Source organism: Streptomyces sp. CB01635 (assembly GCF_002803065.1).
GTDB lineage: Bacteria > Actinomycetota > Actinomycetes > Streptomycetales > Streptomycetaceae > Streptomyces.
Genome location: NZ_NNBL01000007.1, coordinates 230,068 through 276,839 on the forward strand (window position 1 = coordinate 230,068; position 46,772 = coordinate 276,839).

Here is a 46,772-nt window from a genome sequence, read left to right on the forward strand (position 1 = left end):
ACGTCCACAGGCCCTGCTGCTGCTGGGCCCGCGGGAAGTCTTCCGCGACCATCGCCGAGAGGTTGAAGTACGCCTCGCGCACCTTGGGCCGCATCATGTCGAGGTCGACCTCGGCGCCGGCCGCCAGGTGCTCGTCGAACGGCACCACGACGACGCCGCGGCACCGCGTCTCGAAGTGCGACACGATGTCGTCCACCTTGATCATCTTGCCGGTCTCGCGGACCCCGGAGATGACCGTGATGGAACGCGACACCAGATCCGCGTACCCGTGCGCCGACAGCCAGTCGAGCGTCGTACTGGCGCTGCTCGCGCCGTCGACGGACGGCGTCGAGATGATGATCAACTGGTCGGCGAGGTCGAGGACGCCGCGCATCGCGGAGTACAGCAGACCGGTGCCGGAGTCGGTCAGGATGATCGGGTACTGCTTGCCGAGCACGTCGATCGCGCTGCGGTAGTCCGTGTCGTTGAACGTCGTCGAGACCGCCGGGTCCACGTCGTTCGCGATGATCTCCAGGCCGGAAGGCGCCTGCGAGGTGAACCGGCGGATGTCCATGTACGAGTTGAGGTGCGGGATCGCCTGCACCAGGTCTCGGATGGTGGCGCCGGTCTCACGGCGCACACGGCGGCCGAGCGTGCCGGCGTCCGGGTTGGCGTCGATGGCGAGGATCTTGTCCTGGCGCTCCGTGGCGAGCGTCGAACCGAGCGCGGTCGTCGTGGTCGTCTTGCCCACGCCGCCCTTGAGGCTGATGACGGCGATCCGGTAGCAGGACAGGACCGGCGTGCGGATCAGGTCCAGCTTCCGCTGCCGCTCGGCCTCCTCCTTCTTGCCGCCGAGTTTGAAGCGCGAGTTGGCGCCGCCGGGGCGGGTGCTCTTCGCCTTCTGCCTCTTGTTGCTGAGCAGCCGGTCGGCCGACAGCTCCACGGCCGCCGTGTAGCCGAGCGGCGCACCGCCGACGTTCGTGGGCGTGCGCTGGTCGTGCTGAATGGGCTGCGGCCAGGCGCCACCGGCACGCGGGTCGGCGGGGGGCACCTGCCCCGGGAACGGCTGGCCGGGCTGGCCCTGGAACTGCTGATCGGGCTGCGGCTGGCCGGGGTGGCCGGGCCGGCCCTCGGGGTGCGGGGCCGGGGCCTGCGGCGCGGGCGGCTGCGGATGCGGCTGCTGTCCGACGGGGGGCTGGGGACCGGGCTGCTGCGTGTGCGGCGCCGGCGGCTGCTGGGGGTGCTGCTGCGCCGGGAGGTGCGGGGCGGGCGGGGCCGGGGAGTTGGGCGCGGCCGGGTGTCCCTGAGCCGGGGCTCCGGGCTGCGGCTGCGGGAACCCGTAGCCCGCGCCGGGCTGGGGCTGCTGCGGGAACCCGTAACCGCCTTGCGGGGCGGGCTGGTTGGGCGTGCCGGGCTGGGGCTGCTGCGGGAACCCGTAACCGCCCTGAGGGGCAGGCTGGTTCGGTGCGCCTGCTGCGGGCGGCGTCTGCTGCGGGAACCCGTAGCCCTGCTGCTGTGCCGGAGGTGCGGGCTGCTGCGGGTCGCCGGGGGCCGCTTGCTGCGGGAAGCCGTAACCACCCTGCGGCGCGGGCGGGGTGTTCTGCGCGGGCCAGGCCGGCGGGGCGGGCGCGCCCTGGGCCGGAACCGGGGCGCCGGGCTGCGGTTGCTGCTGCGCGGGCCACTGCGGGGCCGACGTGGGGGCGGCGGGCTGGAACGCCGGGGGGAGAGGCGGAATACCTTCCTGCGGCACGGGCGGCGGGGCCCAGGCGGCGGGGGCGTTCTGCGCATCGGCCGATGCGTCGGAGCCGACGCTGGTGCCGGTGTCCGCACTCGCGTCGGCCGGTGCTGCCGTAGGAGCGGCTCCGGCGGTCTCGGAGCCGGTGTCGCCCGAGTCGTCCGAACCGGTCGACCCCTCCGCCTCGGACGCGTCGTCAGAAGCGGCCTCGGAGTCGGTGTCATCGGTCGAGGCCTGAGCGGCGTCGGTGTGGGCGTTGGCGTCGGTGTCCCCGTCGTCCGCAGCGTCCCCGGAGGGCCCGGCAGCGGCGACCACGGCGAAGTCACCGGACTCACCGGAGTCGGAGTTCTCGCCGTCAGCACCCGCCTGCGCGTCGGCGGACGCGGCGTCCCCGCCCTGCTCCTCGGTCGTCGGCCCGGATGTCGGCTCGGCCTTCTGCTCGCCCTGCGCGGCCAGCTCGGCGAACTCCCGCTTCAGCGCGGCCGCGGAGAACCGCATCGTCGCGCCGCTCTCCAGATCCCCGTTCCCGGAACCCGCGTCCGGCTCGGCGGCCGAAGCGGCGGGCGTGTACGGCGTGTAGGGCGCGGGCGGCGCCTGGGGTGCGGGCGCGGGCGTGGGCGCCGGGGCCGGAGGCACCGGCGGTGGAGGCGTGGCCGGGGTGGCCGAGGGGGTCTCGCCCGTGCCCGACGACGCGTTCTGCGTGTACCAGGCCGGTGGGGCGTAGTCGATGGTGAACTCGCCCGTCGTCTCAGTGGCGGACTCCGCGTCGGAGTGATCATCGACGGGTGTGTCCCAGCCCCCGCGGATCTCGTCCCGATCGCTGTTCACAATGCCTCCTGGTGTGGTCGAGCACCCTCGTGCCGTGGTGGGGGGCGACCGTTCCTGTCGTCCGATCCGCCGCGCTCTTCCCCTGGGACGCGTACGAGCCGTTCGTGGGTTCACGCGCGCGTCCTTGTCCCAGCCTAATCACCAAAACCACGTGCACGGCAGGCCCGTCCGTCCCCCCGGCGCCGTCCGATGGGTCACACCCGGCCAACAAGTGATGCCCAAGCGATACGGAAGTGACGAACACCCCCCCATCCGTCACGCGCAAACTGCCCGAATAAGCCGCAAAGGGGAACGAGTTCGATCGCCGGAACGCTCCGCGGCAGGCTTCGGACCGGCCTCAGTCCATCCGGCGTGCGTTACCCAACAATCCGGTCTCGGCGTCCGTCGCCCGGGTCATCACGTACTGCCGGTCGCGGTCGGTGCACCACAGAGTGACCCCGTCAGCGAGCGTCGGCAGGGACTCCCACTCGCCACGGGGCAGTCCGATGACGCGGCCGATCTCCGCCGCCTCGTCCGGCGAAACGCGCTGGACCCCGACGAGCCGCGCCTGACGCATCAACCGGGGCGCCACCGGGCTCAGATAGGGCAGCAGCGTCAGCACGGACTGCCACGGCGCGGACGCCACGCGCCCGCGCGGCGGACGCATACCGCAGTCCCGCACCACGAGCACCGGGCCACCGGCGGACGCGCCCTGCGGCGGCACCCGCCCGACGTCGTGCACCGTCATCCCGGACTGGCCGCCACCGACCGCCTGCACCAACTGCGCCCAGGCCTGCGCCCGCCCGGTCTCCACCGCGACCCGCGCGCCGGTCGCCGCGGCCCGCAGCGCGAGCACCTGGGCAGTCCACAGGCCACCGATGAGCACCATGTCGTACGGCGTCGGCCGGTTCACCCCGAGCACGGCAGGCTGGCCGTCGGCATCGACGCCGACGACGACACCGTCGTCCCCGATGGGCAGCGCGAGGGTGTCCAACTGTTCGACGGAGAGCGTGTGGCGCTGGTGGCGCGGCCCGAAGAGCCCGAACCCGGTACGGGAGCGGTCACCGGCGGCCGGCGAGGGAGCCCCGCCCGGACTGCCGTTCGCGTTCCCATTGCCGTTCCAGGAATTTCCGTCCCAGGAGGATCCTGCCCCGGCCGGGGGAGATGACGTCATGGCCATCAGCGCGCACCTCCGAGGGGCAACGTGGCGAGAACTCCGGGCAGTTGTTCGCGGTCGAGCCGCACGAGACCCGTCTTGGCCTGCCGGGCCGCGGTCTCCAGGGATCGCCGGGCCGTGGTCAGCTCGCTCTCGCTGCGTCCCGTGATCCGCATGTGGCCGCAGAGCTGGATGTCCCGCTGGTCACCGCGGGACAGCGTCAGGCTGAACGTCGTGGCCAGCGCGGGCACCGTGGTCAGGAGTGCGACCAACTGGTGCAGAGCGGGCCCGGATCCGCCGAGCTGGGGCCAGCGCCGCACCCAGTACGTGGTGTGCCTGCGGTTGTCGCAGCGCCAGCTGCGGCTGGACTCCTCGGTCCTGCGCTGCGGCAGCTCGCTCCGCCCGGCCTGCGCCGTCACCATCGGGTTGGCGCACGCCGACGTGGCGACGGCGGCCGTGAGCTCCTCCTCCGTCAGCACGCTGGCGCGGAAGCCCGCGCCGGTCAGCCGGCTCGCCAGATGCTGGGCCGCGCGGGCCACGCACTTCTGCGCTCCCACGGTGCCGCCGCCGCGCGCGGCCACGGCCTCCGGGCACAGCTCAGGGTCGAGCTTCAGGGCGATCCACGTGATGCGGACGGCGGGGGAGCCGGTCTGGGCCTGCAGCGGCGCGTAGTTGCTCACTGCCACGGACTGCTGCGGCAGGTGCAGCGCGGGCGCGGGCTGCGTGTGCAGCACGATCTGCGCCGATTCGAGCAGGATCCCGTCGACATCGAGGGCGTCCCGCACGATCCCTATCGGCAGCGGCCGCCGGGAGCGCTCCGCCCGCAGGGCGGTGGCGTCCGACTCGACCTGGAGCACGGCGGTCAGGAAGCCGCCGTCGCCGACCATGCCGATGGGCCGCTGGTCGCGGTCGTCACCGCGGCTGTAGCTGTACGTCCGCAGCGAGGGGTCGCACTCGACGGCGGGGGCGAGGCCCGGCTCCGTGCCGGGCGGGACCGGCGTGCTCGCCGCACGGCGCTTGCGCCCGCGCAGGGCAAGGACGGTACCGAGCCATTCGGGCAGCGACCGCCCCCGGCGGCGTACGAGAGCGAACAGGACGAGGATCACGGCGACGACGCCCGCGGGTACCAGCGCCAGCTTGTCGACGACCGCGGCGCCGACGACCAGCGCGGCGGCGACCTCGATCATCACCATCTGCTGGAGCCGGAACGACCCGGCTCGTCCGGAACGCGACTTCAGATGAAGCGAGACCGGACCGGCGGGCGCCGCCGGAGAGCCGGCCCCACCGCCGGACCGAGCCGACGGCGCACCGTCCCCAGGTCCCGGTCGACCACCCGACCGCGACCGGGATTGCGACCGCGACCGGGTCCGCGTTGCGGAAGCCATCACTCCAAATCCCCCGAACTCTCCCGAAAATCCCTGCTGCACAGGGCCTTTGAAGGCCCCAGCACCCTACCCGTCCCACATGCACAACCACGCAACAGGCATAGTAGGGGCCGGGTCTGACAACGGAGGGCGGGGGACGCAGGTACCCCCGAGCGCTGCACGGGGAGAAGCGGACACAGATGGCATCACGGCGGGACGAACTCAACGCCTACACCTTCGCGAAGCGTCGTACGCTCGCGTCCTTTCTCCAGCCCTCACCCTCCGGTTCGGAGGAAGGGGCACCGAAGCCGCTGCGTGCGGTGCTGCCGGGCGTCATCGTCGGCATCGTCGTCCTCGCGGTCTTCGGGGCGTGGGGGATGTTCAAGCCGACAGCGCCGCCCAAGTGGGATCAACTCCACAAGAACGTGATCGTCGCGAGCAAGTCGACGACGCGTTACGTGGTCCTGGAGACGAAGGGCAAGGTCCAGCTGCACCCCGTCCTCAACATGGCGTCGGCGAAACTCCTCGTCGACCCGAGCGACAACCCCATCGTGACGGTGTCCGAGACGGTGCTCGACAGCGGCAAGATCCCGCACGGCGCCACGATCGGCATCCCGTACGCCCCCGACCGCCTGCCGCCGGACTCGGAGGCCGAGTCCGCCAAGCGCTGGGCCGTCTGCGAGCGCCCGGGCGACGGTGGCCGCGCCATCCAGAAGGCGGCGTTCGTCCTCGCGGAGCGGGACGAGCCGAAGACCGAGGGCCGCGAGTCGAAGCTGCACGGCGGCGACCTGATGTACGTCGTCGGCCCGGACAAGGCCAAGACGGAGTACGTCGTCGACGCGGGCGGCACGGCCTACCCCATCGCCAGGCAGACCACGAAGAAGAAGCAGCAGAACCTCCTGACCGCCCTCGACGTCACCGACGCGAACCAGGAGCCGCAACGCGTTTCCAGGGACTGGCTCGACACTCTCCACAAGGGCACGCCGATCACCTTCCCGACGCTGGAGGGCAACCCCGGCGACTCCGCCAACGCGAACAGCACGCTCGACGACTCTGCGAACCGGGTCGGCATGGTCCTCAAGACGCCGGACCAGTATTACGTCGTCCTGCCGGGCAAGGTCGCCCCTGTCAGCGACTTCACCGCGCACCTGCTCCTGTACAGCCCCGACCTGGTTCCCCTGAACCAGGGCGGCGAGCCGCTCAAGGTGAGCCCCGGCGCCGTGGCCGCCGGCCAGAGTTTCGGGCCGGGCAACTGGCCGACGTACACGCCGAACAAGGTCAACGAGGCCTCCACCGGGACCGGCAGCCGCAACACCGTCTGCAACGTCCTGAACAAGGTCGACCGCGACAACGGCGACACCACGCTCAGCACATGGGCGGGCACGAAGTTCCCCGCGCCTCTTCCCACCGGCTCCTCCAGTGCCTACGTCACCGCCGGATCGGGCCAGCTCTACCGCCAGTTCCAGGGCACCGAAACCGCCGCGGGCCCCGTCTTCCTGGTCACCGACACGGGCCTGCGGTACGCGATGCAGTCGAACAGTGACAGTGGTGCGGACGACGCGGGCATCGGCACCACTGCGAAGGAGCGCAAGGACCAGCAACAGCAGGCCAAGCAGGCGGTGACCAGGCTCGGCTACGACAAGGTCGACCCGGCGCCGATCCCGTACGCCTGGTCGCAGTTCCTGCCGACCGGCCCGCGCCTGTCGACGACAGCGGCCCGCCAGCCGCAGGGCTCCTAGGGCCGGGGGACACGATGGCGTACGCATCCAGGGAATCCGCAGCCACGTGGACACGCAGGGCGGCCATGGCCGCCGCGCTGACCGTGACGGTGACAACCACCGCTCTCCTGCCCGCAGGGCCCGCGGCCGCCGAGGGTGAACAGTGCACCTTCGGCCCGAAGAACCCCAAGTACGAGGGCCGTCCCTGGTCGCTCCAGCGCGTCCTGCTCGACGACCTGTGGAGCGAGACCAAGGGCAAGGGCGTCAAGGTGGCCGTCATCGACACGGGCGTTGACGTCAAGAACCCGCAACTCACCCATGCCGTGGACACGTCCAAGGGCAAGAACCTGCTGCCCAAGAACCTCAAGGACGACAACGGCAGCAAGATAGAACGCGGCAAGGAGAACGGCACCACCGACACCGTGGGCCACGGCACGCGCGTCGCCGGCATAATCGCAGCGCGTCCGGCCAAGGGCACCGGCTTCGTGGGCCTGGCCCCCGAGGCCACGATCATCCCGATCCAGCAGAACGACGCGGAGGGCCACGGCACGGCCAAGACCCTCGCGGATGCCATCGTGTACGCGAAGTCCGTGGGCGCCCAGGTCATCAACATCTCCCAGGACACGGCGAACGCGGTCAAGCCCGACCAAGTGCTGCAGGACGCGGTCGACTCGGCGCTGGCCGCCAAGATCGTCGTCGTCGCCTCGGCAGGCAACGACGGCCTGGACGGCAAGGTGAAGGAGACCTACCCGGCCTCGTTCCCCGGCGTCCTGGCGGTCGCGGCATCCGACCGCAACAACGAACGCGCCTCGTTCTCCCAGTCGGGCGAATTCGTGGGCGTGGCCGCGCCGGGCGTGGACATGGTCTCCACGGTTCCGGGCGCCGGCCACTGCTCGGACAACGGCACCAGCTTCTCCGCCCCCTACGTGGCCGGAGTCGCGGCCCTCGTCAAGGCGAAGCACCCCGACTGGACGGCGGCGGAGGTCGTCGCCCAGATCGAACAGACCGCGGAACGCTCGACGTCGGGCCACGACCGCCTGGTCGGCTGGGGCGTCGTCGACCCCGTCCGCGCGGTCACGGAGGACCCGGATCACCCGATCGAGTCCCCGTCCCCCAACGAGGGGGTCACCCGGGCGGAGGCTCCTACGGCGGCGAAGCTCCACTTCGGCGAAACAGCGGAACAGCGCGACACCCGCCTGGCCACGTACACGGTCGTCGGGACGGCGGTGCTGGTGGCGGGCCTGGGCGGGGCGGCCGTCGCCGTACGGGACGCGCGGCGGCGGGGCCGGAGGACGGCGGGCGGCGCATGAACGCGATGATCGCGCTGAGCTTCGGCATCGCCGCCGTGCTGTTGCTCGCCGCGTGCGTCAAAGCGGACCGTGTGCGCGGCTGGCGCCACAGCCTCAACCCGTCCGCGCCCGACCTCCCCGACGCCGCGTTCGTCGCGGGCCGCGTGATCTTCCTCGTCCTGGCCGGCGTCATGGTGTTCGAAGGGTTCAGCCTGCTGAGGGTCTCCGCCGACTCGGGGTGGAGCGACGACGAACTGACCAGCGCGGTGCACCGGGCCACGGACGACCTGGACGGCTGGATGTACCGCGACGACGGACTCACCACCGACTCCGCCTACTTCGACGACTACGCGTCCCTGCTCGAGGACAAGGTGATCCAGTACGGCGGCGGGGGAGCACCCGAGGCAGGCGTGGACGCCGGCCCGGCCGACACGAACACGGACACCGACGCCTACTTCACGGTGCAGGCGGACGGCGCGGACGTGGCGTTTTGCACGCACCTCGAGCGCACCCGGCGGGCGAAGGACGACTACACGCCGCCGGGCATCGATGGCGGCGAGGGAACCGTCACCGAGCGGGCGTACCGTCTGACGGTGACATCGCAGGAGGGCCCGTGCTGAGGCGTCAGGGCCTGCCGCAACCCTCGTCCTGAGCAAAGGAGTTCGCGTACTCCTTGACGAACTTGAGCATGCCCGCGGCCGCTGACATCGGTGGGCTCGATACCGATGGCCGATAGGACCACGTCCCCCGCAGAAATATCGGCGCCGAGCGGACTGGCGAATTCCCTTCTTGCGCTTGCCCTCGGGTTGGCCTGCAGGCGTGGGGAGTTCGGGGCTTCCCTCGGTGCCGGAAGGGGCGTGGGGCGGAGTGGTGAAGGGGCCGTGAGGGGGCGCGTTGAGGCGCGTTTCCGCTGGTAGCGTGCCTTTTCCCAGTGCTGTCGGGTGGGCGTGCAAGTGGAGTTGCAAGAGGGGGAGTTGCCGTGGCTGCGGATCTCGGAGTCGGCCCAGGCGTCTTGAAGCAGGGCGCGAAAGACATGGTGGAAATCCTCAAACCGGTCAAGAAGGTGGACCTTGGGGACGCGGCGGACCTGTCCACCAAGATGGGGAACGATGACGTGGCCGCCTCCCTGGTGACATTCTGCGCGACGTGGGAGTCGGGGGGAGCGTTCCTGGCCGACTGCGCGGCGACTCTGGCCGACGGACTGGAAGCGGCCAACGGTCACTACGAGGACACGGATGAGGCGATCCGTGACGCCGTGAAGTCCGTCAAGACCGCGCTTGCCTGACGGTGTTGATCCAGCACTGACCCGAACTCAAGAACAAGAACAAGAACAAGAACAAGAACAGAACAGGGATTCCGCACTTAATGGCAGCGACGCTCGGGTCGACTGACGACCCGAAGGATCTCATCCCGGGGGAAGCCGGCAAGCTCGGCGACATCGAGACCGCCTTCAACGGTTGGTCGGACAAGTTCGAGAAGATCGGCGACGGCTTGCGCGACCTGCGCATCAAGGGCTGGGTCGGTCAGGCCAGCGAGGCCTTCTGGCCCACCTTGGGCAAGGAAAAGACCAACTGGTACTTCGCGAGCGACGCGATGTCGGGGGCGTCCAAGGCCGTCCACTCGTATGTCTCCACGCTGACCTGGGCACAGGGGCAGGCCGGAACCGCGATCGACAAGTGGAAGGCCGGGGACCACGAGGGCGCCGAAGCCCTCCTGAAGGGTGCGCAGAAGCAGCTCAAGGAAGAGGCCGAGAAGCTCACCAAAAAGCTCCACGACCTCGCGGGCGACTCCAAGGACAGCCCTGGCTGGCTTACCGCGATCCGAAGTGGCGTGGACGCCAAGAAGTGGTTGGAGGACCACGGCGTCGGTAAGAGCGCCATAGCGCCCGAGGCGTGGCAAAGGGAGAACAAGCGGTGGTTCGGCACCAGGGAAAACCCACGCCACAGGGAGAAGGAGTGGGGCAAGGGCGAGGACGGCAAGTGGTACTTCCGGGACAAGACTGCTGCGGCCGGCGCCGACGATGAGGGCACACCGCCCAAAAAGGCCGAGGTGAGTATCAAGATCGCCGAGTGGTCGGGCAAGGCCAGCGTATGGTCGGACGGCATCGACGGCGACGGGAAATGGGGCGATGCCAAGTACAAGTACGCCGCAGGTGCCCAAGCCCTGGGCGTAGACGGTTCGGCCGGCCTGAGTGTCACCGACGGACGGTTCAAGGCCGGCGTTTCGGGAACGGCGTATCTCGCCCAGGCGTCCGCGAACGGCAGCGTGGAGTACGGCGTCGCCGCAGTCCAGGGTGAGGCGAAGGCATTCGTGGGTGCCGATGCGTCGGCGAACGTCTCCGCCGGCAAGGACGGAGTGCACGGCGGCGCGGAGGCGTTCGCCGGAGCCAAGGCGACAGGATCCGCCTCTGCCGACGTTGCCGGTATCGGCGCTGGTGCGACCGGCGAGGCCTGGGCAGGCGTGGGAGCCGAAGCACATGCCGATCTGGGCATGAAGGACGGCAAGTTCACCATCGGCGGCGACGCCGGAGTGGGTTTGGGTCTTGGCGGCAAGGTCGGATTCAATGTCACCGTTGATACCGGCAAGCTGACCGGCGCGCTCAGCGATGGTGCCGACGCCGTGGGCGATGTCTGGGACAGCACAGTCGGCGGCTGGTTCTAGCCCGAGCTGAAGATCACTGAAGGATTGGATCCACCATGGCAGCCACGTTGCCGGTCAAGATTTCCTTTTCGTTGCCGGACGGCTGGCAGGCGGCGCCGCCGGACGAGGTCGGAGCACCGAACGTCGCGTTCGTCGCGCTCCACGCGGGCTCCATCGACGGCGGATTCACAGCGAATATCACCATCTCCGGCGAGATGCGCAACGATGGCGCCACCATTGCGCAGATTGCAGACGAGTCGGTACCTCGGCTTGAGCAGGGCGGGCCCGTGCGCGTTCTCAAGAAGACGGAGATCGGGACGCCGGACCTCCCCGGGCTCACGGATTCTCCGGGAATCGTGCAGAACCTCGTTCTCTCGACCACGCTGCGAGGGGAGCCCGTCGAGCTGTGCCAGAGCCAGGTGTACCTCGGCATGGAGGACGTGCGGAACCCGGCTCAGCGCGCAGTGATCGAAATCGTTCTCACCGCGACGCAGAACCAACTCGGTCAAGTCATCGAGGACTACAAGGAATTCCTGCGAACGGTGCGGCAGGCCGATGACTCCGTCGGCGAGGCCAACTAACCGTCGGCACACGCAAAGCGCCCCTTGGCCCGGTGCATTCTTGATCCGGGGCAAGGGGCGCTTTGCCCTTCTCAGGCGGCTGTCCATGCCTGCGCGGGAATTCGTTCCACAACGTCGCACAGGTAGTCCAACCGGTCCTCGATGTCCTGCGGAGTCAGGGTGCCGGTGTACCACGTGAACAGTTCGTCGTCGCGCACTCGAAGCGGGTTCTTCTCAGCGCGCTGATCCGAGAGGAAGAAGGCCCTCACGTCATCAGTCAGGACGTTCCGGACGAAAGCTTCGTCATGCCTGTCAACTCGGAACTTCTCGTCGAATTCCGGAACATCGAGCAGCTTCCTGGGCCCTCGCCCCAACACCCTGTCCAGCTTGCTCGGCGGCTCCATATGCATGTACGCCCCTGGGCCGGGCGCCGAGACGAGGAACACCGACTCGTACGTGAGCTTCCTGCTCCCGGACTGGGTGGTGGGCGACATGGGATCCGTGTAGCGGTACTCGAAGCATTTGAAGGAGCGACCGCGGAACTCCCCTGTGATGTAGTGCCACGCGGTCAGGCCCGAGCCCTTGCCCGGCATCGGGCCCACACCGCAGTACTCGGTGGCCCGTCCGGGCGAGCGCCTCTCATAGGTCCAGCCACGCGCGGCGGCGACCCCTTCGAGGTCGGCCCAGCCTTTCCGGATCCGGTCGTGCTCTCGGCTGTTGCGCACGAACGCCCTGATGACGAGCGTGAACATTCCCGCAATGAACGTGAAGAAGACGATCTTCGTCAGGATCTGAAGCAGCTGTTCCATAGGGCGACATTATCGTCGACGCCGTGTGCCCCTGTGAACCGAGGTTGACCTCGTGAACGCAGCGAGAGATTGCGCGAGTGGAGATTCTTTGCTGGTGGCGCGAAGAGTCCATGGAGTGTTCCGATTTACCCTGATTTCGGAAATGTGTGCCAGGTGAGTGTCTCCTGTGCGCCATATGCTGGGCACGTCGAAGGGGGCGGACTGCCCCTTTTCGGCTTTCTGCGACCTGCTTCTCTCATCACCGGAACGGACTCCACCCCCATGATTAAGTCCCGCCTCTCCGCCGCAACGTGTGCCCTGTCGGCCGTAGCTGCAGGCGCGCTGCTCGTCGGCTGCTCGGCGTCGGTGAGTGCGGGGAAGTCCGACCCGAAGCTGTCCAAGAGCAAGTTGGCCGATACGGTCGCCGAAAAGCTCGCCGCCACCACGGGCCAGCCGAAGCCGGACGTCACCTGCCCCGAGGACCTTGTCGGGAAGGTCGGCAACACCGGCCGCTGCACGCTCACGGCGAGCGACGGCAGCACGCTGGGTGTGACGGTCAAGGTTTCCTCGGTCGACGGCGACAACGTCAACTTCGGCATCAAGGCCGACGAGACGCCTTCCCCGGCTGCGAGCTGACCCTTTCGGCGCCACCGCGCCTCTCGCGAAGCGAAACAGGAGAGCCGCTGCCAGGTGCTCGGGAGGGCCTGGCGCGGCCGATCAGTCCTCACGCCTGCACGCGGTCTCGGACCGACGCCCTCCCGCACCGAGTTGCCGAATCGTCGAGGTCCAGCTACACCTGAGCCGCCCCGTCTGCCGCGCCCCCTTCGAAGGCGGAGAGGTGGGAAGTTGCCGCCGTCAGCCCGGTACGAGCTCGCGGCGACGAGCCACAAGGGGTCCTGCTGAGAGCACTCACCCCTCGGCGCAGGCCCCCGAATCGGCCGCCGCCGTCGCGTACTCCTTGACGAACCGGTGCATGTCCGCCGGATCCGCGTCGTCCGAGACACGTGCCGTCACCCAGAACGAGCTGTCCACATCGGTGGACTTCGGGCACTTCACCCGCCCGACGGCCCCGGTCTTCGAGTAGATGAACCGTCCGTTGTCCGCGCCGGGGTCGTTCGGATTGACCCCCAGCGCGGACGTCGCGACGTCACGGGCCGAGGTGTCGGCGCCCCGCTTCTCCACACTGGTGGAGAACACAACCTCCCCGTCGACCTCAAGGCGACAGCGCTTCACGCCGACCGCCGACGTGGGCTCGACCGCGATCTTCTTCCCCGGCGGCAGCAGCGGCTCCAGGGAACCGGCGGACACCTTGGTGCCGCACAGCTCCTTCGGCGTCGCGTACTCCCGCTCGGGTGCGGACGACGAACAGGCGGAGACCGAAGCGAGGAGCAACGCTGCACCGATCGCCGCCGCCAAGAGCGAACGTGCTCTGCCCCGCGGGAGTCCTTGCATGACGTCTTCCATCGCCTTCGGTGATCGTGCCGGTGGGTCGCGCAGAATCAGGTCGTGCACCATCAGTCCGGAATCTCTGTGTCGAGGTCCTTGGCCATCGCGTGGATGTCGGTGTTGGCGTCGTTGAAGCCCGTCGCGGTGCCTTCGCTGACCCAGGTGTCGATCTGGTCCGAGTAGCCCGCGTGGTGCGCCTTGGCGGCCTCGGTGGCCGCCGCGTAGTTGACGTTCGTGGTGGTGTCCTTGATCGTCTCCCACCGCGTCGCGATGTCATGACCGGCTTCCGAGCGGTACTGGCCCGAGTCGTCCTTGAAGAACGCCTCCATCACCACCGATGTCACGGTGCCTGCGGCGCCGCCCGCGGCCGCGCCGACCACGGGGGAGGCGATGAAGCTCGTACCGATGCCGACACCCGTACCGACGATGCCCGAGATGACGTTCTTCTTCTGGCTGACGGCGTAGTCGAAGTCGCCGTCCTTCTCGTTCGCCGGGCCGAGCACCGCTTCCTGCCGGCCCTGGGCGAGCAGACCGCTGAACTCGCCGGACTTGCGCGACAGGCTGGTGATCGTGTCCTTCGCGTCGTGCGGGTAGCGCTGGTCCTCGGGGAGATCGGGGTTCAGGTGGTAGTCCATCAGGTTGGCGGTGTACGCCTTCTCGCCGACACTCAGCGCGCTGTAACCCTCCGGGTTCTGGCTCGCGGTGACCAGGAAGCGGGACACGGCGCTGTGATCGAGCTTCGCGTCCGCGCCGTCGTTCGGGTACAGCAGGTTCCACCCGGACTTGTCGCCGTTGCCGACCGTGGGGCCGTCGGCCATCGCCCGGTGGATGTCGGGCAGGTACTCGGACCCGATCTGGCCGATGCTGTCCGACATGTAGTCGTGGTCCTTGAGGCGGTTCGGGTCCTCGGAGATGGAGTTGACGAGGTCCCGCATCAGCCCGGCCTGGTCGGCGGTGTGCGCCGGAGTGTCCGCCGTCGGCAGCTCGCCCGCCGGATGACCGGTCGTCCCGGCCTCCAGCGCCAGGGCGAGGTTGTTGCGCCCGGTGTTGAGCTCGTCGCCGTGCATGTCGGACTCCTGCGGCCACTCCCGGTCCTCGAAGAGGTACTTGAAGTTGCTGGCCGCCGCCTTGTCGCCGTCCTTCGGCGTGTACTCCTCGTTGAAGAACGAGGTGGCCGCGTCAGGGCTGTTGGACAGGCCCTTCAGGTAGCCCGTGAGCGGGTCGGAACCGCTGTCCTCGCCGATCCGGTTGAGCCAGGGGTCCATACCCATGTGCTGCCACGCCAAGTTGCGGTGCTCGCCGTCGCCGGTGAGCTTGCGCTCGGTGGCCATGAGTTTGGTGCCGTAGTCCTCCATGAACCGGTCGTCGTAGTCGCCGGTCCGCATGAGGTTGCTCATGACCTGGAAGCCCATCGGCCCGCCACGATCGCCGTAGAGCGGCTTGTCGCCCAAGTCGATCATCTTGGACTTCCACTCGTACATCGCGGTCGAGTCGCTCTGCGTCGCGTGGGCCAGCGACAGGCCGAGGTTGCGCTGGAGGTCGTCGAACTGGTCGAGCCGCTCGTGCCCCAGCTCGTAGTTGCCGCGGGCCGGGTCGTTGATCCCCGTCCAGAACTCGAGGATCTTCTGCGGGCCGACCTTCGTGGCGAACCGCTCGGAGAACAGCTCGTCGTTCGCGTACTTCTTGAACCCGGCGTTGAGCCGGTCGAACTCCTCGACCGACAGGTCCTTCGGGTCCTTCTGCGCGAGCTTCGCCAGCTCGTCGGCTTCCTTGACGGCGGCGGCCGCGGAGTCACGGTCCGAGTAGCTCGCGTCGGAGAAGCCCATGGACGTCTGGTTGACCAGCAGGCGCAGGACCGTGGCGGCCGTGTCGTCGCTCTCGCTCGCCCCGTCGACGATCTTCTGGATCTCGTTCCGGACCCCGGTGACGTCGCCGTCGGTCGGCTTGGGGTCCTTGGCGTCGTCCTTGGCGCGGACGGTGAAGCCGCCGTTGCCCGACGCCGTGACGCTGATGTCCCTCGTGCCCGCGTTCTGTATCGCCGTCGTGAGATTGCCGTGGTACGTCCTGAGTTCACCCGCGGTGTCCCGGAGAATGTCGTAGATCGACTTCGCCTGGGTGTGCGCGTCGTCGAATTCACCGACCGTCTTGCCGATGAATTCCTTGGAGACCGTGGCATTCGCGCCGGCCCAGACGGCCTTGCCCGCGGACGCCTTCATGCCCGTACGGGCTTCCTTCGCGAGCGCGTCGAGATTCTTGACCATCGTCGACCAGTCCTCGACGGCGTCGTCGAGGAGCTTGAAGTTGCCGTGGAGGAGCGCCTCGAAATGCATCAGTCGTCCTCCTTCTTCGGCTCGCCGTACACCGGGTTCTTCTTGCCGGGGTCACCGACGCGCTCGTCGAAGCCGGCGTCCAGCATGTCGATGCTGCTCATCTGACGCTGAATGAAGTCCTCGTCGGCGCCGTGCAGCTTCTTCGTACGGTGCATGTGGTTGGCGATCTGCGCGGTGGCGTCCATGAGCGAGCGGAGCTGCTCCTCCCAGCGGTTCGACACCTCCTGCAGGCCCCCGCCCAGCGCGAATCCCTGCTTCGTGAGGTCCGATGCCGCCGAGTCGCTGCTGGGTACGGCCACCCGGGCCTTGTCCCACATCTGGCTGTACAGCTTGTGGGCGTCCGAACCGACCTTCTCGAGGTCTCCGTGCCCTACCGCGAGGTCGCCGTACTGGGACGGCGGCGGCCCGCCCCCCTCGTCGTCCGGCACGCGGTTCAGCTGCATCTGCGTCGACTGACGCCCCGCCGCCTCGCTCTTCAGCTGCTCCCACTCGTCCCACGCCATGAGTGAGCTCCTTCCCCCGCGTGCGCGCGCCGGATACTGCCGCTGGACGGCAGACTTCCGGTCAAGTTAGCAACTCGGATGCGAAGAGTGGCCACTCGGACCGATGCTCGAGATGCTGCGCAAGTGAAGGTCTTGTGGACGGCGCGAGTTGTCGTCGTGTGTCCGTAATGGAGGGCCTTGTGAGTTCGGTCCCCATCCGCTTCAGTCCGCTGGCTTCCGGATCTTCGGCAATTCCGTGATCGCGATTTCGACGACATGCAGGCCACCGAGAGTTGTGGAGATTCTTACCCGCCGTCATCTCCGCCCGTGCAACGCCCCTGTAGGAAGCTCGATCCGCAGCAGCCGGCATCAGCCATTCGGACGGAGCACAGTGGAACTCGGAAAGCCATCACTGAGGCCGGCTCGCGGCGTGCGGCTCCTGCCTCTGGCCGCCGTCACCGCCGTGATGGTGGCGGCGGCAGCGGGATGCGGCGACTCGGCCGAGCGTGAGTACGCCGTGCCGTCCTCGCTGTGCGGCATTCACATCAAGGCGGCGACGCTGGCGCCGTTGCTGCCGCCCGGTAAGCGGGTGTCGGTCAAGCCGGACACCCCCGTCCCCGACGCCATCACGACCTGCGAGGTCGCGGTGGACAAGAGGGTCGTGCTGTCCGTCGAACGAGAGCGACGCGAACCGGGCGCGGCGGCGCGCGACATCGCCGTGGACCAACTCTCCGCCCACGACCCCAAGTCCGCGGCGGCCCGCACGATCGCGTACACGGACTCGGCCGCCGTATCCATCACCCGGTGCACCGCCCAGGACGTGGTCGAGGCGGACATCTCCACGGTCATCAGGGTCTTCGAACCGGGACGCAAGGATGAATCGGCGCTCAAGAACTTGATCACGGAATACACGGCGGCGCTTGAGAGGTCTTCGCCTTGCGAGGCGAAAGCGGGCTGAATTGTTGAACGGCGCTCCCGCCGCGTCCCCGTAGTCACAAGGGTGAAGATTCCATGGAGGAATGTGCGCCTGCCGGAGTGGTGCGCCGGTCCCCCGCGCGGGCGGTGTCTGCGCACGAGCGTCACGACCTCCGGCCGGGCGTCGAGCGCGCGTCGACGAGATGAGAAGATTGCACCCGAAAGCGCGATACGGGAAGAGCCTTTCGTAACTGACTTAACACATAGGCCAGTTGGTTCGGTTGTACAGGGTGACTACAGTGGTAAAGGCGCGATGAGGGACGCTCGCGCCACCGCGCTCCGGGCGCGGACTGAAGGACCGACGGGGAACGGGGAAGGGGGCACGTCATGCTTCCTGCGGACATGGCGATGGGCGGGGTGTCGGCTGCGGCCGCCGCGAATCTGGAGGTCAGCGGTGAGCTGCTGAAGGACTTCCAGAAGCGGGTGGACGCGCTGCTGGCGGACTTCGAGGGTTCCGCCGGCAACGCGACCAAGGTGGGCTCCCAGACGATCTCCCGGGCGTCCTTCAGTGACGGCAGCGGGGCCTTCCACGAGGCCGATCACCTCTACAGCCAGTACAACCGTGTGCACGGGCATCTCACGGCGCTCTCCAAGTCGCTCAGTCTTCAGATCGAGGCGACAGGGATCGCTGTGCTGGGCGCGAAGAACGGCTTCGCCAATCTGGACGAGGACCTGAGGCATCGGTTCTGGGAGATCCAGACCCAGCTCTCGGAGCAGCAGAGCCAGCAGCGCGAAGCCGCGCAGGCCGAGAAGGACGGCAAGACCGCCCCGAAGCAGTCCGACAACACCAAGTCCACGGTGGGGTACAACTGATGTCCGGCGACAAGCCGAAGAACCAGCCGCACCAGGCTGACCAGGCGCGAGTGCAGGACCAGAATGGCTTCACTGACATAGCCAACTCGGTCTCGCACGCGCCCAAGGGCAACTTCGTCACCGATACGTTCCGATCCGTCCTGATGGGCGTCCCGGTCGTGGGGGACGCCCTTCGGGGGCGCACGAACTTCGAGGACCACCGCCTCAACGACATGGTGGACCTGGTTCAGCGAACGAAGCCCGAGGACCTGGAGAACGCAGGTAAGGCTCTCTGGGATGCGCGTGATGCCATCAAGGCTGCCGCCTCGGAGCTGAGCGGCCACATCGACCGCGTCCAGTGGGTGGGTGAGTCCGGAGACGCGTTCCGCACATGGGGGCGGGACCTGGTCAAGAACACGCACAAGCTGGGCGACTTCGCCGATGCAGCCGGCACTCAGATCACCGCGGCGGGCGCCGGCCTGGCGTCGGTCCGCAGCTCAATGCCGCCACGTGACACCCGGATCAACCCCAAGGGGGTCGCCGACATTCCGACGCCGGCGCGGGTCGAGACCAACCACGATTACACCGCGGCCGTGCAGGCGGAGAAGCACCGGCAAGAGGCGATCAACCAGATGAACCGCCTGTCGTCGTTCTACGCGGTGTCGGGCGAGTTCCTGCAGGACCAGCACCCGCCGACCTTCGACACGATGCCTGATGTGGGGGTGCCGAAGCCGGCTCCCAGGCACGAAGTCTTTCACCCCGGGGTGGATACGGCGGACCGGCCGACGTCGGCGAGGCCCGAGTCAGGTACTCCGAGTCACCATCAGGCCGACGCTTCAACAGTTCACGGTCGTACGGACGGCATCACGCCACCGGTGAACGATACTCACGACTTCACCACTCCTCCCCGCCAGCCAGTGGGTACGGAGATCGACAGCGTCGACACGCTTCCGCCGCAGACGACCACCCCGGTGACCGGAACGCCTCCGACCACCACGGGCCCCAGCGTCTCTGGGGGAGGGCAGCCACCTGGCCCCTTCGGCACCGGCTTCGTGAAGCCCATGCCCTCTGGACCCGGTGGCCGAGGTCTCGCGACGGGGAGCGGAACAAGGGCCCCGCTCACAGCTCAGGGACGGGCCGGCGGTCAAGGTGCCGTCCGGGGCCCGGGGCAGGGGACGTCGAACCCGATGGGGCGCGCTACGTCAACCGGTCAGGCCGGCACCAAGGGTGGAATGCCGGCCGGCAGACCGACCGCCACAGGCCGAGGGATCTCCGGTGGAACGCCGCGAGTCGGTGGCACGGCGGGTGGTCGGCCGACTGGCACGGGTCAGACGGGTGCGGGCCGCAGCAACGGTGTTGTGGGCGGAAGGGCTACGGCTGCTGGTGGAGCGTCTGGAAAGACCGGTCCCAAGGTTCCGCGCGGCACGGTCATCGGTGGAGAGGGCGCGGCCGGATCGCGCAATTCCACTGGAAGGACCGGTCAGCGCGGAGTCATCGGAGCGCCCAGTGCCGCCAAGGGCACCGGGGCGGGACGCAGTCTGGGTGGCAGTCCCGATGGCGTGACCGGCACCCCACAGGGACGCAACTCGGCAGCCCGGGCGGGACGGGCCGGGTTCACGAGCGGAGGCTCCGGCCTGGTGCGTGGTCCGGGAGGCAATGGATCCGCCGAGCGGGATGAGGAGGCGGGCACGCAGCGGCCCGACTATCTCGTCGAGGATGAGCAGCCCCACATGCCGGACAAGCCGCGGCGCGATGTGCCGCCGGTGATCGACTAAGTCACGAGCGAGGACGAACGAAGCATGAAGCCAGGGACCAGCCGACGCGGGTCTGCGCTCTTCGCCGGGCGCGCCGGGAGGCGAGCGGCCGCCATGGGTGCGGCGCTCGGAGCCCTCACAGCCCTGTCCGCAGGACTGGCTCCGAACGCGGTTGCCGGCGGCGTCCAGCCGAAGCAGTGGTATCTGGACGCAATGGATGCTGACCAGTTGTGGAAGGTCAGTACCGGCAAGGGAATCAAGGTTGCGGTGGTGGATACGGGAGTCAATCCCGCGACCCCGTCCCTGAAGGGACAGGTACTGACGGCTGACATACCTAAGTCCGTGGCCTTCCATGCGACGGAGGACTACTCGGGGCACGGGACCACGATTGCGGAGCTGATCGCCGGCACTGGCGCGGGGGGTGGGCTGAAAGGGCTGGCCCCTGGCTCGAAGATCGTTCCCTACCGTGTGAACCTTGCGGGCTTGAAGGGCGCTTCGGAAACCAAGAGGACGCCTGATCCGGTTCAGGCGATCAAGGCGGCAGCTGACAGCGACGCTCAGATCATCAATATGTCCTTCGGTGGAGATACGATTTCGCCCGGCGAGCAGGAAGCCATTGAGTACGCCGCTTCCAAGGGCAAGTTGATGTTCGCCGGCGTCGGAAACAACGCGCAGCAGAAGAACAGCGCGGTTGAGTATCCGGCTGCCTATCCGTACGTCGTTGGTGTGGCCGCCTCTGACAAGTCGGGATCAGTCGGGGACTTCTCGGCGCATGGCCGGGGTGTGGACCTCGCGGCACCCGGTCTTGACGTGCCTCGCTGGTGCGACACGGCATTCCGTTCGTACTGCGGTGGAGCGGAAGGAACGAGTGCGGCTTCCGCGATCGCTTCTGCCTCCGCCGCGCTCATCTGGTCGGCTCACCCCAACTGGACGGCGAATCAGGTCTCCCGCGTCCTGCTCGACACGGCGGGGCGCGACTGGCCGAAGGACGCGCCGAGCAAGTATCTCGGCTACGGGCTGATCCGGCCGTCGCGCAGCCTCTTGCACGGAGAGGGCAAGCCGGGGGCCGCCAACGTCGACCCCGTCTCCAATGAGCAGACCTCCACGGGCAGTTCCGGCACCGACGCTACCCCCTCCGCTTCCGTACCAGCCTCGTCACAGCCCCCGAAATCCACTTCAGGTGGCGAGACCTCGGCGGCAGGATCTAGTGCGAAGTCCTCGGACGGCAATGACCAGTTGTGGATTGTCCTCGGAGCCGCTGCCGCGGTGGTGGTGATCGGGGGCGGGGCGATCGCGGTGCTGCGAACTCGGCGCTCCGGCTGAGCCCGCTTCATCGTTCAACGCCCGTCGAGCAGGGGGCAGATTCTTGCCCCGGCCAGACGGGAATCCAGAAAGTTCCATCAGTAACTCAGGAGAGGTAGGCCGAACATGGCGGCACAGGGGCAGCGGCTCTCAGATCAAGAGATGATTGCGCTCGAGCGCAAGATCTCGGAGAAGTTTGACAACATCAAGTCGACGGTGCACCGCCTCCAGGGGACGATCGACAGCCTGGAAGGTAACTGGAAGGGCATCGGCGCCAACGCCTTCAATACGAAGCAGCACGAGATCAACACGTCGATGGTGAAGATCGGAAACATCCTCGTGAAGTTCCTCGACGCGATGACCGGTACTCGGAAGATCAAGGACGACTCCGAGGACCACGTGCGCCAGCAGGTCAACAAGATCAACGTGTACGACGGCGCCCCGAAGTCCACGCTCAGCGGCTACTGAGCGAGTCGGCCACGCATCAGTAGTAGGTCTGAACCCCAGGGGAGATGGAGTAGATCATGGGCATGAACCACGACGAGATGATCGTCAAGTACGGCGCTCTCGACACCGCGGCCACCGAAATCGGAAACATGGCCAAGCAGCTCGACGCCGACCTGCAGGAGATCAAGACCCTGGTGGCGGGCACGGTCGCGTACTGGGAGGGTGAGACCCAGGATACGTACGGTACCCAGCAGAAGGAGTGGGACGACGAGGCCCGCGACATCCACGAGGCTCTCAAGGCCATCGGTCACGTAGTGCACCTGGCCGGCGGTGACTACATGGGTGGCGACAAGAAGGCTGCCAGCTTCTTCCTGTAGAACGAAGAGGACAGGATCCGGGGTGGGCGCGCGCGGGAGGCGCCCACCCCGTCGCTGTGCCTGCGCACGGCATGAATTCCAGTAACTGGGCAACGAACCAGGCTATTTGGTGCCCTCGCTTTCACTGATCAGGAAGACGAACATGAGTTTCGGACCACCGCCATCACCATTCACGCAATCGCAGCGCGCAGCAGAGGAGCGCCGTAGTCGCCGCGTGAGGGCGTGGGCCTGTGCGGTGCTGGCCCTGGTGGCGGTGGCCGGTGCAGGCGGCTGGTTTTTGATTGCGGGGTCGCCGGACGGCGGCGACCCTGGAATGGGGAACAAGGCGGCAGCTGTTCAGCAGGCTCCTGACGACATCCGGGAGACCGTGGAGAAGCGCCCCCGTGGTACGGCCGGTCATCTGGTGGCGTCGATGCAGGACCGAGTCGAGCCGAATCAGGACCAAGAGACGCCGGGAACCTGGGCGAGAGACAAGGTACTGGTCAAGGGCAACAACGATGCCCTCGAAGCAGTCGACATCGATTCGGGTGACGAGGCGTGGAGACACGACCTCACCGGTTCCATCTGCGCCTGGACGCAGCACGTTACCGTCGACGGCCGCACGGCCATCGCATTCAAGGACAAAGAGAAAGACGGCGCCTGTAATCAGCTGGCGCTCTTCGATCTCGATTCAGGAAAGAAGCTTTGGCAAGTAGTCATTCCCTGGAAAGAATCCGCCTTGGGGAATTTCCCGGATGTGACAATGGCGAAGGGGGTGGTGTCATCGGCTTGGGCTCGCGGATCCGCCGGCTACGACATGAAGTCCGGGAAACGGCTCTGGGAGCGGAAGGGAATCGCCAACTGCCGCGAAGGTGGGTTCGCCGGAGGTAAGGCTCTGCTGCTGCGGCTTGATTGCACGACCTCGGATTACGAGCCGACAACCAAAATCGCAAAGCTCGATCCGCGCTCAGGTAAGGAGAAGTGGAGGTATGACGTAGCCGAAAGTGTCGGGCTCGTATTCATTATCTCTTCCGAACCTGCTGTTCTTGCAGTCGCCGCAGGTGAGGATGATATTTCTGACCTGATCTCACTCGATGAGAGAGGGAAGTATCGGGCAACTGTTCGCTTGGACGGTGGCCACTACGAGGTAGATTGTGATAGTGGCGTCACTTACTCGGCTGTCGATGACTGCAGTGACATTGTTGTTGGGGGAGGCCAAGTATTCATCACCAGTGGTGAAGACGTCGATGGGTCCAATCATCGATCGAACCGGATCGTTTCTTTCGATCTCGGTACCGGAAAGCCGGTTGTGAAGTTTGAGGCAGGTCCGGATCAGATGATCCATCCCGTGCGGATGAGCGGTGGCCAGCTTCTGGCGTTCAGGGACGGTACCGATAACTATGCTCCTTTCTCGCTGGTGAGTCTCGATCCGCGCACGGGAAAAGAAAAAGTGTTCTTCTACTTTACGGTTCTCAATGAGGCCGTGTCGCTGACGTACACGAAATTCAGCGACGTAGTTGTTGAGAACGGGCGGATCTTCTTCGGCAGCAACATGGTGCGAGGCGAATCAATCAAGGGAAAGCCGGTGCCCGAGTGGCTGGCCTTTGGGGTGGGCAGCGCTGGTTGATCAGCGAGGTTTCATAGGCCCACAAGTAGGCCCGCCGGACAACGGAATGGGTGGGGGACAATCGCGTATGCGTACGCCAGGTGCGGTGGCCACGGGAGTGCGCATCGGCCCGTACGCCCCCATCACGCGCCTCGACGACCGCACATCCCGTTCCCCCGTTCCCGAGCACCGCTACATCGCCCGCACCCCCGACGGCGACCGCACCGTCCTGGTGAGTGTGCCGCTTCCCGGTACCGACCCGCAGCGCTACATGACAGAGGCCGACGCCTCCCGGTACCTCCTCGGGCCCTGGGCATCACCGGCCACCGAACTTGCCGCACCCGGCGATTCCCCCTGGCACGCCCGCCCCTACCTGCCCGCTCTCCCGCTCCCCACAGCCCTCGCCGTTCACGGCGGTCCTCTCCCCGAGCACACCGTCCGCGCCCTCGGTGCCGCCCTCGCCGAGACGCTCGTCGTCGCGCACGGGCAGAACCTCACGCACGCCGGTGTCTCCCCGGCCGCCGTACTGCTCGCCGCCGACGGGCCCCGCCTCACCTGCTTCGGCGCGGTGCGCGCCGCCGCACCGGACGGGACCTCGCGCTCCGGGCTGCCCGGGCTCGACCCCGGCAGCTTCCCGCCCGAGCAGGCGGCCGGCGGCCGACCGCGACCGCTGGGCGATGTCTACGCGTTGGGCGCGACCCTCGCCTACGCGGCCGCCGGGCACACCGCGCCCGAGCGGGATGAGCTGCCGTCGTCTCTACGCTCCCTCGTTGGGCGGTGCCTCTCCAGAGACCCGGGAGCGCGCCCCCAGCTCGCCGAACTGCTCGACGAGTTCGCTCCCGAGACCGCCGCGGGCCCCTCCGGATTCCAGGCCGCGAGCCGCGCCACCGCCCTGTTCGCCCCCGGCTGGCTCCCCGCCCGCGTCATCGCGGCGATCGTGCACCAGTCGGCGGCCGTCCTCGCCGCCGAGATCGTGCCGCCGGAGCGCCCGGCGTGGGCGCCGCCTCTCCCCGTCTCCGCCCACCGCCAGGACTGACGCACCCATGCCTTCGCCCCTCACCCACGACGACCCTGCCGCGTTCGGCGCGTACCGGCTCATCGCACGGCTCGGCAGCGGCGGAATGGGCACCGTGTACCTGGCCCGCTCGGCGGGCGGCCGCACCGTCGCCGTGAAGACGATGCACGCCCGGATCGCCTCCGACCACGCCTTCCGGACGAGGTTCCGGCTGGAGGCGGACGCGGCCCGGGTCATCGGCGGGCAGTTCGGTGCCGCGGTCGTGGACGCCGACCCGCTCGCCGAGACTCCGTGGCTCGCCACCGAGTACGTACTGGGGCCGCCACTCGACGAGGCGGTCGAATCGGCGGGCCCCATGCCGGAGGCATCCGTACGGGTCCTGGGAGCGGCGCTTTGCACCGCGCTCGGCCAGCTCCACCGGTCCGACGTCGTCCACCGGGACCTCAAGCCGTCGAACATCATGGTCACCGCGTACGGGCCCAAGGCCATCGACTTCGGGATCGCCCGGGCCATCGGCGACGACCGGCTCACGAGCACCGGAGCCGCGGTCGGCACACCGGCGTTCATGTCCCCGGAGCAGGCGACCGGGCAGGAACACACGCCGGGGGACCGCGTGGTGGCTGGGCAGGGAGTCGGAAAAGGCGAAGGAGGCAAGCGCCTTCGACATTCCTCCTGCAGCGAGGAAGCCTCAGGCGCGGGTGCTGACGGCTGACGCCGGCGACTACATCGTGGGCGAATCCTCGAAGGAATTGTGGGGACCTCAGCCGGTGGCGTCCCCTGACGGTCCGGGGATCCTGCCCGTTCGGGACGTGGTCGTCCTCGCGGCAGTGAGCGGCGGCCTCACCGCACGGAACGTCGTGGACGGGAAGCATCGCTGGTCCGCCCCCGACATCCGGATGAGCTGTCGCTATCTCTCCCTCTCCGACCGGCTCGTCGCGGCCGCCGACTGGGACGGCATCCTGCGTACCTTCGTGGCGTCCACGGGCGAGCCCAAGTGGACCGCCGACGTCGACGCCGAGGTGTTGCTGGCGGCGGACGGCGATGCGGTCTATGTGGTGACGAAGGATCGCAGGCTGCGCAGCGTTGGCCGTTCCGACGCCAGGATTCGGTGGACCGTGCGGATTCCCACGGAACTCGGCACGCCGATCGAGGCGCGCGGCGCCATCGCCCGGGGGCGATTGGTGGTGGCAACTCCCAAGGGCCACGTGATTGCCGTGGCGACGGACGACGGGCGCCAAGTGTGGGATCTGGAGGGCCAGTCGGAGAGCATGATCAAGCCGGTCGTCGACGCTGACACCGTGTACCTGCACGGCAGGGAGCTGTCCGCATTCAGGATCAGCGACGGTGAGAAGCGGTGGTCCGCCAAGAGTGTCGACGAGGCGGAGTACGGGGCGGAGGCGTGGGGCCCGGCGACCGTCCACAACGGCGTTGTCTATGCCACCTCGGGTGGCGGCTCGCCGACGGGGCTGAGCTCCCGTGACGGCAGCGAGGCCTGGTCAACAACCAGCGTGGGTGACGTGAACAGCCCGTTGGTGGTCCAGGGAAGCGGTGTGTGGACGTTCTGTGTCACGGACACGCGCACGATGAGACTGGCGGGCGGGGAGGAGGAGTGGGTGTACGACCTCCCCGACAGCCTCAGGCCGGCCAAGCAGAAGGTTTTCGCGGGTGACGGCAACCGAGTCTTCGTCAGCATCGATGGCAGGGTGTGCGCGTTGCCGGTTTTCTGACCTTGAAATGCGCCGCCACGTGCATCCGGACGGTCGACGAATGCCCGATGCGCTCGGAGACCAGCCGGGCTCAACCGGCTGACGCCCTGCCCTACTCGCCCCCGTCCCCCGCCGCATCCTCCAGATCGAACTCCCCGTCCCGAGCCCCCAGTACGAATGCCGTCCACTCCGCTTCCGTGTATCGAAGCACCGTTTCCGGATCCACCGATGACCGCATCGCCACCGCGCCGGCCGGCAGGTACGCGATCTCGACGCGCTCCTCGTGGTCCTCGGTGCCGGGGGCGCTGTGCCATTCGGCGTCGGAGATGTCGAGGGCGTAGAGCTCGTTCTTCTCCCGCTCCTTGCGCGCCTTGACCTCCTCCGAGGACTCCCCGGCGGCATCGCTTCCCATGCCCTGTGCGGCGGCCTGTGCTGCCTCGGCCATGATCCGGGCCCCTTCCCGATGTACGTACATGCAGTCTGGCCAGCGTACTTGGGACAGCCGAAGGTGCGCGGGGCGTCAGAAGACTTGCACCCGCCTGTTCCGGCAAGGCACTCCCTGGTGCAGCCCGGCGCCGGGCGCGCTACAGCTCCGCCGGAGAGCTCAATTGCAGCCCATGTTCTTCATCGCCGCAGGAAGATAGGCCTTCAGGAGTGAGCGCAGCGCATCGCGCCGCTCGGACACATCCTGGGTTGCCTGTTGTTTCAACTCGATGTCCGCGACGAACTTCTGCTGCTTCCCGCCGTACGTACACCTGTCCACAGCCAGGGCTCCGCGGTCTGCGATGCGGGCATCCTGGCCGATGTTCGCAGCTGCCGGACGGCCCAGTCCCCGCATTCCGCGTTCGTTCACCGCGATGACATCGGTGCTGGCCGGAACCACGTCGCCGGAGAAATGGACGACAAGATTCCCATCGACCTTCAGTTCGCAACGGGGCTGCGTGGGGCCGAAGTTGTAGTCGCGCTGAGTCAGCTTCTCGCCGTCGGGGAGGAGAGGGGACAGCAGCTTGGATCCCACCTGGACTCCGCATGCCGCCTTCGGTACGGCATAGTCCCTCCCCGGTGAGCTGGTGCATGCCGCGGCTGTCAACATCGCCAAGATCGCTGCGGCACCCAACGGTATCCGCAGTGCGTTCTGCCTCACTGATCGCCTGCCAGTCCTCGAGCGCGCGCGTTGCCGTCAAAGGCGGCGGCGTTGATCTCGTTGGTCAACGTGTAGGAATTGTTCTCCGTCTGGCCAGGATTGGCGGTGGCCCAGATCTTCGCCAGAGATTCCAACTGACCTTCCCGGCCCGTGAACGTCTTGCCGTTCTGCTGGTGATTCTGATCGTCGATGCGCCCTTGCTCGTCCTGCTGCCACTGGTAGGTCAGTGCGTCGACGCCGCGCTGTGCGGCGTCGCCGACCACCGGAATGAAGTTCACCGCGCCGCCGATGCCGTGGTAGGCCCACTTCGCCTTCCAGGACGGGTCTTCCTTGTCCGTGTCCAGCGCTTGATAGCGCGCCTCCTCCAGGAAGCCGACGGTCGCACCGGCCCGCTGCAGCGTTTCCTTGGGATCGCTCGGGTGATCGGTGTTGATGTCGTGGACGATCTCGCGGTTCAGCCCGTCGTTCAGCAGTCCGTAAGAGTCCTGGTCACGGGAGATCTGCTTGGTCACTTCGAGGAGCTGGTGCCGGTCGAGCTGCCTGGGGTCGTCGGGATGGTCGGCCTGGGAACTCATCGTGTTGTGCGTTTCGTCCCCGTAGTTCACCAGGACCTTCGCCATGTCGTCGCGCATCTCGTGAGGGAAGTCGTCGCCGGTCTCGGACAGGTACTTGAGTGACCGGTCGAGGGCCTGGCGGTTCTCCGGAGTGTGCTCCACGTACGTGGCGTTGGGGTCGTTCGGATTCATGCCGCTCGTGGCCGCGAGGAGGGCCCTGCCGGTCGCGTCCCGTGACTGATTCCCGTCCCCGTCGTCGAGCGGGGTGTCGTCGAACGTGTGCCGCTCCTTCAGCACCCATTCCGCGTTGTCCTGCGGATGCGTCTCGTTGAAGAACTCGGTCGCAGCGTCCGGACTGTTGGAGAGACCGGTCATGAAGCCCGTCATCGGATCACGGCCGAAGTCCTCACCGATGAAGTTCATCTTCGGCATCGGCGGCCCGCCGGCTCCCTGCCAGTAGTGGTCGGGGAGCTTCATCTTCTTCTCGGTCGCGACCAGCGCGTTGCCGTACTTGTTCACGAAGTCGTCGTCGTAGTTACCGGTCCGCATGATGTTGCTCATCAACTGGAATCCGTAGACGTTGCTGCCCCTCGTCTGGACCGTCTGGCCCCCGAGGTCGACCATGCGGTCCTTCCAGGACTGCATGTCGGCCGAGTCGGACTGCGTCGCGCCGGCGAGCGTCATGCCGAGATTCTTCTGGAAGTCGCCGAGCTGGTCACGTCGGGCCCGCTGCAGATCGCCGCCGTCCGAGGGGTCGGAGAGGTCCGCCCAGAAGTCGAGGGTGCCCTTGGGGCCGAGGGTCTTGGCGAACTCTTCCTGGAACAGCGGGTCGTTCTTGTACTTGGCCATGGAGGCGTTGAGGCGGTCGAACTCCGCAGGGGTCATGTCGTCCCCCTTGTTCTTCATCAGGTTGGCCAGGTCATCGGCTTCCTTGACGGCCTTCGCAGCCGCGTCCCGGTCGCTGTAGTCAGCCCCGGAGAAGCCGTACGTGGCCTGGTCCACGATGAGATTGAGCGTCTTGGCGGCAGTGTTGTCGCTCTCCGTGGCGCCGCTCAGGATCCGCTGCACCTCGTCTCGGAGGCCGGTGACGTCCTGCGGGCTGTGATCGGGAACCTCAGTGCCTTTGGCGGCGCGGTCGGGATGGATGTTCATGGTGACGGTGAACCCGCCGTTTCCGGTGTCCACCACCGTGAGGTTCTTCTTCATCCCGCGGTCTATCGCGTCGTTCAGCTGCTGCCGATAGTCGATCAGTTCGCTACGGGTGTCGCCGAGTATTTTGGCTATGGAGTTGGCCTGCGTATGCGCATCGGCGAACTCCCCGGCGGTCTTGTCGACGAACTCACGCGAGACCGTGGCGTTGGCTCCATGCCAGTTCGCCCTGTCGGCCTTGGCCTTGAGATCACGCTCGGCGTCGTCCTGGAGGGACTTGAGGTTGACGACCATCTCCTCCCAGTCGCCGACGGCCTCTCCCAGCGCGGAAAAGTTGCCGTAACGCAGCGCGTCGAGGTCCATCAGGCACCTCGCTTCTCGTCAAAGCCCTTGTCCAGGGTGGAGATGCTGCTGATGACGCCGTAGATGTGCTCCTCGTCGCCCTTGTGCGCCCCCTTGGTGTAATCCAGGTGGTTCGATATGTGGGCGCAGGCGTCGAGGAGGGACTGGACCTGGTCCACCCAGCGCTCAGCCACATGGTCCAGGGCCTTGCCGACGGCGAACTCCGACTTGAGCCCCCCGGCGGCCTTCATCGAGGAGATCCGGGCATGGTCGCTCTCCCGGTCCATGCGGGTGCGTAGCCGGAATGCCGCATCTCCGATTGCGGATCAGGGAAGCTGACCGTCAGGTCGCCCTGAGGGTTCCCCCCGCCGCCTCCGCCCGGGTCGGCAAGCTGGTTCAACTGCATCTTGGCGTTCCCCCTGTGCAGGGCTTCCGCCTTGAGCTGTTCCCACTCGTCCCAGGCCACCGAATGACGCCTTCCCCCGTGTGACTGATGTGCTCCCGTAGTGCCCGTCGCCCTCATAGAGGGCGACGGGCACTACACAGCGCATCCAACTCACCAGGAAGATTGGGCCAGTTCAAGCGACGTTGCCGAATCATGACGATCCCTATACGTCACTGGTCGGAAGGGACCAGTCCCGTGTGGACCAACGGCTTCCCCCGCTTGCGCGAGACGAAGACGCCGCGGCCCGCCGGCATCGGCCGTGGCCGCACGCCGCCGAGGAGCTCGCCCTCGCCCGGGTCGCCGGCCAGGACGAGGCCCTGGGCGCCGAGCTCCTTCATGCGCTGGATGAACGGCTCGTACGCGGCCCGGCCGCCGCCCGCCGAGGAGCGGGCGATGATGAACCGGACGCCGACGTCCCGCGCGAACGGGAGCAGTTCGGTCAGGCCCGAGAGCGGGTTGCCGCTCGACGTGGACACCAGGTCGTAGTCGTCGATGATCACGAAGACGTTCGGACCACGCCACCAGCTGCGGTCCCGCAGCTGCTGCGCCGTCACCTCCGCCGTCGGCGTACGCCGCTGCATCAGGTCGGCGAGTGCATCCATGTGGTGCCCCATCGAGTTCGACATGGGGATGTACTCCGCCAGGTGCGAGGGCGGGGTCACGTCCAGCAGGCCGCGGCGGTTGTCGACCACGAAGAGCTTGCACGAGTCGCCGTCGTAGCGCTCGGTGAGGCGCTTGATGAGCAGGCGCAGCAGGTTCGACTTGCCGGACTCGCTCTCTCCGAAGATGAGGAAGAACGGGTCCTGTTCGAAGTCGAGGAACACCGGCTCCAGGTTGTCCTCGTCGAGCGCGAACGACACGCCGCGGTCCGGGAACAGGTTCCCCGGGGGTAGCCGGTCCGCCGCGAACTCGCGCGGAAGCAGCCGCACTTCGGGGGCGCCGGGCGCCGTCCAGTGCCGGGTCACCTCGGCGGTCAGCGCCGTCGTGGCCTCGGCCAGGTCCGTGTCCGACGAGAGGCCGTCGATCCGCGGGACCGCCGCCATGAAGTGCTGCTTCTGCGGAGACTGGCCGCGGCCGGGCACGCCCGTCGGCACGTTCGCCGCGACCTTGCGGTCGAACTCGGAGTCCATCGTGTCGCCGAGCCGCAGCTCGAGGCGGTTCATGAGGTGGTCCTTCATGTTCGCCCTGACCTCCATGGACCGCGAGGCCGTCAGCACCAGGTGGATGCCGTAGCCCAGGCCGCGGGCCGCGATGTCGAGCACCGCCGGCTCCAGACCCTCGTAGTCCGTACGGAAGTTGCCCCAGCCGTCGATGACGAGGAAGACGTCACCCCACGGCTGGTCGGTGACCGAGATGTCGCCGCGCGCCCTGCGTGTGCGGAAGTCGCCGATCGAGGCGATGCCGGAGGACCGGAAGTACTCCTCGCGGCGCATCATCACGCCGTAGACCTCGGAGACCGTCCGCCGCACCTTCTCGGGGTCGAGGCGGGAGGCCACGCCGCCGACGTGCGGCAGCCCGGCGACGGCCGACAGACCGCCACCACCGAAGTCGAGCCCGTAGAACTGCACTTCGTACGGGGTGTGCGTCAGGGCGAACGAGGCGATGAGCGAACGCAGCAGCGTCGACTTGCCGGACTGTGGGCCGCCCAGGATCTGCATATGGCCGGCCGCACCCGAGAAGTCGCACCACAGCGGGTCGCGCCGCTGCTCGTACGGCTTGTCGACGAGGCCTGCCGGGACGATGAGCCGTCCCGCGCCCTCGTAGCCGGGCTGTGTGAGGCCGCGGCCCTGCACGGCGGCGAGGCCGGGAAGGAGACTGTCGAGCGACGGCGGGCTGTCCAGGGGCGGCAGCCACACCTGGTGGGCCGCCGGACCCTGCGCCTCGAGCCGGCGCACGATGACGTCGAGCACGGTGTCCGAGAGCGCGTCGTCGGTCGTGGTCGTGGTCTCGGGGCGCTGCTGGGGCACGGACACGTACCGCACCGGCACCTCGGCCGCCGTGAACAGCACCGGCCGCCGGTCCATCGGAAGCGGCCCGCCCGCCACCGCCGTCTGAGCGGAACCGGAGCGGTAGGTCCCGGACACGTACGCCGCCTTGAAGCGGACCATCTCGTCCGTGCCGAACTTCAGGAAGCCGGAACCCGGCACGTTCGGCAGCTCGTACGCGTCGGGCACGCCGAGCGCCGCGCGGGACTCGGCGGCGGAGAAGGTCCGCAGACCGATCCGGTACGAGAGGTAGGTCTCCAGGCCTCGCAGCCGGCCCTCTTCGAGGCGCTGCGAGGCGAGGAGCAGATGCACGCCCAGGGAACGGCCGATGCGGCCGATCTGCACGAACATCTCGATGAAGTCGGGCTTGGCCGTCAACAGCTCGCTGAACTCGTCGATCACCAGGACGAGGGACGGGATCGGCTGGAGCGGGGCGCCGGCCGCGCGCGCCTTCTCGTAGTCGTGGATGTTCGCGTAGTTGCCCGCGTCGCGGAGCATCTCCTGGCGGCGGTTGAGCTCACCGCGGATGGAGTCGCCCATGCGGTCGACGAGCGTCAGGTCGTCCGCGAGGTTGGTGATGACCGCCGCGACGTGCGGCATCTGGGCCATGCCCGCGAAGGTCGCACCGCCCTTGAAGTCGGCGAGTACGAAGTTCAGCGTCTCGGAGGAGTGCGTGACCGCGAGGCCGAGGACGAGGGTGCGCAGGAGCTCCGACTTTCCGGAACCCGTCGCACCGACACACAGGCCGTGCGGGCCCATGCCCTCCTGGGCCGCTTCCTTGAGGTCGAGCATGACGGGCCGGCCGTCCTCGCCGACGCCGATGGGCACGCGCAGCCGCTCCGCCTGCGAGCGCGGGCGCCAAGTGCGCTTGGTGTCCACGGACGCGGCGTCGCCGAGGCTCAGCAGATCCGTGAAGTCCAGGTTCGCCAGCAGCGGTTCGTCGTCGTCGCCGCCCGAGGCCATGCGCAGGGGCGCCAACTGCCGCGCCAGCGCGTCCGCGGCCTCGTACGACAGCAGGTCGGGCGTGCCCTCGTAGACCATGCCGTGCGCCGACTCCAACGTCAGGGAGCGGGGCTGAACGACGATCGAGAGGTCGCCGCGGCCCGCCGTCAGCTCACCGGGAACGACCTCGACGACGGAGACGCCCTGCAGGCCTTCGGGGCTGGCCAGCATCGACACCGGCGGCAGGGACACGCCGTCGAGCACGACGACGAGGTGGGGCTGCTCGGGGACGGGCGCCCCACCGGGGTGGAAGCGCGGACGGCCCTGGAGGCGCGTGGTCAGCATCGCCTCCAGCTCCATCGGGTCGGTGGTGATCAGACGGCGGCTGCCGGCGCCGTCGGCCTGTCCCGCGGCCTGGCTGTGCGGAAGCCACTTGGCCCACTCCCACTGCGGCGCGGCCTCCCGGCCCGTCGCCACGGCGATCACCAGGTCCTCGGGGGAGTGCAGCGACGCGAGCGAGGCGACGACGGCGCGGGCCGTGCCGCGCACCGTCTGCGGCTCACCGCTGACCGTCACGTGGTAGAAGGCCCGCAGTGAGACCGCCATCGGCAGGTCCTCGAGCGTGCCGTGCGCGGCGAGGAAGCGCTGCATGGCGCCCGCCGTCAGCGGCTCCAACTCGTCCACGGGCGCGGTCTGCGGGGGTACCAGCGGAGTGGCGAGCCCCTGCGGGCCGAGGCCGACGCGCACCTGCCCGAAGTCCTCGTCGCCCGTGCGCCGCTCCCAGACGCGGCTGCCCTCGGCGACGAGCGCCCACAGCTGCTCGGGAGAGGGGTGCAGGTAGTACTGCGCGTCGCGCTGCTTCCTCGCGGTCTTCGTGGCATCGCGCCGGGTTTGCGACAGATAACGCAGGTAGTCGCGGCGCATGTCCGACATCTGGCCCTGCGAGCCGCGCCGGTAGCGCACCAGCATCGCGATGCCCATGCCCAGGGTCGACGCGATCATCACCATGCCCATGATCTTCATGAACGGCTGCGCGCTGGGATTGAAGAAGAACACGACGGATCCGCCCATGCCGAGCATCGGCAGGAGCTGCATCATCGCGCCCTCCTGCTGCCCGCGCGGCAGCTCGGGCGGAGGCTGCAGGACCACCTCTTCCGTGGGCACTTCGGACGGCAGCGCCCGAGGCGGGCGCTTCACGACGATGTGACTCACTTCGCACCAATTCCCTTGCCGGACCGAGGTGTTCCGTCCGCCGCCCCGTGTCAGGCGGACGTCGATCGTGATTTGCGATCCTACTGACGGTCACTGACAACGGTGGGCGGTAGGGTGCCGGAGGTGCAGTCGAGCACCGTGGATCGCCCGGAGAATCAGGGCATTTCACGCTGTCGGGAGCGAGCGGGACCGCCAACGCCGGTCCTGGAAGCCCCGTTGACGGACTGCGGGGACGCGCGCGAGCGGCGTACACAACACCTCCACATCCGGCTGCATCACCGGACACACCAACCGAGGGGGAACAGCAGGTGAGCATGACGGCTTCCGCTTCCGCGACGGCCGGCGCGACCGGCGGAGCGGGCACCGGAGCCCCTTCGGGGGCCGGCACGGGCCTCGGCTTCTGCCGCGTCACCATCGTCGCGCCCGACAGCCGGATCGACGTGGCACTGCCCGACGACGTCCCGGTCGCCGACCTCAATCCGGAAATCCTGCGGCTCTCCCAGCAGAGCCCCGCCGAGGGCGCACCGGTCGGCTATCACCTCGTACGCCGCGACGGCACCGTCCTCGACAGCGCCCGGTCCTTCGCCGCGCAGCGCATCCTCGACGGCGAGCTGCTCACCCTGCGCCCGTTCTCCGAGTCACTGCCGCCGGCCGTCTTCGACGACGTCTCCGAAGCGGTCGCCTCGGCCGTCACCCGCGACCGCACCCTGTGGAACGGCGACCTGACCCGCGGCGCCGGACTCATCGGCGGCGGCGTCCTGCCCGCCCTCCTGGCCTTCGTCACGTGGACGGCCGAGCCGCACCACAACATGAACAGCCTCCAGGGCGTCCTCGCCGCGGTGGCCGGCCTCCTCCTCGTCGTCCTCGCCTGCGTGCGCGCCAGGGTCTACGACGACCGCGGCTCGGCCATCGCGCTCGGCCTCGGCGCCCTGCCGAACGTGGCGGTGGCGGGCTCCGGCCTGCTGCCCCTCGCCGACCACCAGGGAATCGGCAGGCTGCAGTTCCTGCTGGCCTGCACGGCCGTACTGCTCGCCTCCGTGGTCCTCACCCTCGTCTCGCCGGGAGGCGACGGCCCCTTCGTGGCCTTCGTCTTCGCGTCGGCAGTCGGCGTACTCACGACCTTCATCGCCATCCTCACGGACCTGACGGCCGTGGAGACCGCCGGCCTGTGCGCGCCGCTCTCCGTAGGGGCCCTCGCCTTCCTGCCGGGCCTGTCCATGCGCTTCGCCCGCCTCCCCATCGGCTTCGAACCCCCGAGCATGGCCCGCGGCGAGTACGGCGACGACCCCGCGAACCAGGAGCCCGTCGAGGCCGACCGCATCGCGGCCCAGGCCCGCCGCGGCCACGAGCTGCTCGTCGGCCTGGTCGGCGGCTGCGCCCTGGTGTCCGTCGGCGCCGCGGCCGTCCTCGGCTTCTCGCACGACGTATGGGGCCAGCTCCTCGCGTTCGCCACCGGCGTCGCGATGCTGATGCGCGCGCAGCTCTTCCGCTACACCGCGCAGGTCGCCTCCCTCCTCGCCGCCGGTCTGGCCTCCCTGGTCCTGCTCGGTCTCGGCCTCTCCCTCCACCCGCCGGTGGACTACCTGACCGACTTCTTCATGAAGAACGACCCCACGGCCCTCAACATCCGCACGGTCTGGCTCGTCGCGGTGATCGCGGCGGCCACCGCACTGATCACATCGATCGGTCTGATCACGCCCCGCCGCGGAGTCAGCCCCTTCTGGGGACGCTTCATGGAGATCGCGGAGACGTTCGTCCTGCTCACGCTGGTCCCGCTGACGCTCGCTGTCTTCGACGTGTACACGAAGGCCCGCTCTATGACCGGCTGACCGGACCCCATCGAGGAGCCGTGGGCCCCATCGGGCCCATGGTCGGGTGCACACGGAGTGGCTGGTACGCTGTGTGACGGCCGTTTGTGTACGCGCCCTCAGGTCTCCGGTTATCCGGAATCTGAAGACTGCGCCCAGCGGACCTCGCCTCCCGAGTATCGGAAGCTCCCCTGAGATGTGGACCAGGGGCACTCGGTGGCCACGAACAGACTACGAGGAGTACGCGTGTCGCTCGACGCCGCTACGAAGAAGCAGATCATCACCGAGTTCGGCCAGAAGGAGGGCGACACCGGCTCCCCCGAGGTCCAGGTCGCCATGCTGTCCCGCCGGATCTCGGACCTGACCGAGCACCTCAAGACGCACAAGCACGACCACCACTCCCGTCGTGGTCTGCTGATCCTGGTCGGCCAGCGTCGCCGCCTTCTGCAGTACCTGGCCAAGAAGGACATCCAGCGCTTCCGCGCCCTGGTCGAGCGCCTCGGCATCCGCCGCGGTGCGGCCGGCGCCCGCTAAGACGCCGTGAAGGGAGCGGTTCCCACCGACAGGGGGCCGCTCCCTTTGCTGTACGTGCGAAGTGTCACAGACGCTTTGTAGTCTGGGAGACACGAACAAAAGCACCACCGCACGCATCACCGCATGCATGCACCGCATCGATGCACCGCCCCCAGTGGCACCGCATCACTGCGTACGCATCACCGCACGAGGAGAAGCGCACCCTCGCCGCCGCCGGTCCTCGGTAGTGGCCCCCGGGAGACGGATCCCGTCCACCCCGGGTGCTTCGATCGAAGACCGGCCCGCACACAAGGCGCGCTTCTCCGGCCCCGTCCCTCCGCCACACGGGCGGAACGGGACAAAAGACGAAAAGTAACGGAGAAAACGCTAGTGGAGAACGAGACCCACTACGCCGAGGCCGTCATTGACAACGGCACCTTCGGCACCCGCACCATCCGCTTCGAGACGGGCCGTCTGGCCCGTCAGGCCGCCGGCTCCGCCGTGGCGTACCTGGACGACGACACCATGGTGCTGTCGGCCACGAGCGCCTCGAAGAAGCCCAAGGACCAGCTCGACTTCTTCCCCCTCACGGTGGACGTCGAGGAGCGGATGTACTCGGCCGGCAAGATCCCCGGCTCCTTCTTCCGCCGTGAGGGCCGTCCCTCCGAGGACGCGGTCCTGACCTGCCGCCTCATCGACCGCCCGCTGCGTCCGTCCTTCAAGAAGGGCCTTCGCAACGAGATCCAGGTCGTCGAGACGGTCATGGCGCTCAACCCCGACCACCTGTACGACGTGGTCGCCATCAACGCCGCCTCCTGCTCCACGCAGCTGGCCGGCCTGCCCTTCTCCGGCCCGGTCGGCGGCACCCGTGTCGCGCTGATCAAGGGCCAGTGGGTCGCGTTCCCGACGCACACCGAGCTCGAGGACGCCGTCTTCGACATGGTCGTCGCCGGTCGCGTCCTCGAGGACGGCGACGTCGCGATCATGATGGTCGAGGCCGAGGCCACCGAGAAGACCATCGAGCTCGTCAAGGGCGGCGCCCAGGCGCCGACCGAAGAGGTCGTCGCCGCCGGTCTCGAGGCCGCGAAGCCCTTCATCAAGGTCCTCTGCAAGGCCCAGTCGGAGCTGGCCGCCAAGGCCGCCAAGCCGACCGGCGAGTTCCCGATCTTCCTCGACTTCGAGGACGACGTGCTCGAGGCCCTCACGGCCGCCGTCAAGACCGAGCTCGCCCAGGCGCTCACCATCGCCGGCAAGCAGGACCGCGAGGCCGAGCTCGACCGCGTCAAGGGTCTGGCCGCCGAGAAGCTGCTCCCGAAGTTCGAGGGCCGCGAGAAGGAGATCTCGGCGGCGTACCGCGCGCTGACGAAGTCCCTGGTCCGCGAGCGCGTCATCAAGGACAAGGTCCGCATCGACGGCCGTGGCGTCACGGACATCCGTACGCTCGCCGCCGAGGTCGAGGCCATCCCGCGCGTTCACGGCTCGGCGCTCTTCGAGCGTGGCGAGACCCAGATCCTGGGCGTCACCACCCTCAACATGCTCCGTATGGAGCAGCAGCTGGACACCCTTTCGCCGGTGACCCGCAAGCGCTACATGCACAACTACAACTTCCCGCCCTACTCGGTCGGCGAGACGGGCCGCGTCGGCGCCCCGAAGCGCCGCGAGATCGGCCACGGTGCGCTCGCCGAGCGCGCCATCGTGCCGGTCCTGCCGACGCGCGAGGAGTTCCCGTACGCGATCCGCCAGGTCTCCGAGGCCCTCGGTTCCAACGGCTCGACGTCCATGGGCTCGGTCTGCGCCTCCACCATGTCGCTGCTGAACGCCGGTGTGCCGCTGAAGGCCCCCGTCGCCGGTATCGCCATGGGCCTGATCTCCCAGGAGATCAAGGGCGAGACGCACTACGTCGCCCTCACCGACATCCTCGGTGCGGAGGACGCCTTCGGTGACATGGACTTCAAGGTCGCCGGCACCAAGGACTTCGTCACCGCTCTCCAGCTCGACACCAAGCTGGACGGCATCCCGGCCTCCGTCCTGGCCGCGGCCCTCAAGCAGGCCCGCGACGCCCGCCTCCACATCCTCGACGTGATGATGGAAGCGATCGACACGCCGGACGAGATGTCCCCGAACGCCCCGCGGATCATCACGGTCAAGATCCCCGTGGACAAGATCGGTGAGGTCATCGGCCCGAAGGGCAAGATGATCAACCAGATCCAGGAGGACACCGGCGCCGACATCACGATCGAGGACGACGGCACCATCTACATCGGTGCCCAGCAGGGCTCGCAGGCCGAGGCCGCGCGCGCCACGATCAACTCGATCGCCAACCCGACCATGCCGGAGGTCGGCGAGCGTTACCTGGGCACCGTCGTGAAGACGACGACCTTCGGTGCGTTCGTGTCCCTGCTCCCGGGCAAGGACGGCCTGCTGCACATCTCGCAGATCCGCAAGCTGGCCGGCGGCAAGCGCGTGGAGAACGTCGAGGACGTTCTCGGCGTGGGCGCCAAGGTCCAGGTCGAGATCGCCGAGATCGACTCCCGCGGCAAGCTCTCCCTCATCCCCGTCGTCGAGGGCGAAGAGGGCGACGAGACGAAGGACGACACCGACAAGTGACGTCCCGTAGCTCCAAGGCGACGGCCCGCACCTCCTCGGAGGCGCGGGCCGTCGCCCGTACCCAAACCCTGATCAAGGGCGAGAACGGCATCGGTACGGTCCGCAGGACCACCCTCCCCGGCGGCCTGCGCATCGTCACCGAGACGCTGCCCTCCGTACGCTCCGCGACCTTCGGTATCTGGGCGAACGTCGGCTCCCGCGACGAGACGCCCACGCTGAACGGCGCGACGCATTACCTCGAGCACCTCCTCTTCAAGGGCACCTCGCGCCGGAGCGCCCTCGACATCTCCTCCACGATCGACGCGGTCGGCGGCGAGATGAACGCCTTCACGGCGAAGGAGTACACGTGCTACTACGCGCGCGTGCTCGACACCGACCTCCCCCTCGCGATCGACGTCGTCTGCGACATGCTGACCGGCTCCCTCATCGAGGAAGCGGACGTCGACGCCGAGCGCGGTGTGATCCTCGAAGAGATCGCGATGACGGAGGACGACCCGGGCGACTGTGTGCACGACCTGTTCGCGCACACCATGCTCGGCGACACCCCGCTGGGCCGCCCGGTCCTCGGCACGGTCGACACGATCAACGCGCTGAACCGCGGCCAGATCGCCCGCTTCTACAAGAAGCACTACGACCCGACGCACCTCGTCGTCGCCGCCGCGGGCAACGTCGACCACAACAAGGTCGTACGCCAGGTGCGCGCCGCCTTCGAGAAGGCCGGCGCCCTCACCCGCACCGACGCCGTCCCCATGGCCCCGCGCGACGGCCGCAAGCCCGTGCGCGCGGCCGGCCGCATGGAGCTCCTCGGCCGCAAGACCGAGCAGGCCCACGTCATCCTCGGCATGCCGGGCCTCGCCCGCACCGACGAGCGCCGCTGGGCCATGGGCGTCCTCAACACCGCCCTGGGCGGCGGCATGTCGTCCCGCCTCTTCCAGGAGGTCAGGGAGAAGCGCGGCCTCGCCTACAGCGTGTACTCGTACACGTCTGGCTTCGCGGACTGCGGCCTCTTCGGGGTCTACGCGGGCTGCCGGCCCAGCCAGGTCCACGACGTGCTCAAGATCTGCCGCGACGAGCTCACCCACGTCGCGGAGCACGGCCTGTCCGACGACGAGATCGGCCGCGCCATCGGCCAGCTCTCCGGCTCCACGGTCCTCGGCCTCGAGGACACCGGCGCCCTCATGAACCGCATCGGCAAGAGCGAGCTCTGCTGGGGCGAGCAGATGTCCGTCAGCGACATGCTGGAGGAGATCTCCTCGGTCACCCCCGACGAGGTGCGCGCGGTGGCCCGCGACATCCTGGGGCAGCGCCCCTCGCTGTCGGTCATCGGCCCGCTCAAGGACAAGCAGGCGGCGCGCCTGCACGAAGCGGTGGCGTAGCCCACCCGTTCGCAACTCGCGTAAGGAACGAAGAAGATGAGCAAGCTGCGCGTGGCGGTCCTCGGCGCCGGGGGCCGCATCGGCTCCGAGGCCGTACGGGCCGTCGAGGCCGCCGACGACATGGAACTGGTCGCGGCCCTCGGCCGGGGCGACAAGCTGGAGACCCTCACGGAGTCCGGCGCCCAGGTCGCGGTCGAACTGACCACGCCCGACTCGGTGATGGACAACCTCGACTTCTGCGTACGCCACGGCATCCACGCCGTCGTCGGCACCACCGGCTGGACCGACGACCGTCTCGCCAAGCTCACCACCTGGCTCGCGGACTCCCCGCAGACAGGCGTGCTCATCGCCCCGAACTTCTCCATCGGGGCCGTCCTCACCATGAAGTTCGCCGAGGCCGCGGCGCCGTACTTCGAGTCCGTCGAGGTCATCGAGCTGCACCACCCGAAGAAGGTGGACGCGCCCAGCGGCACGGCCGCCCGTACGGCGCAGCTCATCGCGGCGGCCCGTGAGAAGGCCGGCAGCGCCCCGCAGCCGGACGCCACGGCCACCGCTCTCGACGGCGCCCGCGGCGCGGACGTCGACGGCGTCCCGGTCCACTCCGTGCGCATGCGAGGCCTCCTCGCCCACCAGGAGGTCCTCCTGGGCGGCGAGGGCGAGACGCTGACCATCCGCCACGACTCGCTGCACCACAGCAGCTTCATGCCGGGCATCCTGCTCGGCGCCCGCCGCGTCGTGACCACTCCCGGCCTCACCTTCGGCCTGGAACACTTCCTCGACCTGAACGTCTGACGGACTCCATGCGCGCAAAGCTCACCTACCTCGTCACCGCCCTCGTCCTGGTCTTCTACTTCGTCCTGGTCGGCAGCCGTGGCCTGCTCCTCATCGAGCAGGGCACCCTGCTCACCGTCACGTTCGGCGTGGCCGTGCTGATCCTGCCGGTGATCGGCCTGTGGTTCCTCTGGGCCAACACCCAGTTCGTCCGCAAGGCGAACCGCCTCGCCGATCTCCTGGAGGCCGAGGGCGGCCTGCCCGTGGACGAGCTGCGCCGCGACCAGTACGGCCGCATCGACCGCGACTCCGCCGACGAGGTCTTCGCCCGGCGCAAGGCGGAGACCGAGGACACCCCGGGAGACTGGCGCTGCTGGTTCCGCCTCGCCGTGGCCTACCGCGACGCCAGGGACACCCCGCGCGCCCGCAAGGCGATGCAGCGCGCCATCGCCCTGCAGGAGGGCAGGACGGTCAGCGTCTGAGGACGTGTGCGTCCCGAGTACATGTGAAGGGCCGCGCCGGTGTTCCGGCGCGGCCCTTCACGTATGCCTTGTTCAGGCGTGCTGCGGCCGGTACTCCTCGGCCCACACCTCGATCGTGTCCGACGCCCGGTCGAAGGCCTCGGTCCGCGCGAGGAAGTCCGCGCCGTGACTGGTGACCAGGGCCGAGCTCTCATCGGCCTTGTCCCGCCGTACGAGGAGCAGCGCCTGCCCCTGCACCGTGCGGGGGAGTCCGAGCCAGCGGACCGGCTGCTGGACCGTACGGACCGTCACGACCTGGGCCCACGGGACCGTCTGGGTCTGGAAGAAGGCCACCCGGCGCAGGCCGTGCGCGCTCACCCACGTCCCCATCCGCAGCAGCCGCAGGGCCGACCCGATGATGAGCAGCGCGATGAGACCGCACACCGCGCCCCCGCCGAGACCACCCGTGAAGGCGATGATCACCGCGGCGAACATGACGTACGAGGCGAGCAGCAGGAGCAGTGCGGCGAATCCCACGCGCCACGGCCCCGGCCGGTAGGGACGCCGCCATTGGTCGCGATCGTCGAAGGGCAGCGCGACATCGTCGGCCACCTCGTCAAAAGCGCGGTCGGCCGTCAGGAAGGGCAGGGGCACGACTGGTCCTCACTCAATCCACGCTGTATTCGGGCTGTGCCCGGTGAGGCTACCTAGGCGTGCGCCTGCCTTCCACCCCTGGGGGCCGGACGGGGGCAGGCCGGTCAGCGACTGTCGGACGCTTCGGACTGCTGCGTGTGCGCCGGTGCCTGACCGGACGACAGGGCGGGCATCCCCAGGAGCAGGGCGCCCACGAGCCCGGCGACGACGGTGAGGCCGACGAGCGAGCGACCGGCGATCTGGCCGGCCGACGCGCGTTCGCGCGGGGGCGGAGTGACGTTACTGCGGAACTTGTCGGCTTCGGCGATGAAGGCGAACGGAACGGGCTCGCGCCGACGGAACATGGGTGCTGCTTCTCCTCGTCAAGATCGAAACGTTCGGATCACGGAACGGCTCCGGCCATCGAATGAGGTCAGAGCGCCGAGAGCGGCGAACGAACCGCCCCGTTACCCATACAGACGTACGGATGCCCCAAAAGGTGCCCTGTTTCGCCGAATTAACAGAAGTTCGGCGATGTTCGGATCGGAATGTCGCGAGGCGCGACCGAATGCCCCGTTGTCAGAGCCTGCCCGTAGAGTGGGCGCCGCCCGAGCGAAGTGATGGAAGGACCCCTCGAACCGTGACCGAAACCCCTGCTGACGACCTCAAGCCGACCTTCCGCGGCGACGTGACGGTCGAGCTGGTCAAGCACACCGCGAGCGACACCGACGTGCTGTTCGCCGCCCGCGTCTCCACCGCGGGAGAGCAGTCCCTCGACGAGCTGACCAAGGACCCGGAGCGCTCCAAGGGCCTGATCAACTTCCTGATGCGGGACCGTCACGGCAGCCCCTTCGAGCACAACTCGATGACGTTCTTCATCAACGCCCCGATCTTCGTGTTCCGCGAGTTCATGCGACACCGCGCGGGCTGGTCGTACAACGAGGAGTCGGGCCGCTACAGGGAGCTCCAGCCGGTCTTCTACGTCCCGGAGGCCTCCCGCAAGCTGGTGCAGCAGGGCCGCCCCGGCAAGTACCAGTTCGTCGAGGGCACGCAGGGCCAGCAGGAGCTCACCGGCCGCGTGATGGAGGACTCGTACCGCCAGGCGTACGAGGCGTACCAGGAGATGCTCGCCGCGGGCGTCGCCCGCGAGGTGGCCCGTTCGGTCCTCCCGGTCGGCCTTTTCTCTTCGATGTACGCGACGTGCAACGCACGCTCCCTGATGCACTTCCTCGGCCTGCGCACCCAGCACGAGCTGGCCAAGGTCCCGTCCTTCCCGCAGCGGGAGATCGAGATGGTCGGCGAGAAGATGGAGGCGGAGTGGGCCAAGCTCATGCCGCTCACCTACGCCGCATTCAACGGGAACGGCCGGGTCGCGCCGTAGCCAGGGGAACGTGGATTCGGTACAGATGTACGGTTCAGCCGTGCGAAGTGTCCGTATTGCGGCATTTCGGAAAGTTCATCTAGCCTGATCAAACGGACCCGGCACTGCTTGAACCCCCGAGCAGGCAGTGCCGGGATCCACCCCCGCCACACCCCCTGGTATCCCCCGAGGGGGGACCGCGCGCTGAGCAGCGAGTAGCGTATTACCCATGGCTCCGACCTCCACTCCGCAGATCCCCTTCGGGCGGGTCCTCACCGCTATGGTCACGCCGTTCGCGGCGGACGGCGCACTTGACCTCGACGGCGCGCAGCGACTCGCCGCCCACCTGGTGGACGCAGGCAACGACGGACTCGTCGTCAACGGCACCACCGGCGAGTCCCCGACCACCAGCGACGCGGAGAAATCGGATCTCGTACGAGCCGTGCGACAGGCGGTCGGCGACCGTGCCCATGTCATCGCCGGCGTCGGTACGAACGACACCCGCCACAGCATCGAGCTCGCGCGCGCCGCCGAAAAGGCCGGAGCGCACGGCCTGCTCACGGTGACGCCGTACTACAACAAGCCCCCGCAGGAAGGCCTCCTGCGACACTTCACCGCGATCGCCGACGCCACCGAGCTGCCGGTGATGCTGTACGACATCCCGGGCCGCAGCGGCGTACCCATCAACACCGAGACGATCGTCCGCCTCGCGGAGCACCCGCGCATCGTCGCCAACAAGGACGCCAAGGGCGACCTCGGCCGCGCGAGCTGGGCCATCGCCCGCTCCGGCCTCGCCTGGTACTCCGGCGACGACATGCTCAACCTGCCGCTGCTCTCCGTGGGCGCGGTCGGCTTCGTCTCCGTCGTCGGCCATGTCGTCACCCCCGAGCTGCGCGCCATGCTCGACGCGTTCGTCAGCGGCGACGTGCAGAAGGCCACCGAGATCCACCAGAAGCTGCTCCCGGTCTTCACCGGCATGTTCCGCACGCAGGGCGTCATCACGACCAAGGCGGCACTCGCCCTCCAGGGCCAGCCCGCCGGTCCGCTGCGTCTGCCCCTCGTGGAGCTGACGCCCGACGAGACCGCCCAGCTCAAGATCGATCTCGCCGCGGGCGGGGTACAGCTCTAAACACAGACTTCACAACTGAATACGCACGACCGCAGGGCACAGCTCCTGCACCCACACAAGACAACTGCTACTGCACGAACGTCACGCGCGCCACGTGCCTAACAGGTACGTGGCGCGCGTGGTGAGGAGAGTCTTTTGAGTCATCCGCATCCTGAACTCGGCGCCCCGCCGAAGCTCCCGAAGGGCGGCCTGCGCGTCACCCCGCTCGGCGGCCTCGGTGAGATCGGCCGCAACATGACGGTCTTCGAGTACGACGGCCGCCTGCTCATCGTCGACTGCGGCGTGCTCTTCCCCGAGGAGGAGCAGCCAGGCATCGACCTGATCCTGCCGGACTTCACGTCCATCAGGGACCGCCTCGACGACATCGACGGCATCGTGCTCACGCACGGCCACGAGGACCACATCGGCGGCGTCCCGTACCTCCTGCGCGAGAAGCCGGACATCCCGCTGATCGGCTCCAAGCTGACGCTCGCCCTCATCGAGGCGAAGCTCCAGGAGCACCGCATCCGCCCGTACACGCTCGAGGTCGCCGAGGGCGATCGCGAACGCCTGGGCCCCTTCGACTGCCAGTTCGTGGCGGTCAACCACTCCATCCCGGACGCGCTCGCGGTCGCCATCCGCACGCCTGCCGGCATGGTCGTCCACACCGGCGACTTCAAGATGGACCAGCTCCCGCTGGACCGCCGCCTCACCGACCTCCCCACGTTCGCCAAGCTCGGCGAGGAAGGCATCGACCTTCTCCTCACCGACTCGACGAACGCGGAGGTCCCGGGCTTCGTCCCGCCCGAGCGCGACATCTCGAACGTGATCCGCGGCGTCTTCGCCGGCGCTCAGAAGCGCATCATCGTCGCGTCCTTCGCCAGCCACGTGCACCGCATCCAGCAGATCCTGGACGCCGCTCACGAGTACGGCCGCAGGGTCGCCTTCGTCGGCCGCTCGATGGTGCGCAACATGGGCATCGCCCGTGACCTCGGCTACCTGAAGGTCCCGCCGGGCCTGGTCGTGGACGTCAAGACGCTCGACGACCTCCCGGACAACGAGATCGTCCTCGTCTGCACCGGCTCGCAGGGCGAACCGATGGCCGCGTTGTCCCGCATGGCCAACCGCGACCACCAGATCCGGATCGTCTCCGGTGACACGGTGATCCTGGCGTCGTCCCTGATCCCGGGCAACGAGAACGCGGTGTACCGCGTCATCAACGGCCTCACGCGCTGGGGCGCGAACGTCATCCACAAGGGCAACGCCAAGGTCCACGTCTCGGGCCACGCCTCGGCCGGCGAGCTGCTGTACTTCTACAACATCTGCAAGCCGAAGAACCTGATGCCGGTCCATGGCGAATGGCGCCACCTGCGCGCCAACGCCGAGCTCGGCGCCCTCACCGGCGTTCCGCACGACCGCATCGTGATCGCCGAGGACGGCGTCGTCGTCGACCTCGTCGAGGGCAAGGCAAGGATCGTCGGCAAGGTCCAGGCCGGTTACGTCTACGTGGACGGCCTCTCGGTCGGTGACGTCGGCGAACCCGCGCTCAAGGACCGCAAGATCCTCGGCGACGAGGGCATCATCTCGGTCTTCGTGGTGGTGGACTCCAGCACCGGCAAGATCACCAGCGGTCCGACCATCCAGGCACGTGGTTCCGGCATCGACGACTCGGCGTTCAGCGCCGTCATGCCGCGGATCCAGGAAGTCCTGGACAAGTCGGCCCAGGACGGTGTCGTCGAACCCCACCAGCTGCAGCAACTCATCCGCCGCACGCTGGGCAAGTGGGTCTCCGACACCTACCGCCGGCGCCCGATGATCCTCCCGGTCGTCGTGGAGGTCTGAAGCCCCTGTGGAGCGGGGCGCCTCGATTTGCATCGAGGCGCCCCGCTCCACTAGGTTTACGGCTCCGCCCAAGGGGAACCCGGCGCACTTACGTGCCCGATCAAACCTCCCCGAGTGGGCCGGAAATTCCGACTCAGAATCTCTGATAAAGTCGGAACCGCCGGAAAGGGAAACGCGAAAGCCGAAAGGCCGGAGCGGAAACCTGAAAGGCGCCGAGGAAATCGGACACGAAAGAGTCTGATAGAGTCGGAAACGCAAGACCGAAGGGAAACT

General features: G+C 68.3%; 40 protein-coding genes (1 of these 40 running past the window's edge). 26 read left to right on the top strand and 14 right to left on the bottom strand.

Going from position 1 to position 46,772, the window contains the following annotated elements:
* From CG723_RS21745 to eccE, 3 genes are all read right to left on the bottom strand, one after another.
* Nucleotides 1–2,542, bottom strand: partial view of an SCO5717 family growth-regulating ATPase gene (locus CG723_RS21745; RefSeq protein ID WP_100595142.1) — the 5' portion only. 404 nt of this gene lie to the left of the window's left edge; only the first 2,542 of its 2,946 coding nucleotides appear in the window; its start codon is at nt 2,540–2,542; the stop codon falls past the left edge of the window.
* Nucleotides 2,543–2,879: 337 nt separating this feature from the next.
* Nucleotides 2,880–3,701 carry a hypothetical protein gene (locus tag CG723_RS21750; protein ID WP_442802579.1) on the bottom strand — a complete coding sequence of 274 codons (822 nt, stop codon included), beginning with the start codon at nt 3,699–3,701 and terminating at the stop codon, nt 2,880–2,882.
* Nucleotides 3,701–5,062, bottom strand: a complete 1,362-nt coding sequence (gene eccE / locus CG723_RS21755; RefSeq protein WP_100595144.1) for a type VII secretion protein EccE — start codon at nt 5,060–5,062, stop codon at nt 3,701–3,703. The genes CG723_RS21750 and eccE overlap by 1 nt, the downstream gene beginning before the upstream one ends.
* 179 nt (nt 5,063–5,241) lie before the next feature.
* Between eccE and eccB the strand changes: the two genes are divergently transcribed.
* The 6 genes from eccB (at nt 5,242) to CG723_RS21785 (ending at nt 11,269) form a co-directional block, all read left to right on the top strand.
* Nucleotides 5,242–6,780 carry a type VII secretion protein EccB gene (gene eccB, locus CG723_RS21760; RefSeq protein WP_100595145.1) on the top strand — a complete coding sequence of 513 codons (1,539 nt, stop codon included), beginning with the start codon at nt 5,242–5,244 and terminating at the stop codon, nt 6,778–6,780.
* A gap of 14 nt (nt 6,781–6,794) precedes the next feature.
* Complete coding sequence (gene mycP / locus CG723_RS21765; protein ID WP_199841840.1) at nt 6,795–8,069, top strand: type VII secretion-associated serine protease mycosin; 1,275 nt, start codon at nt 6,795–6,797, stop codon at nt 8,067–8,069.
* Entirely contained in the window at nt 8,066–8,668 is a 603-nt protein-coding gene (locus CG723_RS21770; protein WP_100595147.1) for a hypothetical protein, read from the top strand. The genes mycP and CG723_RS21770 overlap by 4 nt, the downstream gene beginning before the upstream one ends.
* Nucleotides 8,669–9,027: 359 nt before the next feature.
* Complete coding sequence (locus CG723_RS21775) at nt 9,028–9,333, top strand: hypothetical protein (RefSeq protein ID WP_159032501.1); 306 nt, start codon at nt 9,028–9,030, stop codon at nt 9,331–9,333.
* A gap of 80 nt (nt 9,334–9,413) precedes the next feature.
* On the top strand, nt 9,414–10,709 hold the full coding sequence (locus CG723_RS21780) for a putative T7SS-secreted protein (protein WP_100595149.1): 1,296 nt from the start codon (nt 9,414–9,416) through the stop codon (nt 10,707–10,709).
* A gap of 35 nt (nt 10,710–10,744) precedes the next feature.
* The gene (locus CG723_RS21785) at nt 10,745–11,269 is read left to right on the top strand and encodes a hypothetical protein (protein ID WP_199841841.1); all 525 of its coding nucleotides are present in this window, start codon (nt 10,745–10,747) and stop codon (nt 11,267–11,269) included.
* A gap of 71 nt (nt 11,270–11,340) precedes the next feature.
* On the opposite strand, the gene CG723_RS21790 is transcribed toward CG723_RS21785, so the two are convergent.
* Nucleotides 11,341–12,057: a hypothetical protein gene (locus CG723_RS21790; protein WP_100595150.1), complete on the bottom strand. Its 717-nt coding sequence runs from the start codon at nt 12,055–12,057 to the stop codon at nt 11,341–11,343.
* Between the two features lie 261 nt (nt 12,058–12,318).
* Here CG723_RS21790 and CG723_RS21795 point away from each other — a divergent pair, with 261 nt between their 5' ends.
* Nucleotides 12,319–12,672 (top strand): DUF4333 domain-containing protein, encoded by a 354-nt coding sequence (locus CG723_RS21795; RefSeq protein ID WP_100595151.1) that lies wholly within the window; start codon nt 12,319–12,321, stop codon nt 12,670–12,672.
* A 273-nt stretch (nt 12,673–12,945) separates the two neighbouring features.
* Here CG723_RS21795 and CG723_RS21800 read toward each other — a convergent pair whose 3' ends face one another.
* From CG723_RS21800 to CG723_RS21810, 3 genes are all read right to left on the bottom strand, one after another.
* Nucleotides 12,946–13,428 carry a hypothetical protein gene (locus tag CG723_RS21800; RefSeq protein ID WP_159032502.1) on the bottom strand — a complete coding sequence of 161 codons (483 nt, stop codon included), beginning with the start codon at nt 13,426–13,428 and terminating at the stop codon, nt 12,946–12,948.
* Nucleotides 13,429–13,550: 122 nt separating this feature from the next.
* Entirely contained in the window at nt 13,551–15,812 is a 2,262-nt protein-coding gene (locus CG723_RS21805) for a hypothetical protein (protein ID WP_100595153.1), read from the bottom strand.
* Nucleotides 15,812–16,315, bottom strand: a complete 504-nt coding sequence (locus tag CG723_RS21810; RefSeq protein ID WP_100595154.1) for a hypothetical protein — start codon at nt 16,313–16,315, stop codon at nt 15,812–15,814. The genes CG723_RS21805 and CG723_RS21810 overlap by 1 nt, the downstream gene beginning before the upstream one ends.
* A 409-nt stretch (nt 16,316–16,724) precedes the next feature.
* Here CG723_RS21810 and CG723_RS21815 point away from each other — a divergent pair, with 409 nt between their 5' ends.
* The 10 genes from CG723_RS21815 to CG723_RS21860 all read left to right on the top strand — a co-directional run bounded on the left by CG723_RS21815 (nt 16,725) and on the right by CG723_RS21860 (nt 26,268).
* Nucleotides 16,725–17,252 carry a hypothetical protein gene (locus tag CG723_RS21815; RefSeq protein WP_100595155.1) on the top strand — a complete coding sequence of 176 codons (528 nt, stop codon included), beginning with the start codon at nt 16,725–16,727 and terminating at the stop codon, nt 17,250–17,252.
* Nucleotides 17,253–17,596: 344 nt separating this feature from the next.
* Nucleotides 17,597–18,082 carry a hypothetical protein gene (locus CG723_RS21820; RefSeq protein WP_234374436.1) on the top strand — a complete coding sequence of 162 codons (486 nt, stop codon included), beginning with the start codon at nt 17,597–17,599 and terminating at the stop codon, nt 18,080–18,082.
* Nucleotides 18,082–19,836 (top strand): hypothetical protein, encoded by a 1,755-nt coding sequence (locus CG723_RS21825; RefSeq protein ID WP_100595156.1) that lies wholly within the window; start codon nt 18,082–18,084, stop codon nt 19,834–19,836. The genes CG723_RS21820 and CG723_RS21825 overlap by 1 nt, the downstream gene beginning before the upstream one ends.
* 93 nt (nt 19,837–19,929) lie before the next feature.
* Complete coding sequence (locus CG723_RS21830) at nt 19,930–21,138, top strand: S8 family serine peptidase (protein WP_100595157.1); 1,209 nt, start codon at nt 19,930–19,932, stop codon at nt 21,136–21,138.
* A 141-nt stretch (nt 21,139–21,279) separates the two neighbouring features.
* Nucleotides 21,280–21,585: a WXG100 family type VII secretion target gene (locus CG723_RS21835; RefSeq protein WP_234374437.1), complete on the top strand. Its 306-nt coding sequence runs from the start codon at nt 21,280–21,282 to the stop codon at nt 21,583–21,585.
* A gap of 56 nt (nt 21,586–21,641) precedes the next feature.
* On the top strand, nt 21,642–21,941 hold the full coding sequence (locus tag CG723_RS21840) for a WXG100 family type VII secretion target (RefSeq protein ID WP_100595159.1): 300 nt from the start codon (nt 21,642–21,644) through the stop codon (nt 21,939–21,941).
* Between the two features lie 142 nt (nt 21,942–22,083).
* A complete protein-coding gene (locus tag CG723_RS21845; RefSeq protein ID WP_100595160.1) occupies nt 22,084–23,547 on the top strand; it encodes an outer membrane protein assembly factor BamB family protein in 1,464 nt (487 codons plus the stop codon).
* A gap of 67 nt (nt 23,548–23,614) precedes the next feature.
* The gene (locus tag CG723_RS21850) at nt 23,615–24,562 is read left to right on the top strand and encodes a serine/threonine protein kinase (protein WP_100595161.1); all 948 of its coding nucleotides are present in this window, start codon (nt 23,615–23,617) and stop codon (nt 24,560–24,562) included.
* Nucleotides 24,563–24,569: 7 nt separating this feature from the next.
* Complete coding sequence (locus tag CG723_RS21855) at nt 24,570–25,253, top strand: serine/threonine-protein kinase (protein ID WP_234374438.1); 684 nt, start codon at nt 24,570–24,572, stop codon at nt 25,251–25,253.
* Nucleotides 25,240–26,268: an outer membrane protein assembly factor BamB family protein gene (locus tag CG723_RS21860; protein WP_159032503.1), complete on the top strand. Its 1,029-nt coding sequence runs from the start codon at nt 25,240–25,242 to the stop codon at nt 26,266–26,268. The genes CG723_RS21855 and CG723_RS21860 overlap by 14 nt, the downstream gene beginning before the upstream one ends.
* 91 nt (nt 26,269–26,359) lie before the next feature.
* Here CG723_RS21860 and CG723_RS21865 read toward each other — a convergent pair whose 3' ends face one another.
* The 5 genes from CG723_RS21865 to eccCa all read right to left on the bottom strand — a co-directional run bounded on the left by CG723_RS21865 (nt 26,360) and on the right by eccCa (nt 34,020).
* Nucleotides 26,360–26,659 carry a DUF397 domain-containing protein gene (locus CG723_RS21865; RefSeq protein ID WP_100595190.1) on the bottom strand — a complete coding sequence of 100 codons (300 nt, stop codon included), beginning with the start codon at nt 26,657–26,659 and terminating at the stop codon, nt 26,360–26,362.
* Nucleotides 26,660–26,851: 192 nt separating this feature from the next.
* Entirely contained in the window at nt 26,852–27,265 is a 414-nt protein-coding gene (locus tag CG723_RS21870; RefSeq protein WP_100595163.1) for a hypothetical protein, read from the bottom strand.
* Between the two features lie 122 nt (nt 27,266–27,387).
* Nucleotides 27,388–29,457: a hypothetical protein gene (locus CG723_RS21875; protein ID WP_100595164.1), complete on the bottom strand. Its 2,070-nt coding sequence runs from the start codon at nt 29,455–29,457 to the stop codon at nt 27,388–27,390.
* Nucleotides 29,457–29,723, bottom strand: coding sequence for a hypothetical protein (locus tag CG723_RS48970; RefSeq protein WP_324903854.1), 267 nt, complete (start codon nt 29,721–29,723; stop codon nt 29,457–29,459). The genes CG723_RS21875 and CG723_RS48970 overlap by 1 nt, the downstream gene beginning before the upstream one ends.
* A gap of 328 nt (nt 29,724–30,051) precedes the next feature.
* Nucleotides 30,052–34,020: a type VII secretion protein EccCa gene (gene eccCa, locus CG723_RS21885; RefSeq protein ID WP_100595165.1), complete on the bottom strand. Its 3,969-nt coding sequence runs from the start codon at nt 34,018–34,020 to the stop codon at nt 30,052–30,054.
* Between the two features lie 314 nt (nt 34,021–34,334).
* Here eccCa and eccD point away from each other — a divergent pair, with 314 nt between their 5' ends.
* The 6 genes from eccD (at nt 34,335) to CG723_RS21915 (ending at nt 41,577) form a co-directional block, all read left to right on the top strand.
* Complete coding sequence (gene eccD, locus CG723_RS21890; protein WP_100595191.1) at nt 34,335–35,849, top strand: type VII secretion integral membrane protein EccD; 1,515 nt, start codon at nt 34,335–34,337, stop codon at nt 35,847–35,849.
* A gap of 225 nt (nt 35,850–36,074) precedes the next feature.
* The gene (gene rpsO, locus CG723_RS21895; RefSeq protein ID WP_100595166.1) at nt 36,075–36,362 is read left to right on the top strand and encodes a 30S ribosomal protein S15; all 288 of its coding nucleotides are present in this window, start codon (nt 36,075–36,077) and stop codon (nt 36,360–36,362) included.
* 369 nt (nt 36,363–36,731) lie between these two features.
* Nucleotides 36,732–38,948 carry a polyribonucleotide nucleotidyltransferase gene (locus CG723_RS21900; protein WP_100595167.1) on the top strand — a complete coding sequence of 739 codons (2,217 nt, stop codon included), beginning with the start codon at nt 36,732–36,734 and terminating at the stop codon, nt 38,946–38,948.
* Nucleotides 38,945–40,324 carry a M16 family metallopeptidase gene (locus tag CG723_RS21905; RefSeq protein ID WP_100595168.1) on the top strand — a complete coding sequence of 460 codons (1,380 nt, stop codon included), beginning with the start codon at nt 38,945–38,947 and terminating at the stop codon, nt 40,322–40,324. Before CG723_RS21900 ends, CG723_RS21905 begins: the two co-directional genes overlap by 4 nt.
* Nucleotides 40,325–40,360: 36 nt before the next feature.
* Entirely contained in the window at nt 40,361–41,116 is a 756-nt protein-coding gene (gene dapB, locus CG723_RS21910; protein WP_100595169.1) for a 4-hydroxy-tetrahydrodipicolinate reductase, read from the top strand.
* Nucleotides 41,117–41,124: 8 nt separating this feature from the next.
* A complete protein-coding gene (locus CG723_RS21915) occupies nt 41,125–41,577 on the top strand; it encodes a tetratricopeptide repeat protein (RefSeq protein WP_100595170.1) in 453 nt (150 codons plus the stop codon).
* Nucleotides 41,578–41,649: 72 nt separating this feature from the next.
* Here the strand turns inward: CG723_RS21915 and CG723_RS21920 are convergent, their stop codons facing one another.
* Nucleotides 41,650–42,210 (bottom strand): PH domain-containing protein, encoded by a 561-nt coding sequence (locus CG723_RS21920; RefSeq protein WP_100595171.1) that lies wholly within the window; start codon nt 42,208–42,210, stop codon nt 41,650–41,652.
* Nucleotides 42,211–42,314: 104 nt separating this feature from the next.
* Entirely contained in the window at nt 42,315–42,554 is a 240-nt protein-coding gene (locus CG723_RS21925; protein ID WP_100595172.1) for a hypothetical protein, read from the bottom strand.
* Nucleotides 42,555–42,829: 275 nt separating this feature from the next.
* Here CG723_RS21925 and thyX point away from each other — a divergent pair, with 275 nt between their 5' ends.
* The 3 genes from thyX to CG723_RS21940 all read left to right on the top strand — a co-directional run bounded on the left by thyX (nt 42,830) and on the right by CG723_RS21940 (nt 46,499).
* The gene (gene thyX, locus CG723_RS21930; protein WP_100595173.1) at nt 42,830–43,570 is read left to right on the top strand and encodes an FAD-dependent thymidylate synthase; all 741 of its coding nucleotides are present in this window, start codon (nt 42,830–42,832) and stop codon (nt 43,568–43,570) included.
* Between the two features lie 208 nt (nt 43,571–43,778).
* Nucleotides 43,779–44,678 (top strand): 4-hydroxy-tetrahydrodipicolinate synthase, encoded by a 900-nt coding sequence (gene dapA / locus CG723_RS21935; RefSeq protein WP_100595174.1) that lies wholly within the window; start codon nt 43,779–43,781, stop codon nt 44,676–44,678.
* 135 nt (nt 44,679–44,813) lie between these two features.
* The gene (locus tag CG723_RS21940) at nt 44,814–46,499 is read left to right on the top strand and encodes a ribonuclease J (protein WP_100595175.1); all 1,686 of its coding nucleotides are present in this window, start codon (nt 44,814–44,816) and stop codon (nt 46,497–46,499) included.
* The last annotated feature ends 273 nt before the right edge of the window (nt 46,500–46,772 follow it).

Coding starts and splice junctions, on each gene's coding strand:
- eccE (WP_100595144.1), bottom strand. CDS start 5,062: ATGGCTTCCGCAACGCGGACCCGGTCGCGGTCGCAATCCCGGTCGCGG.
- CG723_RS21810 (WP_100595154.1), bottom strand. CDS start 16,315: ATGGCGTGGGACGAGTGGGAGCAGCTGAAGAGCGAGGCGGCGGGGCGT.
- CG723_RS48970 (WP_324903854.1), bottom strand. CDS start 29,723: ATGGACCGGGAGAGCGACCATGCCCGGATCTCCTCGATGAAGGCCGCC.
- eccB (WP_100595145.1), top strand. CDS start 5,242: ATGGCATCACGGCGGGACGAACTCAACGCCTACACCTTCGCGAAGCGT.
- CG723_RS21785 (WP_199841841.1), top strand. CDS start 10,745: ATGGCAGCCACGTTGCCGGTCAAGATTTCCTTTTCGTTGCCGGACGGC.
- mycP (WP_199841840.1), top strand. CDS start 6,795: ATGGCGTACGCATCCAGGGAATCCGCAGCCACGTGGACACGCAGGGCG.
- CG723_RS21790 (WP_100595150.1), bottom strand. CDS start 12,057: ATGGAACAGCTGCTTCAGATCCTGACGAAGATCGTCTTCTTCACGTTC.
- CG723_RS21850 (WP_100595161.1), top strand. CDS start 23,615: ATGCGTACGCCAGGTGCGGTGGCCACGGGAGTGCGCATCGGCCCGTAC.
- dapB (WP_100595169.1), top strand. CDS start 40,361: ATGAGCAAGCTGCGCGTGGCGGTCCTCGGCGCCGGGGGCCGCATCGGC.
- CG723_RS21830 (WP_100595157.1), top strand. CDS start 19,930: ATGGGTGCGGCGCTCGGAGCCCTCACAGCCCTGTCCGCAGGACTGGCT.
- CG723_RS21865 (WP_100595190.1), bottom strand. CDS start 26,659: ATGGGAAGCGATGCCGCCGGGGAGTCCTCGGAGGAGGTCAAGGCGCGC.
- CG723_RS21915 (WP_100595170.1), top strand. CDS start 41,125: ATGCGCGCAAAGCTCACCTACCTCGTCACCGCCCTCGTCCTGGTCTTC.
- CG723_RS21795 (WP_100595151.1), top strand. CDS start 12,319: ATGATTAAGTCCCGCCTCTCCGCCGCAACGTGTGCCCTGTCGGCCGTA.
- CG723_RS21770 (WP_100595147.1), top strand. CDS start 8,066: ATGAACGCGATGATCGCGCTGAGCTTCGGCATCGCCGCCGTGCTGTTG.
- CG723_RS21820 (WP_234374436.1), top strand. CDS start 17,597: ATGCTTCCTGCGGACATGGCGATGGGCGGGGTGTCGGCTGCGGCCGCC.
- CG723_RS21925 (WP_100595172.1), bottom strand. CDS start 42,554: ATGTTCCGTCGGCGCGAGCCCGTTCCGTTCGCCTTCATCGCCGAAGCC.
- CG723_RS21875 (WP_100595164.1), bottom strand. CDS start 29,457: ATGGACCTCGACGCGCTGCGTTACGGCAACTTTTCCGCGCTGGGAGAG.
- eccD (WP_100595191.1), top strand. CDS start 34,335: ATGACGGCTTCCGCTTCCGCGACGGCCGGCGCGACCGGCGGAGCGGGC.
- CG723_RS21805 (WP_100595153.1), bottom strand. CDS start 15,812: ATGCATTTCGAGGCGCTCCTCCACGGCAACTTCAAGCTCCTCGACGAC.
- CG723_RS21835 (WP_234374437.1), top strand. CDS start 21,280: ATGATTGCGCTCGAGCGCAAGATCTCGGAGAAGTTTGACAACATCAAG.
- CG723_RS21825 (WP_100595156.1), top strand. CDS start 18,082: ATGTCCGGCGACAAGCCGAAGAACCAGCCGCACCAGGCTGACCAGGCG.
- CG723_RS21750 (WP_442802579.1), bottom strand. CDS start 3,701: ATGGCCATGACGTCATCTCCCCCGGCCGGGGCAGGATCCTCCTGGGAC.
- CG723_RS21845 (WP_100595160.1), top strand. CDS start 22,084: ATGAGTTTCGGACCACCGCCATCACCATTCACGCAATCGCAGCGCGCA.
- CG723_RS21780 (WP_100595149.1), top strand. CDS start 9,414: ATGGCAGCGACGCTCGGGTCGACTGACGACCCGAAGGATCTCATCCCG.
- CG723_RS21840 (WP_100595159.1), top strand. CDS start 21,642: ATGGGCATGAACCACGACGAGATGATCGTCAAGTACGGCGCTCTCGAC.
- dapA (WP_100595174.1), top strand. CDS start 43,779: ATGGCTCCGACCTCCACTCCGCAGATCCCCTTCGGGCGGGTCCTCACC.
- CG723_RS21855 (WP_234374438.1), top strand. CDS start 24,570: ATGCCTTCGCCCCTCACCCACGACGACCCTGCCGCGTTCGGCGCGTAC.